This is a genomic window from Ramlibacter ginsenosidimutans (genome assembly GCF_016654015.1).
Classification (GTDB): domain Bacteria; phylum Pseudomonadota; class Gammaproteobacteria; order Burkholderiales; family Burkholderiaceae_C; genus Ramlibacter; species Ramlibacter ginsenosidimutans.
In genome coordinates, this window is sequence record NZ_JAEPWM010000002.1 from 168,597 (window position 1) to 224,103 (window position 55,507).

Genomic DNA, 55,507 nt, shown 5'->3' on the forward strand with positions numbered 1-55,507 from the left:
CTTGACCAGCCCAAGCAGGTAGGTGCGTGCGCCGGGCGAGAGCGGCTTGAACTCGGCGAAGCCGGCGTCGGACAGCGCGATGAACCAGCACACTTCCACCTGTACGCGGCGGTGCATGTACCCCTGCTCGCTCATCAGCGGCCGCAGTGCGGCCAGCCGCGTGGCGTAGCGGCCGTCCAGGGGCGACAGCGCGGAAATCGGGGTGAGGGGCATGCCCGAATTGTAGGCGGCGCGGTGCGGGGCCTTTTCCCCGGGGCCATGTCGCAGGTGCACGACAGCGGTGAAAATCTCTTCCCCTAGAATGATTCCGTCCCCCTCCCCCCGCAGAACTCGAACACGGCAACGAACATGAAGTTGATCGGATCCACCAGCAGCCCGTTCGTGCGCAAAGTGCGCGTCGTGATGGCCGAGAAGAAGCTGGATTACCAGTTCGTCGAGGAGGACGTCTGGTCGGCCGACACCACGATCGCGCAGTCCAACCCCCTCGGCAAGGTGCCCTGCCTGGTCATGGAAGGCGGCGAGGCCCTGTTCGACTCGCGCGTGATCGTCGAATACCTCGACACGCTCTCCCCGGTGGGCAAGCTGATTCCCGCCATGGGCCGCGAGCGCGCGGAGGTGAAGACCTGGGAGGCGCTCGCCGACGGTGTGCTGGAGGCGCTGGTGCTCGCGCGCCTGGAGTCGCACTGGGGCGGTCGCCCGAAGGAGCAACGCTCCCAGGCCTGGATCGACCGGCAGGTCGGCAAGGCGCAGGCGAGCCTCAAGGCGATGAGCCAGGGGCTGGGCGAGAAGCCCTTCTGCGCCGGCATCTACCTCAGCCTGGCGGACATCGCCGTCGGATGCGCGCTCGGCTACCTGGATTTCCGCTTCCCCGAGATCGACTGGCGCACGACCTACCCCAATCTCTCGAAGCTGCAGGACAAGCTGATGCAGCGCCCGAGCTTCGCCGATACCGTGCCGGGCTGAGCCGGCCCCTTCCTTCGCCAGCGGCGCGCAGAAAGCGCAACGGCGGCGGGCCTGGTCAGGCTCGCCGCCGTTTGGCGCGGGAGAAAAATGCTGCGAAGCGCCCCGAAACGAAGAGGGAGGGAGGGAGGAGGAGAAGAGTCGCCTCGGGATTGCATCCTGTACCCGTGGGCCGGACGGCTTCGCAGCAGCAAAAATCGGTGTTCCCTGCCTCTGTGCCGGGATGGACCCGGCTGTGGCGGCTCCGGTTCCCGAGCCAAGCCGATCCGGACGGTAAATTTTTGTGAATCGGCCGCCCGGGTGGCTCAGCGCCTGGCGAGCTGCTCCTCGATCGCGTGCACCAGCGCCGCGTCGTCCGGCGTGGTGAGGCTCGAGTACTGGGCGACCACCTTGCCATCCCGCCCGACCAGGTACTTGTAGAAATTCCACAGAGGCGCGCGGCCGGTCTGCTGCGCCAGCGTGCGGAACAGCGGGTTCGCATCGTGCCCCCGGACCGCGCTGATGCCGAACATGGGGAACTGCACGCCGAAGGTGTTCTCGCAGAAGTCGGCGACCTCCTTGTTGCTGCCCTTCTCCTGGTTGAAGTCGTTGGAGGGGAAGCCCAGGACCGCGAAGCCGCGGCCGCGGTACTTCGCATGGAGTGCTTCCAGGCCCTTGTACTGCGGCGTGAAGCCGCAGTAGCTGGCCGTGTTCACCACCAGCAGCACCTGGCCGCTGTACTGGCAAAGGGATTGCGGCTTCTCGTCCTGCAGGCGCGGGAAGGTGTGCTGCAGCAGGACGGGGCAGGCAGTGGGCGCCGCCGGCTGCGCGGGCTGCGCCGCTGCGGGAGTGGCCGCGCAGGCGCAGGCGACGGCGGCGGCAGCGATCCAGGGAGCGAGCAGGTTCTTCATGAAACGGGATGGTGGCCCTGCGGCAACGTCCTTGCCCGGGGCGCCCGGAAAGACCGCGCGGACGTGCAGGCCGTCACGGATCGCCCCACGCAGGCCCAGGCGGCGGCCCGCAGCCGAGCACGACCGGCCCCCGCCGCCTAGAATCCCGGTTGTACCAATGTCTGCCGCCATGCTCTATCCCGAACTGTTCAAGCAACTCGAGTCCGTCCGCTGGGACATGGACAAGGACATCCCGTGGGACCAGTTCGACGGCTCCCGGCTTTCCGAAGAGCAGGCGCAGACGATCAAGATGAATGCGATCACCGAGTGGGCCGCGCTGCCCGCGACGGAGATGTTCCTGCGCGACAACCGCAACGACAGCGACTTCTCCGCGTTCATGTCGATCTGGTTCTTCGAGGAGCAGAAGCACTCGCTGGTGCTGATGGAATACCTGCGCCGCTTCCGTCCCGACCTGGTGCCCTCCGAGCAGGAACTGCACGAGGTGCGCTTCGAATTCGAACCGGCTCCCGCGCTGGAAACGCTGATGCTGCACTTCTGCGGCGAGATTCGCCTGAACCACTGGTACCGGCGTGCCGCGGAATGGCACAGCGAGCCGGTGATCAAGCACATCTACCAGACGCTGAGCCAGGACGAGGCCCGCCACGGCGGCGCCTACCTGCGCTACATGAAGCGGGCGATCGGCAAGTTCGGCGTCGATGCCAAGGCCGCGTTCGCGAAGGTGGGCGTGCTCATGGCCAGCGCCCGCCGCACCGCGCAGGCTTTGCACCCGACCAACCTGCACGTCAACAAGTCCCTGTTCCCGCGCGACACCATCCAGTCGCGGCTGCCCAATCCCGAGTGGCTGGAGCACTGGCTGGACAAGCAGATCGACTTCGATGCGGTGTGGGAGAACAAGGTGGTCGAACGCATCCTGCACAACCTGAGTCTGCTGATGGACCGCAGCTTCAAGAGCGTGCAGGACCTCAATCGCTACCGCAAGGAACTGCAGGCCGGCCTCGCCGGCGGCGCGGTGCCGAACGCCGCGTGATCGCGGCGCGGTGCGCGCGGGTGGTCGCGTGAGCGAGCCGGCCTTTCTCGCCAAGATCGTCGGCCGGCGCGAGGCCGCCGAGCGCATGAAGCACCTGCCCGCACCGGTGGTGTTCACCAATGGCGTGTTCGACGTGCTGCACCGGGGACACGTCACCTACCTCGCGCAGGCGCGCGCGCAGGGCGGCAGCCTGGTCGTCGCGCTGAACACCGACGCGTCGGCTCGCCGGCTCGGCAAGGGCCCGGACCGGCCACTGAACACAGAAGCCGATCGCGCCGTCGTGATCGCGGCGCTCGAAGCCGTCGGCATGGTCACCTTCTTCGACGAGGACACGCCGGTGCAGTTGCTGGCCGAATTGAAGCCGCAGGTGTACGTCAAGGGCGGCGACTACGACATGCGCAAGCTGGCGGAGACGGCGCTGGTGGAGGGCTACGGCGGCCGCGCGCTCGCGATTCCCTTCGTCGACGGGTATTCGACGACGCGCCTGGTGGAGCGGATCCGCGGCGGATCCTGAGCGCCGCGCGGACGGCGCCGGCTGGGGCGTCCCGCCCCCTTCCCGCAAGAACCTGCAGCTTCGCCCGATCTTCCTACGCGGGCCGCGAGGGCGCACCGTGCGCATCGGTACTGGCCGGCTTGCGCTTGCGCTGTGCGTGCCGGCGGCGCAGGAAGTGCTCGGTGTCGTCCACGGACTCGAACACCACCGGCACCACCAGCAGGATCGAGTTCTTCGTCGCCATGCCCATGAGCATGATCAGCCCGATCAGCGAAGGCATCGAAAAGCTTTTCTGCGCGATCGGCAGTCCGACGAAGCGCCGCCCGGGCCCGGCGGCAGCGCGCTCAGGATGGTGAGCGGGTGCAGGAAGTCCTTGAACGGCAGCACCAGCACGATGTAGATGCAGAAGCACGCCGGTGAGCATCGCCAGCCCGAAGCTCGCGAACAGCTCGCCCATCATCTCGGCGTCCCCGCAGGTGCAACGAGCGTCAGCCGAACACGTGCCGCCAGAGCGCGAGGATGGCGTCCCGCTCGGTGATGAGCTGGTCGGCCGGCACCTGCGTGGCCTCTTCGTTCAGTCGGGCGTGGTGCTGGTGGCGGCGCAGCTCGCGATAGGCCGAAGCCGCCGCCTGCCCGACGCTGGCCGGCAGCAGTCCCGCCGCTTCGGCGCGCTGCAGCAGCGCGATGTTGCCCACGTTGGGGATCAGCTCCGGATGGCGGCGCGACTGCGACAGCACCAGGAACTGCACGGCGAACTCCGCATCCACCATGCCGCCCGGGCTGTGCTTCAGGTCGAAGCGGCCCGCCTTGACCGGCCGGGCGCTGCGCACCTTCTCGCGCATCGCGACGATCTCGCGCTTCAGCGCCGCCACGTCACGCTGTGCGGTGATCACGTTCTCGCGCACCGCGTCGAAGCGCGGTCGCAAGGACTCGAGCCCGGTGACGAAGCGCGCGCGCGTCATCGCCTGGTGCTCCCAGGTCCACGCGGTGTTGCTGCCGCGGCCTTCCTGGTAATTGGCGTAGGCGTGGAAGGTCGTCACCAGCAGGCCGGAGTTGCCATTCGGGCGCAAGGCGGTGTCGATCTCGAACAGGTCGCCCTCGGCCGTCTTGGTGGACAGCCAGTTGATGATCTTGCGCACGTAGGCCGCGTAGATCTCGGGCGCGCGCTCGTCCTCGTCCTCGTAGACGAACACGATGTCCAGGTCGCTGCCGTAGCCCAGCTCCTTGCCGCCGAGCTTGCCGTAACCCAGGATCGCGAAGCAGGGCTGCTCGCGGTGGCGCTGCTTCAGCCGGTCCCAGCACCAGCGGGCGGTGACCCGCAGGGTGCTGTCCGCCAGCGCGCTCAGTTCGTCCGCCACCTGCTCCACGCTGAGTGCGCCTTCGACGTCGCGCGCGAGCGTGCGGAACAGTTCGGCGTGGTGGGCGCGCCGCAGCAGGTTCAGCATCGTCTCGTCGTCGTCCTCGCCCGTGATGGTGACGGAACGCCGCCGGTGTTCCAGCTCGCGCTCGAAGTCGTCGGCACTGAAGCGTTCCTTCAACAGCCCGTCGCTCGCCAGTTCGTCGATCACGCCCGGATGCTGCAGCAGGTAGCGCGCCGGCCAGCGCGCGGCGCCCAGGACGCGCAGCAGCCGTTCGTGCACGCCGGGACGTTCCCACAGCAGCGCCAGGTAGCTTTCCCTACGCAGCAGCGGCTCGATCCAGTCGGCCATGCGCACCGCCGCTTCCTCGGTGACGCGGCCCTCGCGCAGCCACTGGGCCGTGCGGCCCAGCAGGCGCGCCAGCCGCTGGCGGGCGTCGTCACGCAAGGCCAGCACGCGCGGGTGCTGGCGCCAGCGCTCGATGCGCACCTGCAACTGCGCGGGCAGGGTTTCGATCAGCGCGTCGAGATCCGGAGGCGCCGCCTTGCCGTTCTTGCCGTTGCAGCCCTTGCACTCCACGTTGCCGCCCAGCAGCCGGTCGAACTCGTTCGCGACGAACTCGCGATGGCCGTCCAGTTCGTGCAGGAACGGACAACAGTCCGCGTAGCCCATGGTGTGGGCGATCCAGGACAGGTCGGAGCCGTCGTCGTCGTCGCGGCAGCCCATGGGCAGCACGTGCGTCTGCTGGTCGTCCAGGTACTGGATGCGGTGCTCGACCCGGCGCAGGAAGGTGTACGCATCGGCCAGGGCCTGCGCGGTCTGCTCGGACACGAGCCCGGCAACCGCGAGCCGTTCCAGCGCCTGCAACGTCGGCCGCGTGCGCAGTTCGGGGAACTGGCCGCCGCGCACGACCTGCAGCAACTGCACGATGAACTCGATCTCGCGGATCCCGCCGCGCGACAGCTTCACGTCGTTGGCGCGCTCGGGCCGGCCCGCCGCGCGCCGCGCCGCGTGTTCCCGAATCTGGCGGTGCAGCGTGCGCAGCGCCTCGAATACCGCGTAGTCCAGGTAGCGGCGGAACACGAAGGGCAGCACCACCGCGCGCAGGGCCTGGGCCGAACCGTCGTTCACGCAGCTGCGCGGGGCGACGACACGGCTCTTCATCCAGGCAAAGCGCTCCCATTCGCGGCCCTGCACCTGCAGGTAGTCCTCCAGCGCGCCCAGCGACACCGCCGACGGGCCGGAATTGCCGTTCGGGCGCAGGGCCAGGTCGACGCGGAACACGAAGCCGTGCTCGGTCACGTCGCCGATCAGCCCGAAGACGGTCTTCACCGCCTTCGCGAAATATTCATGGTTCGTGATGCGGCCGCGTCCCTGCGCGGTGCCGGCGGTCTCGCCGTCCTGGTCGTACACGTAGACCAGGTCGATGTCGCTGGACACATTGAGCTCGCGCGCGCCCAGCTTGCCCATGCCGATCACCCACAGCTGCGCACGCGCTCCCTCGGGGGTCAGCGGCGCACCGTGCAACTGGTCGAGGTCGGCAAAGGCCTGGCCGCATGCGATGTCCAGCGCGAGCTCCGCCAGGCAGGTCATGGCGGTCGTCACGGTGGCCAGCGGCGCCCGTTCGTCGCAATCGAGCACGACCAGTCGCTCCAGCACCAGCTGGCGCATGATGCGCAGCGCCGCCGATACGGCATGTCCACGCGCCCGCAGCGCTTCGTAGGCGGCCCGCATGGTGTCCGGGGTCGGAGCCCCGGGGGCGAGCAGCGTCAGTTCCTCGGCGTAGCGCCGGCGCAGCCGCTGCACGAAGCGCGATTGCCCGGACAGCGAAGTGGGTTCGCTGCCGGCGCTGCCTGCGGCGCCGGCCCCCCCATCGACGGGGGCTTCGCCCTGCATTGGCGGCGAACCCAGCGCGGCGCCGAGGGTCATAATTCCTGCCTGCTCGATGTATTCATGAATGCGACGCCGCCGAATCCCTCACGCACGCTGAGGTTGTTTGCCGCAGCGGTCAAGTGGTCCCTGTGGCTGCTGTTGGCCGCGGGACTGCTCATGGCTTTGGCCTGGGGTGCGCTCCATGAGTTCATTGTGCCGCGAATCGGCGAGCTTCGCCCCGCGCTGGAATTGCGCGCGAGCCAGGTGCTCGGCGTGCCGGTGCGCATCGGCCGCATCAGCGCTCGCAGCGAGGGCCTGATCCCGTCGTTCACCTTCCAGGACGTCGAGTTGCTGGACGCGCAAGGACGTGCCGCGCTCACCCTGCCCACGGTGGTCGCGGCGCTGTCGCCGCGGTCGCTCTGGAACCTCGGCTTCGAGCAGCTTTACATCGACCAGCCGCGCGTCGACATCCGGCGCGACCGCGGAGGCCGCATCTTCGTCGGCGGCCTGGATCTCTCGCGCAGCAGCGACAACGAGGGGCGGGCAGCGGACTGGTTTTTCAACCAGACCGAGGTCGTCCTGCAGGGCGGCTGGATCCAGTGGACGGACGAACAGCGGGGCGCCGCGCCACTGGTGCTCAGCCAGGTCGACTTCGTCGCCCGCAACGCGCGCAACCGCCACATGCTGCGCCTCGACGCGACGCCGCCGCGCGACTGGGGCAAGCGCTTCACGCTGGTGGGCCTGTTCCGCCAGCCGCTGCTGTCCTCGCACCCGGGGCGCTGGCAGCAGTGGAGCGGCCAGGTGCATGCCGACTTCGCCTGGGTCGACCTGTCCCAGCTGCGCCAGCAGGCCGACCTCGGCATCGACATCGCGCAAGGCCGGGGCCGCCTGCGCGCCTGGGCCGACGTGAGCCAGGGGCAGGTCGTGGGCGGGACGGCCGACGTGGCGCTCACGGACGTCAGTGCGACGCTGGGGCCGCAACTGCAGCCGCTGGAGCTGCAGTCGGTCTCCGGGCGGGTCGGCGGCAAGCGACTGGCCACCGGCTTCGAGCTGAAGACCGAGGACCTGCAATTCCTCACGCGCGACGGCCAGCGTTGGCCGGGCGGCAACGTCGCGCTGGCGTGGACGGAGGCCGAGGGCGATGCGCCCGCGCGGGGTGAGCTGCAGGCCGACCGGCTCGACCTGGGTGCGCTGAGCCAGGTCGCTGCACGCCTGCCGCTCGATGCGACCACGCATGCGGCGCTGCAGGCCTATGCGCCGCGCGGGCTGGTGGAGAGCGTGCAGGCGCGCTGGCAGGGGCCGCTGGAAGCGCCGCTGAAATACGAGGCGCACGGCCGCGCCGTTCGCCTGGAGCTGGCGTCCCGCCCGGGCGGCGACGGTCATGCGGCAAGTCCCGGCGTCCGCGGTGCCGCGCTGGACTTCGACCTGACCCAGACCGGCGGCAAGGCGCGCGTCGCCATCGCGCAGGGTGCGCTGGAATTCCCGGGCGTGTTCGAAGATCCGGTGTTGCCCCTGGACAAGCTGGATGCGGACGTGCAGTGGCAGCTCGAAGGCGACCAGATCGCCGTGCGCGTGGACAAGGCGCGCTTCAGCAACGCGGACGCCGAGGGCGACCTGCGGGCGAGCTGGCACACCGGCGATCCGCGCAAGCAGGCGGGTGCGCGGCGCCTGCCGGGCCGCCTGGACCTGCAAGGCTCGCTCAGACGCGCCGACGGCACCCGCGTGTGGCGCTATCTGCCGCTGGGCGTGCCCAAGGCGGCACGCGACTACGTGCATGCATCGGTGCAGGCCGGGCGCGCGAGCGGCGTGAAGTTCCGCGTGCGCGGCGACCTGCAGCGCTTCCCGTTTGCCGACAACAAGGGCGGCGAGTTCCTGGTTACCGCGCCGGTCACCGACGTGGATTTCGCCTACGTGCCGCGGACCGGGCAACGCGGCCCGCAGTCCTGGCCGCCGCTCGCGCAGCTCACCGGCGAGCTGGTCTTCCAGGGCAACGGGATGCAGGTGAAGGGCGTGCGCGGGCAGGTGAAGGGGCTGCCCCACCTGCAGGTGCAGGCCGATGCAACGATCCCCGACTTCCACAGCCCGCAGGTGCAGGTGCAGGGAAAGATCGCGGGCCCCGTGGCCGATGCACTTGCGGTGGTGAACACCTCTCCCGCGGGCGGCATGATCAATCACGCGCTGGCCCGCACCACGGCCAACGGCAGCGCGGAGGTCGGCCTGCGCCTGGCGCTCCCGCTGCACGACGTGAGCCGCTCGCAGGTGCAGGGCACGGTCACCCTCGCCGGCAACGACGTGCAGCTCTCGCCGGACACGCCCTGGCTCGCGCGCTCGCGCGGCGTCGTGCAGTTCTCGGACAAGGGCTTCCAGCTCGCCGGCGTGCAAGCGCGCGCGCTCGGCGGGGACGTTCGCCTGGAAGGCGGCACGCGCACCGTCAACGGCGAAAGCAGCGTGCAGTTGCGGGCCCAGGGCACGGTCACCGCGGAAGGCTTGCGGCAGGCGCGCGAACTCGGCCCCGTCGCGCGGCTCGCGCGCGACTTGAACGGCAGCGCCGGCTACAACCTGGCGATCGCCTTCCGCCGCGACACGCCGGAGGTGCAGCTCACCAGCAACCTGCAGGGCATGGCCATCCACTTGCCGGCGCCGCTCGCCAAGGCCGCCGACACCGCGTTGCCGCTGCGTTTCGAGACCGCATTGACCCGCGACTCGCTCGCGCCGGGTGCACGCCTGCAGGAGCTGCTTTCGGTCGACCTCGGCAAGCTCGTCTCCGTCGCCTTCGTGCGCGACCTCGGCACGCCGGAGCCGCAGCTCCTGCGCGGCACCATCGCCGTGGGCCTGTCGCCCGGCGAGAGCGTGACGATGCCCGCCGAGGGCGTCGCTGCCAACGTGCAACTCGGGCGCATCGACGTGGATGCCTGGCAGAATGCCCTGGCCCGCATCACCGGCGCCGAAGGCACGCCCGGCGCGAACGCCCCTGGCGCGGCGCGTGCGGACAGCGGCAGCGCGGGCATGGGCTACCTGCCGGCCACGCTCGCCTTGCGCGCGCGGGAGCTCAGCGTTTCAGGACACACGCTGCACAACGTCGTCATCGGCGGCTCGCTCGACGCGCGCACCTGGCGCGCCAATGTCGATGCGCAGGAAGCCAATGGCTACGTGGAATACCGGCAGCCGCAATCCGCCGGCTTCGGCCGCCTGTATGCGCGCCTGGCCCGGATGAACATGGCGGACTCCGCCGCGAGCGACGTCGAGAACCTGCTGGAACAGCAGCCCGCGAACATCCCGGCCCTCGACGTGATGGTGGAGGACTTCGAGCTGAAGGGCCGCAAGCTCGGTCGCCTGGAGATCGACGCCGTCAATCGCGGCGCCGGCCCGGCTGCGGCCGGCGCCGCGCGCGAATGGCGCCTGAACAAGCTGGCGCTGACCACGCCCGAGGCGAGCTTCACCGCATCGGGCAACTGGGCGGCGCTGGGAGCGCAGGCCGGTGGCGCGCGCTCCAGCGAGCAGCGGCGCACCTCGATGAAGTTCCGCCTGGACATCGCAGACGCCGGCCAGGCGCTCGCGCGCTTCGGGATGAAGGACGTGGTGCGGCGCGGCCGCGGCGCGATGGAGGGGACCGTGTCGTGGCTGGGGTCGCCCATGGCGCTCGACTATCCCAGCCTCACCGGCAACTTCCATCTCGACGTGGAGAACGGGCAGTTCCTGAAGGCGCAGCCCGGGCTCGGCAAGCTCCTGAGCGTGCTCAGCCTGCAGTCGCTGCCGCGCCGCCTCACGCTCGATTTCCGCGATGTCTTCAGCCAGGGCTTCGCCTTCGATTTCGTGCGCGGCGACGTCGCCATCGACCAGGGCATCGCCGCGACCAACAACCTGCAGATGAAGGGCGTGAACGCCGCGGTGCTGATGGAGGGCAAGGCGGACCTCGCGCACGAGACGCAGGACCTGAAGGTGGTCGTCGTGCCCGAGATCAACGCCGGAACGGCTTCGCTCGTGGCCACCGCGATCAACCCGGCCATCGGTCTCGGCACCTTCCTGGCGCAAATGTTCCTGCGCGAGCCGCTCATGAAGGCGGCGACGCAGGAGTTCCACGTGGACGGCACCTGGGCGGATCCGCGCGTGGTGCACGTCGACCGCAATGCCACTGCATCGGCGCGCGGCATTGCGCCTGCCGCCGAACCCCCTGCCCGCTGAAGGCCTGACATGAAGATCGCTGCGCTCCAGACCGTCTCCGGCACGACCGTCCCCGGCAACCTCGAAGCCGCGCGCGCGCTGCTGGGCGAGGCCGCGGCGCAAGGCGCCGAGCTCGCGGTGCTGCCGGAATACTTCTGCCTGATGGGACAGCGCGACCGCGACAAGCTGGCGGTGCGCGAGCGCTTCGGCAGCGGGCCGATCCAGGACTTCCTCGCCGATCGCGCCAGCCGGCTCGGGATCTGGATCGTGGGCGGCACGCTGCCGCTGGTGGCCGAGAGCGACCAGCACGTGCGCAACAGCAGCCTGGTGTTCTCCCCGCAAGGCGAATGCGTCGCGCGCTACGACAAGCTGCACCTCTTTCGCTACGACAACGGGCGCGAGCAGTACGACGAGACGCGGGTGATCGAGCGCGGCGCCACGCCGCACACGTTCACGCTGGCCTCGCGCGACGGGCATGCCTGGCGCGTGGGCCTGTCGGTCTGCTACGACCTGCGCTTCCCGGAGCTGTACCGGGCCCTGCGCGCGGACCTGCTGCTGGTGCCCAGCGCCTTCACCTACGGCACCGGCCAGGCGCACTGGGAAGTGCTGCTGCGCGCGCGGGCCATCGAGAACCTCGCCTATGTCTGCGCGCCCGCCCAGGGCGGTGTGCACGAGAACGGCCGCCGCACCTGGGGGCACTCGATGCTGGTCGATCCCTGGGGCACGGTGCTGGCCGAGCGCGTGCAGGACGGGCCCGGCCTGGTGCAGGCGGACCTCGATGCGCAGCGCCTCGCGCAGGTGCGCGCCGAACTGCCGGCGCTGGACAACCGGATCCTGTGAGCCGCCGGGCCGCCCCAAGGCGAACCCCCCAGCGCGTAGCGCGGAGGGTATTCCTCTGAGCAGCCAGGTCCTGCCGCTGTCCGGCCTGCGCTACTTCTCCCACTGGCGGCGCGCCGGCTTGTGGGGGCTGCTGGCCGTGCTCGTGGTGGGCCTGCTGGCGGCGCTGGTGTACCTGGCCGCACGCTACGAGGCCAGCGTGGCGCAGGCCGCCGTCGAGCGGGACGTGGCCGATGCGCTCAGCGACATGCGCTCGGCGCTCACGCGCAACGTGCAGGAGCTGCAGGCGCTGGAGACCGGCCAGATGGACGCGGACGCGTGGCGCACGGCGGCCGAGGGGCTGCTGCGCCGGCATCGCGAATGGGTGCGCATCGAGTGGCGTGCGCCCAACCTCGAGGTGCTCTCCGCGGTCGACACGCCCTACCGCAAGCCCGTGTTCGAACGCCTGGGCCGCGGCAATTCGTTCCCCGAGGTGCAGCAGGCCTGTGCCACGGCCAGGCGCCTGAGCAGCCATGCGTACTCGGCCAGCCACTTCGAGCCCCAGCCCGATGGCCTGGGGCTGGAGTTGATGGAGTTGTGCCTGCCGGACACGGAGGCCGGCAAGCTCGAGGGCTATGTCGTCGCGACCTATTCGCTGACGGACCTGCTGGCCACGCAGATCGGCCCGCAGATGGGACGCAGCCAGGAGATCTCGTTCACCGAGGCCGACGGCACGCGGCTGGCGATGCACGGACTCGCCCACCGCGGCACGCGCGTGTACACGGCGCAGCAGCTGCTGGACCTGACCGGCAACACGATGGTGCTGCGCATGGACAGCTGGCGCCGCTCGGAGCCGGAGCTGTTTCCCAACGTGCTCACGGCGCTGGTCACGGTCATGTCGGTGGCGCTGGTCACGGTGCTCGTCATGCTGGCCAACGACACGCGCCGGCGGCTGCGGGTGGAACAGGACCTGGCGGACGCGCTCGCCTTCCGCAAGGCGATGGAGGACTCGCTGGTCACCGGCCTGCGCGCGCGCGACCTGCAGGGCCGCACCACGTACGTGAACCCCGCCTTCTGCCAGATGGTGGGCTTCCGCCCCGAGGAGCTGCTGGGCCAGGGCGCGCCGCCGCCGTACTGGCCGCCCGAGCGCGCGGAGGAATACGGCAAGCGCCAGCAGGTGCGCCTCACCGGCGGCAACCGGCCGCCGCGCGAAGGTTTCGAGTCGGTGTTCATGCGCAAGGACGGCACGCGGCTGCCGGTGCTGATCATCGAGGCGCCCCTGATCAACGCCCAAGGCTTGCAGACGGGATGGATGAGCGCGGTGCTGGACATCAGCGAGCAACGCCGCGTCGAGGAGCTGTCGCGCGCGAGCCAGGAGCGCTTGCAGGCGACCGCGCGGCTCGCCACGGTGGGCGAAATGGCGTCGCTGCTGAGCCATGAGCTGAACCAGCCGCTGGCCGCCATCGCGAGCTACGCCACCGGCTCCATGAACCTGCTGCAGCATGCGCCGCCTCCGGCCGCGGACCTGCAGCTTGCGATGCGCCGCATCGCGGAGCAGGCGGACCGCGCCGGTCGCGTCATCAGGAGCGTGCATGACTTCGTGCGGCGGCGCGACCAGGCGCGCGAGGTGGTCGCGGCCGATGCGCTGATCGAGGCCGTGCTGCCGCTGGTCAACCTGCAGGCGCGCAAGCTGGGCGTGCATGTCGAGGTCCGGGTGGACGCCGGCCTGTCGCCCGTGGTGTGCGACCGGACCATGGTGGAGCAGGTGGTGCTGAACCTCGCGCGCAATGCGATGCAGGCCATGGACGAAGCGCGCGTGGCGCGGCCGGAGCTGGTGGTGCGGGTGCGCGCGGCGCCCGCCGCGGAGGGCGGCAAGCGCTGGCTGGAATTCTCGGTGGCCGACTGCGGCCCGGGCATTCCCGAGGAGATCCAGCAGCAGCTGTTCACGCCCTTCTTCACCACCAAGGCCGAAGGCATGGGCCTGGGCCTGAGCCTGTGCCGCACGGTGGTCGAGCAGCATGGCAGCCAGCTGCTGTTCGAGCCGAACCAGCCGCAAGGTACGATCTTCCGTTTCACCCTTCCGGCCAAGGAAGCCTGAACATGCAGCCGCCCTTCTCCGACGCCACCGTCTTCATCGTCGACGACGATGCCGGCGTGCGCGAAGCGCTGGCCTGGCTGCTGCGCTCGCGCCGGCTGCTGTCTTCCACTTTCGCCAGCGCCGAGGAATTCGACGCCGTGCTGCAGGGCGGCTGGCAGCCCACGCATCCGTGCTGCCTGTTGCTGGACGTGCGCATGCCGGGCATGAGCGGCCTCGCGTTGTTCGAGAAGATCGTCGAGCGCGAACTGGTCGCGCTGATGCCGGTCATCTTCCTGACCGGCCATGCCGACGTTCCGACGGCGGTCGACATGGTCAAGCGCGGCGCCTTCGATTTCTGCGAGAAGCCGTTCTCCGACAACGCGCTGGTCGACCGCGTGGAAGAGGCGCTGCGCCGCTCCGCCGACGTGATGGCGGCCGAGCGAGCCCGCGGCGTGCTGCAGGGACGGCTGGCCGAGCTGACGGAACGCGAGCGCGACGTGATGCGCCTGGTGGCGAAGGGCCTGCCCAACAAGCTGATCGCCGACCAGCTCTCGATCAGCGTGCGCACGGTGGAAGTGCACCGGGCCCGCGTGTTCGACAAGATGGAGGTGAAGTCCGCCGTCGAACTCGCGAACCTGCTGCGCGATGCACAGGACTAGCCCGCCTCGTGGGTTGCTAGCGCGGCGGCTGGTCGTCGGACGGCGGCTCGCCGCCTTCGCGCCCGGAAAACATCGTCCACCACACGATGAGTAGCAGCAGCACGAGCGCAACGAGCGCCTCCAGCACAATGAGCAGCATGTTCCCGGTCCTGGTCTTCGCCGTGATTGTAGGGATGCTCGCCAGTTGCGCCGCGCCGCCGCTCGCGCCCGGACCTCGCCCGGAACCCGGCCAGCCTGCGGGTGTCGCTGCGGCCCCGTCCCTGGCCGACGACAACGCGCCCCTGCCGCCCGCGCGCGTCACGGGCAAGAGTCGCTGGCAGCCGGTGCGCTGGTCCGAGCTGCCCGGGCTGGCGGACGACGCCATGGACCAGGCGTGGAACGCCTGGGTGCGCGACTGCGAGCGGCCGGCCGCGCCCTTCGCGGCCTTGTGCCGCGACGTGCGGCAACTCTCCATCGCCGCGCCGCAGGAGCAGCGTGCCTGGATGATGCAGCGGCTGCAGCCGTATCGCATCGAACCGCTGCAGCCGTCCGGCGACCCGCTGCTCACGGGCTACTACGAGCCCGCCATGGACGCCTCGCGCGTGCCGACTGCGGCGGAGTCCGTGCCCTTGTACCGGCCGCCTGCCTTGCTCGCCATGCGCCGTCCCTGGTACACGCGCCAGGAGATCGAGACGGATCCCAAGGCGCGCGCGGCCCTGCGCGGACACGAGATCGCCTATGTCGCCGACCCGCTGGACGCGCTCTCGCTGCAGATCCAGGGTTCGGGGCGCCTGCGTATCCGCGAGCCGGACGGCCGCGTCACGCTGGCGCGCCTGTCCTTCGCCGGCAGCAACGACCAGCCTTACCGCAGCGTGGGCGGCTGGCTGCTGCAGCAGCGCGCGATCACCGATGCATCGTGGCCCGGCATCAAGGCCTGGGCGCGCGCGAATCCGCAGCGCGTGCAGGAGATGCTGTGGGCCAATCCGCGCTACGTCTTCTTCCGGGAGGCGCCCCTGTCGGCGCTGGAGGCCGACTTCGGGCCGCGCGGGGCGCAAGGGGTCGGACTGACGCCAGGCCGCTCGATCGCCGTGGACAAGGACAGCATTCCCTTCGGCACGCCGGTGTGGCTGTCGTCCCCCGGGCCGCTGCTGAACCTGAACCGGCTGGTGTTCGCCCAGGACACGGGGGGCGCCATCGTCGGAGCGGTGCGCGCGGATTTCTTCGTCGGTTCCGGCCCGGAGGCAGGCGACATCGCCGGGCGCCTGAAGCAGCCGCTTGCGCTGTGGGCGCTGTGGCCGCGCTGAACGCGCCGGCGACGGGTCAGGCCTTCAGGTGGGCGAGCGGCCAGCTCGCGCTCGCCTTCACCTCGCCCAGCGAGAAGCTGGTGTGGATGTCCTTCACGTTCGGCAGGTTGATGAGCACCTGGCGCGCGAACTGCGAGAAGGTGTCGAGGTCGCGCGAAACCACCTGCAGCTCGAAGGTGCCCGCGCCGCTGATGTAATGGCAGGACACGATCTCCGGGATCCTGCGGATCGCGTCCTCCATGGCCCGCGTGCTCTCGCCGGTGTTGCGATCCGCGTCCAGGCGCACGAAGGCGAGCACGCCCAGGCCGATCTTGTGGCGGTCGATCTCGGCGTGGTAGCCCTTGATGAAACCCGCTTCTTCGAGCGCCCGCACGCGCCGCCAGCAGGGCGCGGCCGACAGGCCCACGCGCTGGGCGAGCTCGGCGTTCGTCAGGCGCGCGTCGGCCTGCAGCTCGGCCAGGATCTGGAGGTCATATCTATCAAGCGTTTCCATGAAGCGGGTTTTTGCGAAAGGATCTTTCTCATCCTAGCGGTTCTGCGGCAAAGAACGCAAAATCCTATCCGGCTGGGCGGCCTACACTGTCCCCTGCCCAAGAGGCACGCACAGGAGACGAACGCAAGATGAACGCACCCCTGCCCGAACACATCCGCAAGGCGCTGGAAACCGTCACGCTGGATGACAAGTATTCGCTCGACGTGGGACGCGCCTTCATGAGCGGCGTGCAGGCGCTGGTGAAGCTGCCCATGGTGCAGCGGCAGCGCGACGCCTTGCAGGGCAAGAACACCGCCGGCTTCATCAGCGGCTACCGCGGCTCACCGCTGGGCGGCTACGACCAGGCCCTCTGGAAGGCCAGGAAGTACCTGCAGGCCCAGAACATCGTGTTCCAGCCCGGCGTGAACGAGGAGCTCGCAGCCACCGCCTTGTGGGGCACGCAGCAACTCGGCTTCGCGCCACCGGGCAGCAACAAGTTCGACGGCGTGTTCGGCATCTGGTACGGCAAGGGCCCGGGCGTGGACCGTTGCTCGGACGTGTTCAAGCACGCGAACATGGCGGGCACCACGCCCTGGGGCGGCGTGATCGCGGTCGCCGGCGACGACCACGTCGCCAAGAGCTCCACCGCGGCGCACCAGAGCGACCACATCTTCAAGGCCTGCGGATTGCCGGTGTTCTTCCCTGCGAACGTGCAGGAGATCCTCGACATGGGCTTGCATGCGATCGCGATGAGCCGCTACTCGGGCGTGTGGGCCGGCATGAAGACGATCCAGGAGATCGTCGAATCCAGTTCCACGGCGGTGATCGATCCCGAGCGCGTGCAGATCCGCTTGCCCGCCGACTTCCAGATGCCCCCGGGCGGCCTGCACATCCGCTGGCCCGACGCGGCGCTGGACCAGGAAGCGCGCCTGTTCGACTACAAGTGGTACGCAGCGCTCGCGTACATCCGCGCCAACCGCCTCAACTACAACGCCGTTGCCACGCCGCACGACCGCTTCGGCATCATCGCCAGCGGCAAGGCCTGGAACGACACGCGCCAGGCTTTGCTGGACCTGGGGCTCGACGACGACACCTGCCGGCGCCTGGGCATCCGGCTGCACAAGGTCGGCGTGGTGTGGCCGCTGGAAGCGCAGGGCACGCGCGAGTTCGCCGAAGGCCTGCGCGAGATCCTCGTGGTCGAGGAGAAGCGCCAGGTCATCGAGTACCAGCTGAAAGAGGAGCTGTACAACTGGCGTGCCGACGTCCGTCCCAACGTGGTGGGCAAGTTCGACGAGGGCGAGGGTGAGGGCGAGTATTCCGGCGGCGAGTGGTCCATGCCGAACCCGACGGCCCATACGCTGCTGCGCGCCAACGCGGACCTCTCGCCGGCGCTGATTGCCCGCGCGATCGCCCGGCGCCTGCGCAAGCTGGGGCTAGACGGCGACGTCCAGGCGCGGATCGACGCGCAGCTCGCCATCCTCGAGGCCAAGGAGAGCGCGATGCAGGTGGTGGAGGTCAAGGGCGACCGCATGCCGTGGTTCTGCTCGGGCTGCCCGCACAACACCTCCACGGTCGTGCCCGAAGGCTCGCGCGCCATGGCCGGCATCGGCTGCCACTTCATGGCGACCTGGATGGACCGCTCCACGATCGGCTTCACGCAGATGGGCGGCGAGGGCGTGCCCTGGGTCGGCCAGCAGCCCTTCTCCAACGAGAAGCACGTGTTCGCCAACCTCGGCGACGGCACCTACTTCCACAGCGGCCTGCTGGCCATCCGGCAAGCCATCGCGGCCGGCGTCAACATCACCTACAAGGTCCTCTACAACGACGCGGTCGCCATGACCGGCGGCCAGCCCGTGGGCGAGCGCCCCGAAGGGCACACGCCGCTGCAGATCGCGCAGAGCCTGGACGCCGAGGGCGTGGTGCGCATCGTTGTCGTCACCGACCAGCCGGAGAAATACCAGGGCGCGAAGCTGCCCGCGGGCGCCACCGTGCATCACCGCGACGAGCTCGATCGCGTTCAGCGCGAGCTGCGCGAAATCCCGGGCGTCACGGCGCTGATCTACGACCAGACCTGCGCCACCGAGAAGCGCCGCCGCCGCAAGCGCGGCACCATGGTCGATCCGGCCGTGCGGGTCATGATCAACGACCTCGTGTGCGAGGGTTGCGGCGACTGCAGCGTCAAGTCGAACTGCCTGTCCGTGGAGCCGCTGGAAACGGAGTTCGGCCGCAAGCGCACCATCAACCAGAGCACCTGCAACAAGGACACGAGCTGCCTGAAGGGCTTCTGCCCGAGCTTCGTGACGGTCGAGGGCGGCCAGCTGAAGAAGAAGGCGAAGCCCGCCGAGAAGGCGCCTTCGCCGTATGACGGCCCCGCGCTGCCGGACCCGGTGCTGCCGGCGACGGCCGACGCGTACGGCATCGTGGTGGCGGGCGTCGGCGGCACCGGCGTCATCACCATCGGCCAGTTGCTCGGCATGGCCGCGCACATCGAAGGCAAGGGCATCGTCACACAGGACGCGGCCGGCCTCGCCCAGAAGGGCGGCGCCACCTGGAGCCACGTGCTGATCGCCGACGACCAGGACGCGATCCGCACGACCCGCGTGGGCATGGCGGCGGCCGACCTGATCATCGGCTGCGACCCCATCGTCACGGGCGGCAAGGAGACGGTGGTGCGCATGCGCGCGGGCCGCACCCGCGTGGCCTTGAACGGCCATAGCGCGCCGACCGCGGCGTTCGTGAAGAACCCGGGCTGGGAGAATCCTTCCGATGCCTGCGCCGATGAAATCGGCAAGGTGGTCGGACCGGGACACCTCGCGGCCTTCAATGCCGACGGCGTGGCCTCCAAGGTGATGGGCGACAGCATCTACACCAACCCGATGATGCTCGGCTTCGCCTGGCAGAAGGGCTGGGTGCCGCTCGGGCGCGAGGCTATCCTGCGGGCCATCGAGCTCAATGGCGTGGCGGTGGACAACAACAAGGCCGCATTCGAGTGGGGCCGCCGCGCAGCCCACGACCCCGCGCAGGTCGCCGGCCTCGTCGCGCCGGGGGCGCAGGTGATCGAGTTCAAGAAGCGCGAGACGCTCGACAGCCTGGTGGCGCGCCGGGTCGAGTTCCTCACCGCCTACCAGAACGCCGCCTATGCGCAGCGGTATCGCGATTTCGTGGAAAAGGTGCGGGCGGCCGAATCGGCCCTCGGCAAGACGACGCTCACGGAGACCGTGGCCAAGGGGCTGTTCCGGCTGATGTCGTACAAGGACGAATACGAGGTGGCGCGCCTGCACGCCGAGACCGGCTTCCGCGAGCAGGTGCAGGCGCAGTTCGAGGGCGACTTCCGCATCCACTACCACCTGGCGCCGCCCCTGATCGCCAGGCACAACGACAAGGGCGAGCTGGTGAAGAGCAAGTTCGGCCCCTGGACGTATTCGCTGTTTCGCGTGCTGGCGAAATTCAAGGGCTTGCGCGGCACGGCGCTGGACCTGTTCGGCCACACGGAGGAACGCCGCACCGAACGCGCGCTCGTCGGCGAGTACCGGGCCACGGTCGAGGAGCTCGTGGCGGGACTGAAGCCGGGCAACCATGCGCTGGCCGTGCAGATTGCGGCGCTGCCGGAGAAGATCCGCGGCTACGGCCACGTGAAGGCCCGCAATCTCGCGGCCGTGCGCCCCGAGTGGCAGCGGCTGCTGGAGCAGTGGCGCGGGCAGGACGCGCAGCGCCAGGCTGCCTGAGCCTGCGGGGGCCTGCGGAGGGGCCGCATACAATCCCGTCTTCTTCCCGCGGCGGGCCTTCGCAGGCCGCGCTGCGGGCGCCTTCACCGGTCCTAGCCCTGGAGCCACCGTGTTCATTTCTTCCGCCTACGCCCAAACGGCGCCGGCCGCCGCAGGCGGCGAGGGGGGCATGCAGTCCTCCCTCATGAGCCTGCTGCCGCTGGTCCTCATGTTCGTCGTGCTTTATTTCGTGATGATCCGGCCGCAGATGAAGCGGCAGAAGGAACATCGCACGATGGTGGAGGCGCTGGCCAAGGGCGACGAGGTCGCCACCTCCGGCGGCCTGCTGGGCCGCGTGACCAAGCTGGGCGACACCTACCTTGGCGTGGAAGTGGCGCCGGGCGTGGAAGTCACGGTACAGCGCACGGCGGTCGTGCAGGTCCTGCCCAAGGGCTCCATCAAGTAAGTCGGCGTTCCGTGTCGGGCGTCCAGCAAGCCTGGACGCGCTCGACGCCGGTCGCGCAACGCTCAATCCATGAACCGATACCCTCTCTGGAAGTACGCGATCATCCTGGTCGCGCTGCTGATCGGGGTGCTCTACACCCTGCCCAACTTCTTCGGCGAAGACCCGGCCGTGCAGGTGTCCTCGGCGCGCGGCACGGTCAAGGTGGACGCCTCGACGCAGGCGCGCATCCAGCAGGCGCTGGCGCAGGCCGGCATCAAGCCGCTGGACATCGAGCGCGACCCGAACTCGATCAAGGTGCGGCTGGAGAACACCGACCAGCAGCTGAAGGCGAAGGACGCGATCCAGAAGGCGCTGACGCCCGATCCCAACGACGCGGCCTATTCGGTGGCGTTGAACCTGCTGTCCAAGACGCCCTCGTGGATGACCGCCATCAATGCGCGCCCCATGTACCTGGGCCTGGACCTGCGCGGTGGCGTCCACTTCATGCTGCAGGTGGACATGCAGGCGGCGCTGACCAAGAAGGCGGAGTCGTACGCGGGCGACCTGCGCACGGTGCTGCGTGACAAGAACATCCGCCATGCCGGCATCAGCCGCGACGGCCAGGCGGTGGAGATCGCCTTCCGGGATCCGGCGGCCTTGCAGGCCGCCCGTGCCGTGCTGGCCGACCAGTTCCCCGACCTGCAGGTCGCCGAGCGCGTCCAGGGTGACACCACCACGCTCGTGGCGACGCTCAAGCCGGAGGCCGCGCGCAAGGTGCAGGAGCAGGCGCTCAAGCAGAACATGGTGACGCTGCACAACCGGATCAACGAGCTGGGCGTGGCCGAGCCGGTGATCCAGCAGCAGGGGCTGGACCGCATCGTCGTGCAGCTCCCTGGCGTGCAGGACACCGCGCGGGCCAAGGAGATCCTGGGCCGCACCGCGACGCTCGAAGTGCGCATGGTGGACGAGAGCGCCGAAGGGCGCGCGGCCGAGGTCGGCGCGGGCCCGGTGCCCTTCGGCGACGAGCGCTACCTCGATCGCGAGGGCCACACGGTGATCGTGAAGAAGCAGGTGGTGCTCACCGGCGAGAATCTCACGGACGCGCAGGCCGGCTTCGACAACCAGACGCAGGAGCCGGCGGTGCACCTGACGCTCGACGCCAAGGGCGCGCGCATCTTCCGCGACGTCACCCGCGAGAACGTGGGCAAGCGCATGGCCATCCTGCTGTTCGAGAAGGGCAAGGGCGAGGTGGTCACTGCGCCCGTGATCCGCAGCGAGATCGGCGGTGGCCGGGTGCAGATCAGCGGTCGCATGAGCACCGTCGAAGCGAACGACACGGCGCTGCTGCTGCGCGCCGGCTCCCTCGCGGCGCCCATGGAGATCGTCGAGGAGATGACCATCGGCCCCAGCCTGGGCGCCGAGAACATCGCCAAGGGCTTCCACAGCGTGGCGTGGGGCTTCGCCGCGATCGTCGCCTTCATGGGCATCTACTACATGCTGTTCGGGTTGTTCTCCGGATTGGCGCTGGCTGTCAACCTGTTGTTGCTGGTGGCCATCCTGTCCATGCTGCAAGCCACGCTGACGTTGCCCGGCATGGCCGCCATGGCGCTGGCGCTGGGCATGGCCATCGACTCGAACGTCCTGATCAACGAGCGGGTGCGGGAAGAGCTGCGCGGGGGCGCCTCGCCGCAGGCGGCCATCCATGCCGGCTACGACCGCGCCTGGGCGACGATCCTGGACTCCAACGTCACCACCCTGATCGCCGGCGTGGCCCTGCTCGCCTTCGGTTCCGGGCCGGTGCGCGGTTTCGCCGTGGTGCACGTGATCGGCATTCTGACGTCCATGTTCTCCGCGGTGTTCTTCTCGCGCGGGCTCGTGAACTTCTGGTATGGCCGCAAGAAGAAGCTCAGGACGGTATCCATCGGAACGGTCTGGCGGCCGGGCGCCGATGGCGCTATAACCAAGGCCGAGTAGAAGATCGTGCTCGGGCGCCGCAGCGACGAAGCAAAGGACAAGTAGTGGAGTTTTTCAAGATCCGCCGGGACATCCCGTTCATGAAGAACGCGCTGGTGTTCAACGTGATTTCGCTGGTCACGTTCCTGGCCGCCGTGTTCTTCCTGACGACCAAGGGCCTGCACCTGTCGGTGGAGTTCACCGGCGGCACGGTCATGGAAGTGAACTACGCGCAGCCGGTCGACGTGGAAACGGTGCGCCGCGAGGTCGCGCAGTTGGGGTACAGCGACGTGCAGGTGCAGAACTTCGGGACGGCCCGTGACGTCCTGATCCGGCTGCCGGCGCAGAAGGGCGTCAGTTCGGCACAACAGAGCGACCGCACTTTGTCGGCCCTGAAAGCCGTTGATCCGAGCGTTTCGCTGCGCCGGGTCGAGTTCGTCGGTCCCCAGGTCGGCGAGGAGCTCGTCTCCAACGGCCTGAAGGCGCTGGCGATGGTGGTCGCCGGCATCATGATCTACTTGGCCATCCGCTTCGAATGGAAGTTCGCGGTGGCGGCGATCATCGCCAACCTGCACGACGTCGTCATCATCCTGGGCTTCTTCGCCTTCTTCCAGTGGGAGTTCTCGCTGGCGGTGCTGGCGGCGGTGCTCGCGGTGCTGGGCTACTCGGTCAACGAGTCGGTCGTGATCTTCGACCGGATCCGCGAGAACTTCCGCCGCTACCGAAAGATGAGCACGGTGGAGACGATCGACAATGCGATCACTTCCACCATCAGCCGCACGATCATCACCCACGGCTGCACGCAGATGATGGTGCTGTCCATGCTGCTGTTCGGCGGGGCCACCCTGCACTATTTCGCGCTGGCGCTGACCATCGGCATCCTGTTCGGCATCTATTCGTCGGTGTTCGTCGCCGCGGCCATCGCCATGTGGCTGGGCATCAAGCGCGAAGACCTGGTGAAGACGCAGTCCCGTCGCGAAGGCGACCCCAACGACCCCAACGCCGGGGCGACGGTCTAAGGGCACGATGGCGTCCCCGGTTCCTTCCGCCGCGACGCCCCTGGCACGCCAGGCGCGCGAGCTTTTCGTGGTGCACATGCAGGGTGTGCTGCCCGAGCTGTCGGATTCCATCCGTACGGTCCTCGCCGAGCAGATGAACACGGCGCAAAGCAGCCGTGACATGCAGCAGCGCCGGGACGAACTGGTGGAGTTCGAGCAGTGCTCGGGCAAGTGGGTGGACGCGGTCGCGCGTGCCTGGCGCCGCGCCGTGGTGCCGCCGGCGGCCACCGCGCGCGTGCGCGTCGAGCTTGCCAGCCTGGAGCTGATCGGCGACGACGTGGTGGAGAACAAGATTCTCTCCAGCCGCCTGGCGATGGCGATCCAGGAAAAGGCCGTCTGGGAGCTCAACGACCTCAAGTTGCGCATCGTGCACCTCGAAGGCGGCGAGGAGCTGGGGCCCGACGACGTGCTGCGGCCCGAGGCGCTCGCGCAGCTGATGCTGGACGAATGGGCGGTGGCGAAGCTGTCGCGCGAGACCTGGGCGAGCGTCAAGGACGTGGTCCAGGCCATGGTCGTGCCGCGAGCGCTCGAGGGCTACCAGCGGGCGAATGAGTTCCTGGTGGAAAACGGGGTGCTGCAGAACATCGACTTGCGTTCCCGCGTGAGGCGGCCCGCAGCGGGCCCGACCTCGGCGCCGCGTGCGCCGGAAGCAGGCGGCCGCGGCGGTCCGGGCAGCGGCGGTTCGGGCAGCGGCGGTTCCGAGGCGGGTGGTTCGGGCGGCGGTGGCGGCGGCTCGGGCGGCGGGTCCGGCGGTAGTGGTTCGGGCGGCACTGGTTCCGGCAACGGCGGTTCCGGCGGCGGTGGTGACGGCGGTGGCGGTGGTGCCGGCGGCGGCGGCGGCGGCGGAAGCGGCAGCAGGTCTGCAGGGACCGCGACGCAGTCCGGCGGCGGCGCTGGCGGAGGTTTCGCGGGCAGCGGCTTTGCCGGCAGCGGTTTCGCCGGCAGCGCATTCGCCGGGCCAGGCGGCACCGGATCCAGGAGCGGGAATGCCTCGGGCAACCCGGAGTCCTTCTTCTCGCCCGCGCAGGCTATGGCCGGGCCGGCCGGCGCGGAGGCCGGGACGCCGCTGGGGCGCGCGCGCGCGCGGGCCACGGGCGTGCTGGGCCAGCTCAAGAAACTCCTGCGCGACAAGGTCGGCATGCAGGACGGCCAGGACGGCTCCCCCGGCGTGCCGCCTTCGGCGTCCCTGGTCGCTGCGGTGACGCACCACGCCACCCAGGTGCAGACGCAGGTGCAGACCCGCGTCAACGAGGCCATGACGGTGGGCGACATCGTCGTCTTCGACGACGACGCCGTCGAACAGGTCGCACTGGACCTGCGCAAGCGCTCGCTGGACCTCAAGCAGAGGGCGTCGAGCACGAACGAGAAGGCCACGATCGAGATCGTGGCGCTGATGTTCCAGAGCATCCTGGCCGAAGAGCGCATCCCGCCCTCCGTGCGCGTGTGGTTCGCGCGCCTGCAGATGCCGGTGCTGCGGGTCGCGCTCGCCGAGCCCGAATTCTTCGGCTCGCTGGAGCATCCCGCGCGCCAGCTGATCGACCGCATGGGCTCGTGCGTCCTTGGTTTCGATTCGTCGGCGATCTCCGGCAGCGCGCTCGAGACCGAGATCCGCCGGGTCGTGCAGGTGATCGAGCAGTATCCGGAGACCGGTCGGCGCGTGTTCCAGCTGGTGTACGACGAGTTCCACCGCTTCCTGTCCCGGTTCCTGACCGAGAAGGGCCCGACGCAGAAGCTGGTCAGCGTCGCCCAGCAGGTGGAGCAGAAGGAGACGATGGCGATCCAGTACACCATCGAGCTGCGCAAGATGCTCAGCGACGTGCCGGTGCGCGACGAGATCCGCGAGTTCCTGTTCAAGGTGTGGGCGGAGGTGCTGGCCGTCGCGGGTGTGAAGAACGGTCCGCAGCACGAAGAGACGCTCGCGCTCAAGAAGTCCGCCAGCGACCTCGTCTGGGCCGCCAGTGCGAAGCCGAACCGCCATGACCGGGCGAAGGTGATCCAGGACCTGCCTGACCTGCTGGCGCGCCTGCGCCGCGGCATGAGCCTCCTGGGGCTCGACCCCACCGAGCAGGAGAACCACATCAAGGTGATCGGCGACACGCTGGCCGACGCCTTCCTGTCCAAGACCGAGGCCATTCCGCACGCGCGCATCGAGGAGATGACGAAGCGGCTCGCCAACCTGGAAGACTTCGTTTCGGAGGACGACGCGGGCGAACTGCCGCTGGACCAGGAAAGCATCGAGATGATGCTGGGCATCGATGCCTCGATGATCGAGGTGATCGGCTCGGGCGGCTCGCAGCCGAATGCGGCGAACATGGCCTGGGCCAACGAGATCCAGATCGGGACTTGGTTCACCCTGGACCACAACGGCCGCATGAACCAGGTGCAGTACGTGTGGTGCAGCGACCGGCGCCAGCTGCACCTGTTCGCTTCGGGCGAAGGCTACTGCTTCCTGCTGCCCATCCGCCGCCTGGCCGCCTACCTGCAGGCGAACCTGCTGGTGCCCACCGAAGAGGAAGCGCTCACCGTGCGCGCCACGCGCGATGCACTGGCCAAGCTGGACGCCAACCCCGAACGCCTGCTGTCCTGACGCGCGCTGCGCGCGCACGGGAAGATGAAAGCAGAAAGGGGCCGCGGCCCCCTTCCTCTTGCTTCAGTGCGCCACCCGGTCCTCGGTGTCGTCGCACAGCTCGTCGAGGATCAGCGCATCGGGCTCGATGCTGAAGTGCCAGTAGACCATCAGCACGATGATCTTCAGCGCGTCCAGCGGAACCGGGTCGCCGGGCGCCGCCATCGCGCGGTCCACGACGATCTCGCGCAAGGCCGCCGGCAGCACGCCCGCGCTGGCGAGGAAGGCGAGGAAGCCGAGCCCGTGGGCGCCCAGGTGGTCCTGCTCCGCGACGGAGAACACGCGCATGCTCGTGTCGCTCGGTTCGGGCGACCATTCGAGCTGGGATTCTTCGGGAACGGTGATGTTCTGGGCGGCGACGTTGAGTCCGTCGAGCCACACCAAGGCCTCGTGGATCTCGTCGGGTTCGAAGCCATGGGCGCTGAGCTTGCGTTCGAGCTGGTGGAGCTCGGGGCAGGCATCGCCGCGCCAGTAGTTTTCGTAAACGAACACCAGCACTTCAAACATGAAGAACGATGGTGCACGCGTTGCGCCAAGGCGCAAAGTCTTTTTTCGGCGTTGTTGCACGCGCGCGTCGGTGCGCGCGGCACTCACGCGGTGCCGAGCCGCTGGAACAGGCCACCTGGCAGGCGCGCGACCTGCCCCGCCAGTTCGAGCTCCAGCAGTTGCGCTTGCAGCAGCGGCGCGGGGATGCCGGTCCGCGCGATCAGCGCATCGAGCGTGACGGGGTCATAACCCAGCGCATCGAGCAACGGGTTCTCGCCCTCGGGTTCCTCGCCGGCGGCCGCCGCGGGCTGCGCCGGCAGCACGTAGCGCAAGTCCTCCAGCACGTCCTGCGCGCTTTCCACCAGCTTGGCGCCCTGGCGCAGCAGCGCGTGGCATCCGCGGGACTGTGGCGAATGGATGGAGCCCGGGATGGCGAACACTTCCTTGCCTTGTTCGGCGGCGAAGCGCGCCGTGATCAGCGACCCGGATTGCACCGCGGCCTCGACGACGAGCGTGCCCTGGCTCAACGCGGCGATCACGCGGTTGCGCCGGGGGAAGTTCTGTTGCAGGGGCGGCGTGCCGAGCGGGTACTCGCTGACGATCAGGCCGCGCTCCGCAATGCGGTGGGCGAGCTCCAGGTGCCGCTTGGGATACACGCGGTCCAGGCCGGTGCCGACGACGGCGATGGTCGCAAGCAGGCCGGGCGGCGCGCCCTCGAGCGCGCCTTCATGGGCCGCGCCGTCGATGCCCAGGGCCAGGCCGGAGACCACCGTGACGCCGCTCTCGGCGAAGGCACGGCCGAAGCGCCGGGCGTTCTGCAGGCCTTGCGCGGTGGGGTTGCGGCTGCCCACGATCGCGAGCGCCCGCTGCGGCGCCGGCCCGAGCCGCCCCTGCGCATAAAGCATCAGGGGAGGATCTTCGATCGCCAGCAGGGAGGCGGGATAGTCGGGATCCCCGAGCGTGAGGATGGCGCGCTGCCCTGGGTCTCGCTGCAGCCAGGCCCAGGTCTCTTCCAGCTTTTCGGGGAATCCCTCAGGCTCGCGGCGCAGGCTGTCCGCGGCCGCGAGGCCGATCACCTGCGCAAGCACGGAGGCTTCCTGCTGCAGGATCGCCGCGGGCAGGCCGAAGCTGGCGAGCAGCCGGCGTGCCGCGGCACCGTCGACCGCGTACGTGAGCGCGAGGCGCAGCCAGCCGGCCAGCTCGTCGCGCTCCATGGCGCCAGTCTCAGCGCGGGTTGGTCACGTGGTCGCCGATCCGCACGGCGTCGGTGACTTCCAGCACCAGCGCGTAGGCCAGGTGATCGAACGTCCGGAACACCATCAGCAGGCCGGCGCGTTCGTCCGGCAGCTTGAGCGTGGCGATCTCGCCGCCCTTGGAGCGGTCGGTGATGGTCGCGCCGTTCTTCAGGATGGCCAGCACGGTGCCGTTCTCGACGCCTTCGGCCGCACCCGCGCTCAGCGCGACGACGGAGCTCTGGCCCACCAGGGCGACGGCGTCGCCGTAGACGGAGATGATCGACGCGTTCACCGGGCCGGCCGGGGCATGCGGCACATAGGTTTCGAGCGTGCGCGGCGGCTCGGGCAGGAGCCGGTCGGCCACGGCGATCTCCTCCTTGGCGCGCACGATGTCGATCGTGGCGGGCACGATGGTCGGAACGATGCGGCCGCCATCGCGCGGCACGTCCTGCACGGTCTCGTTGCGCACCAGTTCCGCCGTGCCGAGGTACTTGCCCTCGTAGCCGAGGACGTGCCCGGTGACCGGATCCTTCAGCGGCACGGCGTTGCGGTACACGCGGAAGTATTCGGTGACGCGCGGGTCGCGCTCGACCAGCGGGCCGCCCTGGCCGCGCACATACGCGCGGTCGCCCCGGGTGACCATGGAGCGGTTCTCCGGCAGCGCCACGATGCGCGGCGCGTTCTCCAGGTCTTCGGCGTGCTGGACCAGGATCGCCTCGTTCAGGAACGGTTCGATGATGTGCGGCGGCAGCGCGGGGATGGAGGTGTCCTGCACCTGCGAGATGCGGGTGCGCGGCGACACGCGCACCGTCCCGATCGGCTCGGCGCCCTCGGGCGGTCGGCCCATGCGCAGGCGCGCGACGCCGTCCACCTTTTCCAGGTAAAGCATCTGGCCCGGGTAGATGCGGTGCGGGTTACGCACCTCGTCCATGTTCATGCCCCACAGCTCGGGCCAGCGCCACGGGGTCCTGAGGAACTTGCCGGAGATGGCCCACAACGTGTCGCCGGACTTGACGGTGTAGGTGTCCGGCGCATCGGGCGCCAGTTCGGACAGCGGCACCCCGGCCTTCGCAACCTGCTCCGCCGTGGAGCGCTGTTGCGGCGTGATCGGGTAGTTCTGTGCCACCGTCGTGAGGGCCCACCCGCCTCCCACGACCAGCGCGGCACAGGCTGCGATCGTGCGGGTTCTCATCAGGCCAAAAGCTGCCTTGGTTGGAGCCATCTCGTTTTCGTCCGCTCTTGACAAGTTGCTGGCGATTCTGGCCTCAAGTCCTTGATCGGGCAATGTTTATTGGCTTTGTGGGCGACCTGCAACGGCAAAAGTGGCGAAAATAGCGACAACGCCCGATCCGCCTTGCCATGGCACTTCTTCCCATCCTCACCTACCCCGATCCGCGGCTGCACACGGTGGCCAAACCCGTGCAGGCGGTGGACGCACGCATCCGCGCACTCATCGCCGACATGCTGGAAACGATGTACGACGCCAACGGGATCGGCCTGGCCGCGACGCAGGTCGACGTGCACGAGCGGCTGATCGTCATCGACGTGTCCGAAGAGCGCAACCAGCCGCTCGTGCTGGTGAACCCCGAGATCACCTGGGCCAGCGCGGAGAAGCAGGTCGGCGACGAAGGCTGCCTGTCGGTGCCCGGTATCTATGACGGCGTCGAGCGTTCACGCGCGGTGCGGGTGCGGGCGATCGATGGCGAAGGCCAGTCGCGCGAAGTCGAGGCCGAGGGCCTGCTGGCCGTGTGCATCCAGCACGAGATGGACCACCTGCTCGGTAAAGTCTTCGTGGAATACCTCTCGCCCTTGAAGCGCAACCGCATCAAGACCAAGATGCTGAAGGCCCGCCGCGACACCGAGCGGGTCTGAGGAGGCCCCATGCGAGTCGCTGCCGCACTGGTTTTCTGCATGGCGTCGCTGGTGGGCTGCGCCAATCCCTGGAACACGATGAACATCCCGGCCGGCACCTCGCGCCAGGATGTGATCGCGCATGCGGGGCAGCCCATTCGCGTCCTGCCGCTGGCCAACGGCGGCGAGCGGATGCAGTACACGCTGCAGCCGACCGGGCGCTACGCGTTCATGGTGGACCTCGACGCGACCGGCCACGTCATGCAGGTGCGGCAGGTCATGACGCCGGCCGAATTCAACCGGATCGTTCCCGACCAATGGACGCGCGTCGACGTCGAGGCGGAGTTCGGCCCGCCTGCGCTGGTCGATCATGTGGCGAGCTTCCAGGGCGACATCTACACCTACCGCTGGTACGAACCGGGCCAGGGCCCGATGTTCTGGTACGTCTACTTCGACCCGCAGGGCATCGTGCGCCGCGCCCATCCCGGCATCGAGCACTTCAACGGCCCCGCCGACCGGCGCTGATGCAAGTCGCCTTCGCCGGCACGCCCGAATTCGCCCGGGCCGCGCTCGAACGCCTGCACGCGGCGGGCTTCGCCATTCCGCTCGTGCTGACCCAGCCGGACCGCCCTGCCGGACGCGGCATGAAACTGCAGCCTTCGCCGGTCAAGCAGTTCGCCGAAGCCCACCACATCCCGGTCGCGCAGCCGCGCAGCCTGCGCCTGGACGGAAAGTTTCCGGAAGCCGCCGCCGCCGCGCGCGAGGCCCTCGCGTCGGCACGGCCCGACGTCCTCGTCGTCGCGGCCTACGGGCTGATCCTGCCGCAGTGGACACTGGACCTGCCGCGCCTGGGCTGCCTGAACATCCATGCCTCGCTGCTGCCCCGCTGGCGCGGCGCCGCGCCCATCCACCGCGCGATCGAGGCGGGCGACGCGGAGACCGGCGTGACCATCATGCAGATGGACGCGGGGCTGGACACGGGCGACATGCTGCTCGCCGAACGCATGCCGATCGCCGCGGACGACACCACGGCGACGCTGCACGACAAGCTGGCCGCGCTCGGCGCGCGCTTGATCGTCGAGGCACTGGAACTCGCGGCCTGCGGTGGCTTGCGTCCCGTGCCGCAGCCCGCCGAGGGCGTGACCTACGCGCACAAGATCGAGAAGTCCGAGGCGGCGATCGCCTGGACGAACGCCGCCGACGCGATCGAGCGCCGCATCCGCGCGTTCGATCCCTTTCCCGGCGCCAGCGCACAAGTGCGCGGCGAGACGGTGAAGGTCTGGCGTGCCCGGGCGCTGATGCAGGGGCGCGGCAGCGTCGCGCCGGGCACCATCGTCGCGGTCGATGCCGACGGCATCGGTGTCGCGTGCGGGCAGGGGCGGCTGGAGATCACCGAGCTGCAACGCCCCGGCGGCAAGCGGCTCGCCGCGGCGGAATTCCTGCGCGGCTTCCCGCTGGAGCCGGGCATGCGCTTCGAGGCCTGATGTTCTTCCTGCGCAGCGTCCACCGCCATCCCGAATTCCGCCTAGGCATGCGCGCCACGGCTGCGGTCGCGCCGGGCCTCGCCGCGTGGGGACTCATGACGGGCGTGGCGATGGTGAACTCCGGCATGAGCGTGGTGGAAGCCGTCGCCATGACCGTGCTGGTCTACGCCGGCAGCTCGCAGCTCGCCGCCATTCCCCTGATCGTGGCCGGTGCACCCGCATGGGTGATCTGGGCGACCGGCTTCTGCGTGAACCTGCGCTTCGTGGTCTTCAGCCTGCACCTGCGCGACTACCTCATGTACATGCCGCGCTGGCGGCGGCTGGTGAACGGTTTCCTCACGGCGGACCTGAGCTATGCCGTGTTCACCGCGCGCTTCCCGCAGCCTGCGGCCGACGATGCCGGCCGGCACGCGCAGGAATCGTTCCTGGCTGGAAACTATTTCGTGACCTGGTGCGCCTGGACGGGCGCCAGCCTGGCGGGCGTGGCGCTCGGCCACGCGATCCCGAGCGCCTGGGGACTCGGCTTCGCCGGCGTGCTTTGCCTGGTGGGCATCCTCTGCTCGCTGGCGAACACGCCCTTGCGCGTGGTGGCCGGTGGGATTGCCGGCGTGGCGGCCGTGGCCGCGTACGCGCTGCCCCTGAAGCTCAACATCGTCGCCGCGATCGCCGTGGCGGTGCTGGCGTGCATTTGGCTGGAGAACCGCCGCCTGCTGCCGACGCGCGAGAAGGCGGCATGAGAGGGGAAACCCACGCTTGGACGCTGTTCGTGATCGCCGGTCTCGCCGGCGTCACGGTGCTCACGCGGTGCTTCTTCTTCATCCTGGATCGGCCCTGGTCGCTGCCGGCCTGGGCGCACCGGGCGCTGAAGTACGCGCCGGTCGCCGCGCTCGCCGGAGTCGTGGCTCCCGAGGTGGTGATGAGCAACGGCCACCTCGCCGGCACCTGGCAGGACGCGCGCCTGTTCGCGGCGGCCGCCGGCGCGCTGGTGTTCTTCTGGCGGCGCAGCGTGCTGCTCACGCTGGTGCTGGGCATGGCGGTCTACCTGCCCCTGCACCTCGCGCTCCACTGGTAAGTTCGCGCGGTTTGCGCCGCCGCCCACCAGCGCGGGCGCCAGGCTTCCTAGAATGGCGGATCCCCTTCTTCGAGCCAGCACCATGAAAGTCCTGCGTTTTTCCGACCTGTGCGACGAGGGCCGCGCCCGCGGCCGTCGTGTCTTCATCCGCGCCGACCTCAACGTGCCGCAGGACGATGCCGGCCACATCACAGAGGACACGCGGATTCGTGCCTCGGTGCCCTGCATCCAGATGGCGCTCGCCGGTGGCGCCGCCGTGATGGTGACCTCGCACCTGGGCCGCCCCACCGAGGGTGAGCTCAAGCCCGAGGACTCGCTCGCTCCCGTGGCCAAGCGCCTCTCGGAGCTGCTCGGACGCCCCGTGCCGCTCAAGCAGGACTGGGTGGACGGCGTCGACGTACAGCCCGGCGAAGTGGTGCTGCTGGAGAACTGCCGCGTGAACAAGGGCGAGAAGAAGAACGACCCCGCGCTCGCGAAGAAGATGGCGGCGCTGTGCGACATCTACGTGAACGACGCTTTCGGCACGGCCCATCGCGCCGAGGCCACGACCTACGGCCTGGCGCAGTACGCGCCCATCGCTTGCGCCGGCCCGCTGCTCGCCGCGGAAATCGATGCCATCACCAAGGCGCTGGCGCAGCCGAGGCGCCCGCTGGTGGCGATCGTCGCCGGCTCCAAGGTCTCGACCAAGCTGACCATCCTGCAGTCGCTCGCGAAGAAGGTCGACCAGCTGATCGTCGGTGGCGGCATTGCCAACACCTTCATGCTCGCCGCGGGCCTGCCGATCGGCAAGTCGCTCGCCGAAGCCGACCTCGTCGGCGAGGCGCGCAGCGTCATGCTGGCCATGAAGGCGCGCAACGCCGAGGTGCCCATCCCCACCGACGTGGTGGTGGCGAAGACGTTCGCGGCCGACGCGCCGGCCACCGTCAAGGCGGCATCCGACGTCCAGCCCGACGAGATGATCCTGGACATCGGTCCGCAGACCGCGCAGAAGCTCGCGCAGCAGCTGAAGTCGGCGGGCACGATCGTGTGGAACGGACCCGTGGGCGTGTTCGAGTTCGATGCCTTCGCGCACGGCACGGAGACGATCGCGCGTGCCATCGCGGCGTCCGACGCGTTCAGCATCGCCGGCGGCGGCGACACGCTGGCCGCCATCGCCAAGTACGGGATCGAGAAGGACGTGGGGTACATCTCCACCGGCGGCGGCGCCTTCCTGGAGGTGCTCGAAGGCAAGACGCTGCCGGCCTTGGAGATCCTGGAGAAGCGCGCGGCCGGCTGACGGCGCTGCCCTCGCGCAGGGCAGGCGGCGAGCCGCAGCGCCGAGGCGCGAGTCTTCAGGCCGGCTGCGTCACGCGCGTGGGCCGACCGGCATAGTCGGTCCACGTGTCGCGTTCGAGGTCGTACAGCTTGCAGCGGCGCGCCGTGTCGACGTACCAGCGCCAGGAGAAGGGCTGCACGATGATGCGCCCGGGCATCATCTCCTCGAGCTTGTGCTGCGCGGTCGCCAGCCGGTACAGCGGGATCGTCATGTCCACGTGATGCGCCGTGTGCTCCATGATGTGGTGCAGCGCCGCACCGATGCCCGCCGGGAAGGTGAGGTGCACGGTCGTGGACACGAAGGGTTGCGAGCGCGCCCATGCCACCCGGTCCGCGTGCCAGTGCACCTCGGGATGCGTGTGGTGCACGTACACGACGAAGCCGATCATGGCCGTCCAGAACAGGAAGGGCAGCACGAAGCCGGTGAGCAGCACCGGCAACAGGCTGCGGCCGGTGGCTTGCGCGAATCCCGCCAGTGCCGCAATCCACACCAGTGCGAAGCCGGAGACCAGCAGGTTGTCCAGCAGGAACACGCGGCGCCGCGTGGGCATCTGCTTGCGGCCGGGAAAGAACATGCGCTTCCACCAGATCTCCACGAGGTAGTACAGGCCCGGCGCCCAGCCGCTGCGGTACAGGCGATCCAAGCGCTGCTGCAGCGGTGTGAGCTGCGCGAACTCCTGCGCGGTGTGCGGGGCCCAGACGAAATCGAAACCCTTCAGGTTCGTGTAGCCGTGGTGCACGACGTTGTGCCCCACTTCCCAGAGGCTGTAGGGCGTGAGCGAGGGCAGGAAGGCGATGCGTGCCAGCCAGAGGTTCAGGCGGCGATGCGGCGTGAGGCTCTGGTGGCAGGCGTCGTGGCCGATGATGAACAGCCGCCCGATCACGAAGCCCGCGGTGAGGCCGCAGGCGACGCGCATCCAGACGCTATCGGGCAGCACCGCGCCGGCCAGGAAGGCCAGCAGCAGGCTGTAGTCGAATGCGAGCAGCAGCACGGGATACCAGGTCGTGCGCGCCGACAGAGGCAGCAACCATTGGCGGATTTCCTTGCGGTGCGGAATGGGCGCGGCGGCGCCGGCCGAAGTGACGGTCATGGACATGGACCGTCATGCTAGAGCTGGCTCTTCCGCGCAACGCTGACCTGCATCAAGGAAGCTCCTGCGCGCACGCGGGCGCTGGCTCGGCCCCGCCGGGCGGTGGCCGCGGCTGCGCGGGAAGGGCATTCCGTCCTGAAACCGGCTTGTAACTGCTTCGTGTGAGAATGCCCGGCAAACAACCGGAGAACCTCGCACATGGTCCGTCGCGCCACCAAGATCGTCGTCACCCTCGGCCCGGCGTCCAGCGAACCGGTCGTCCTCGAGCGGATGATCCGCGCCGGTGTGAACGTCGTGCGCCTGAATTTCAGCCACGGCACGGCGCAGGATCACATCGCGCGCGCCAAGCTCGTGCGCGAAGTGGCGCACGCCGCGGGGCGCGAGGTCGCGATCATGGCCGACCTGCAAGGTCCCAAGATCCGCGTGGGCAAGTTCACGGACGGCAAGGCGCAGCTCGAACCCGGGGCCAAGTTCGTGCTCGATGCGAGCCGCACCGAGCCGGGCGACGCCAACGCGGTGGGACTCGACTACAAGGAGCTGCCGCGGGACGTGAAGCCCGGGGACACGCTGCTGCTGAACGACGGTCTCATCGTGCTGACGGTCGACAGCGTGAAGGGCGAACAGATCCGCACGACGGTGAAGCTGGGCGGCGTGCTGTCCAACAACAAGGGCATCAACAAGCAGGGCGGCGGCCTCACGGCGCCGGCGCTCACGGCCAAGGACATGGAGGACATCCGCACGGCGATGGCCTTCCAGGCCGACTATGTCGCGGTGAGCTTCCCCAAGAACGCCACCGACATGGAGATGGCGCGCCAGCTGTGCAACGTGGCGGCCGCGGAGTTCCGCCACAAGCCGGCGCTGATCGCGAAGATCGAGCGCGCCGAGGCGATCCCGAACCTGGTGGAGATCCTGAAGGCGAGCGACGCCATCATGGTGGCCCGCGGCGACCTGGCGGTGGAAGTCGGGAACGCCGCGGTGCCCGCGCTGCAGAAGCGCATGATCCGGCTCGCGCGCGAGCACGACAAGGTCGTGATCACCGCCACGCAGATGATGGAGTCGATGATCTCCAACCCGGTGCCCACGCGCGCCGAAGTGAGCGACGTCGCGAACGCCGTGCTGGATGGCACGGACGCCGTGATGACGAGCGCGGAGACCGCGACCGGCAAGTACCCGGTCGAAGTGGTGCAGCAGATGGCCGCCATCTGCGCGGAAGCGGAGATGGCCGAGGACGTGCGCCTCGATGCGGACTTCACCGGCATGTCCTTCTCGCGCATCGACCAGTCGATCGCCATGGGCGCGCTGTTCACGGCCTACCACCTGGGCTGCAAGGCCATTGTCGCGCTGACGGACTCCGGCTCGACGCCGTTGTGGATGAGCCGGCATCGCATCCACATCCCGATCTACGCGCTCACGCCCAAGCTGGTGACGCAGCGCCGCATGGCGCTGTACCGCAACGTGCGGCCGCTGCTGATGGACCAGAGCGCCGACCGCGACACCGCGCTGGCCGAGGCCGAAGCGCACCTGAAGAAGCGCGGCATCATGGTGTCGGGCGATATCTACGCGATCACCTGCGGCGAGCCGATGGGCGCCCCCGGCGGCACCAACATGCTGAAGATCGTGCGGGCGAGCTGAGCTGCAAAGGCGGACAGCCGAACGCAAAGGTCGCAAAAGAAGAACAGCCAAAGCTCGCAAAAGCAGACTTTCCAGGAGGAAGTCCTTTTGCGATCTTTGCGAAACCTTTGCGACCCTTGCGTGCGGATGTCCGCCTTTCAGCGGGGCCCGAACGCCCCCCAAGATCCAGCCTCAACCGCTAGAATTCAGCGAGAGTTACGGAGCGGTTACGCCGGCCGTAGCACCCATCCGTCGTACCTCCCAGGAACTGCCATGCCTCTCGTTTCCATGCGCGAACTGCTGGACCATGCTGCCGCCAACGGCTACGGCATCCCGGCCTTCAACGTCAACAACCTCGAACAGGTCCAGGCGGTGATGGAAGCCGCGAAGGAAGTGAATGCGCCGGTGATCCTGCAGGCCAGCGCCGGCGCCCGCAAGTACGCAGGCGAGTCCTTCATCAAGCACCTGATCTCGGCGGCCATCGAGGCGTACCCGAAGATCCCGCTGGTCATGCACCAGGACCATGGGCAGAGCCCCGACGTCTGCAAGGGCGCCATCGACCTGGGCTTCTCCTCGGTGATGATGGACGGCTCACTGGAGGCGGACGGCAAGACCATCGCCAGCTACGAGTACAACGTGGACGTCACGCGCAAGGTGGTCGACATGGCGCACAAGACCGGCGTCACCGTCGAAGGCGAACTGGGCTGCCTGGGCTCGCTGGAGACCATGCGCGGCGACAAGGAGGACGGCCACGGCACCGACTCCACGATGACGCGCGAGCAGCTGCTGACCGACCCCGAGCAGGCCGCCGATTTCGTGAAGAAGACCCAGCTCGACGCACTGGCCATCGCCATCGGCACCAGCCACGGCGCCTACAAGTTCACCCGCAAGCCCACCGGCGACATCCTGGCGATCGACCGCATCAAGGAAATCCACCGCCGCATCCCCACCACGCACCTGGTGATGCACGGGTCCTCCTCGGTGCCGCAGGAGCTGCTGGCCGTGATCCGCCAGTACGGCGGCAACATGAAGGAAACGTATGGCGTGCCGGTGGAGGAGATCCAGGAAGCCATCAAGCACGGGGTGCGCAAGATCAACATCGACACCGACATCCGCCTGGCGATGACCGGCGCCGTGCGCAAGTTCCTCGCCGAGAATCCCGAGAAGTTCGACATGCGCGAGTGGATGAAGCCCGCGCGCGAAGCGGCGAAGCAGGTGTGCAAGCAGCGCTATCTCGAGTTCGGCTGCGAAGGCCAGGCCGGCAAGATCAAGGGCGAGAGCCTGCAGGTCGTTGCGGCCAAGTACGCGAAGGGCGAGCTGGCCCAGGTGGTCCACTGAATTGCAGCTTCCGCAGGGGGGGCTTGCGCACCTGGACGCGACGCACTCCGTGCGTGACGCGGCGCCAGCGGCCATCCCTGCGGTGAGCATCTCGGCGCGCGTGCGCTCGGGCTTGTCGGCGGTCACGCCGGTCGCCGCCTGCCTGGCGTTCGCGTTCTGGATCTACTACGCGATCCAGCGGCAGGTCGCCGGGCCGTTGAACTCCGACGAGATCTACTTCGCCCACATCCTCTGGCTGATCCATGCCGGCAAGCGGCAGTACGTGGACTTTTTCAGCCAGCACCTTCCCACTTACTTCCAACTTCTGCAGCCGCTGGTGGCGGCGCTGTCGAAAAGCCCGACCGACCTGAACTACGTGTGGGGTGCACGTGCGATCTCAGCGCTGGTCATCGTGTCCTACCTGGCCTTGGCAGCATGGGTGCATCGGCGCGCGGCCCCGGAAGCCGGCCGCGCAGGACTGCTGGCCACTGCCGCATCGATGCTCGTTTTCGTGGTGCTTGCCCGCATGGTCGAGGTCCGGTCCGATACGTTGGGCCTGCTGCTGATGAACGCCGCCTGGGCCATCGTCCTCGGCGGACGGACCGCGGTGCGAGCGGCTTCGGGGGCAACCCTCGCCGGCTTGGCGATCCTGTTCGCGCCGCGCGCGGCAGGCATGGCTGGGATTCTGGGACTGACCCTGCTGGTGCTTGCCCTGCGTGCCCGTGATGGCGCAAGCGTGCGGGGACTGCTATACGTCGCCGGCGGCTTTGCAGCGGCGGCGGTCGGCCTGTATCTCGCGGCGCCCGACTGGGTGGCCCTGGTAGTGCGGTCCTGCTTCGTCGAGCCCGTGAAGTTCGCGACCGCCTTTCCCTATTTCCGCAGATTCCTGGCTGGGGATCGCATTCCTCTCGTGCTGCTGCTCGCGCTCGGCGCGGTCGGGGGGCTGCGCCTCGCGCATGGATCGCGCAGGGAGCAGGGCATCCTGGTATCGGCCGCGTGCATCGGGCAACTGCTGATCCTCTGCGCCGATCCCGCGCCATTTGAATATGTCTATGGTTGGGCGGCTTTGCCCGCGGTCTTTGGCATCGTGTCGATGAGCCGCCTCGTCGCTGTCTCTGTCCCGTTCCTTTTTGCAATGGCGCTGGTGGGGCTCTCCGCGTCGTTCATCCTCCTCAACGGGCACCAGCCGCCGACTTTGTCGCCCCTTCGCCTTAGCTTCGACGCGACCATCAGCCGCGAGGACGTCGCCCGATTGCCCACTCCCGCATTGATCGCCCTCGTGGTCGGCGACCAAGGGCAACAGAACCTCGAGAACCAGCTGCGGATCCGCTCGGAACTATGCCGCCGCGTGCGCGGCACCGTGATGGCATCCTTCGGCACCAACCCCCTGTGCCTGCCGGACACCCTGTACGTGTGGTCAGGTGGAGTGCGCCTTCCCGCGATCGCGGTGGGCGACCCGCAAGCTCCCGGCAGCATGACCTGGCCGAAGTTCGAGGCAGCCTTCCTTCGCGCCAGTCCTGAAGTATTCATCTGGGCCGACCGCTGGGAACCTCCACACGCGTTGCTGCACAGGACGAGGCAGATGCTCGCCTGCTGTTACGACGTCCACGACGGCTTTGCGATCCGCCGCGACGAAGGGCGCGGCAGTCAGGCCGTCCCGTGAACGCCGCCTTATCCACGTTCCTTTTCACCTCGCCGCCGTCGCTCGTGCGCGGTAAGCTGACTCTCCGTTCGACAAGCCAGGAGAAGTTCGTGCCGATGCACCGCTTCCAGCCCGCGCGCCCGGGAGGCGCGCGCTCGCCCACCGTCCCGACCGTCCACCTGCAATGACCGCCCTCCACACCTCCAACATCACCTCGCTGCCGCTGCTCGCGCGCGGCAAGGTGCGCGACAACTATGCCGTCGGCAACGACCGCATCCTCATGGTGGCGAGCGACCGGCTTTCCGCGTTCGACGTGATCATGGGCGAGCCCATCCCGGGCAAGGGCGAGATCCTCACGCGCATGGCGCTGTTCTGGTTCGCGCGCCTGGGCCACATCTGTCCCAACCACCTCACGGGCGAAGCACCGGAGAGCGTGGTCACGCCGGCGGAGGTGCCGCAGGTGCAGGGGCGCTCCATGCTGGTGAAGCGGCTCAAGCCGATCATGGTGGAGGCCGTCGTGCGCGGCTACCTCGCGGGCAGCGGCTGGAAGGAATACCAGGAGTCGCAGTCCGTGTGCGGGGTGAAGCTGCCCGCCGGGCTGAAGAACGCGAGCAAGCTGCCGCAGCCGATCTTCACGCCGGCCGCGAAGGCCACCTCCGGCCATGACGAGAACGTGTCCTTCGAGCACGTGGAGGGCATGATCGGCCCGCAGCTCGCGGCGAAGATCCGCGACCTGAGCATCCGCATCTACCAGGAGGCGGCGGACTTCGCGCTCACCAAGGGACTGATCATCGCGGACACCAAGTTCGAGTTCGGCCTCGACGCGCAAGGCCAGGTGGTGCTGATGGACGAAGTCCTGACCCCGGACTCCTCGCGCTACTGGCCGGTGGAGGGCTACCAGGCCGCGTTCGCCCGCGGCGAGAACCCGCCCAGCTACGACAAGCAGTTCGTGCGCGACTGGCTGGAGAGCGTGCGCATCGACGGCCACCCCTGGGACAAGACGCCGCCGGCGCCGCGCCTCCCGAAGGACGTGATCGAAAAGACGGCCGCCAAATACCGCGAAGCGCTGCAGCGCCTGACCGCCGCCTGAGGCCGCTCGCGGGCACTTGCGGCGCCGCTCACGCCTTCAGCTGCTTCAGGCGTGCCTGGTACTCCGCCTCGTCGATCTCGCCGCGCGCATAGCGCTCGCGCAGGATGTCCAGCGCGGTGTCCGTGCGCTTCGAGCCGCCCGCGGCGACGCTGCGCGCGAGCAGCAGGAGGCCGCCGAACAGCAGCACCCACCACAGCACGTGACCCAGGCCGAACCAGCCCCAGCCCCCGCCATTCCAGCCCCACATCTGGTGCCACATCGCGAGCCTCCTAACGGGTGCCCCACGCCTGGCGCATCTGCTCGCGCTGCTCGGGCGTGAGCACCGCCTCCATGCGCTTGCGCGAGGCCAGCATGTTCTCGAACATCTGCTTGTGCAGGGCCGCGACGCGGTCGTAGTCACGACGCTCGGCCTGCTCGTCCTGCGGGCCGGAGCCGCTGTCCCACATCGCTTCCTGCATCTGCTGCATCAGCGGCCATTGCTGCTTGCGGAACTCGCGCTGGATCTCCGCGATCCTGGCGCGCTGCTCGGCGCTCAGGTCCGAGGGCAGCGCGCCCCAGCCACCGCCCATCATGCCGGGGCCACCGCCATAGCCGCCCGGGCCCATCATCCCGTAGCCGCCGCCCATCATGCCGGGGCCCGGGCCGTAGCCATAGCCCGGGCCCATCATCCCGTAGCCTCCGCCGCCCCCCATCATTCCGGGGCCGGGTCCATAACCGTAGCCGCGCGCCGGCTCGGCGGCGGTTGCGCAAGTGGATGCCGCCAGGCCCAGCAAGGCGGCGGCGGTGAAGGCGACAGCACGGTGTTTCATGAAACTCTCCTGTGCCGCCAAGATAGGCGCGTGCGAGCGCCCGGGTCTTGATGCGGGTCAAGCGCGCTCGCGCGCGAGGCCGGCGCCCGCCGGAGAGGTCCGGACCGCTAGCTCAGCACCACCGACGACAACCTGCGCCGGTAGGCGGCCACGGTCGGATCGTCCGGCGGGATCTGCCCTTCGGCGACCTTGGGCTTCGGCGGCTCGATGATCTCCAGGATCGCGATGTAGGTCTTGCGCGCGAGATCCTCGTTCCACGCCTTGTCGCGCATGAGGATCTCCAGCAGTTCATCCATCGCTGCGGTCCACCGTCCCTCGGCCATCAGCAGCCGCGAGCGGTCGTACCGCGCCTGGAAATCGCGCCGGTTCGCCGCGATCTTCGCGTCCTCGTCGGCAGGATTGGGGTGCGACCTGGCGAAGGAGACCGCGTCCAGCCAGCGCGCCAGCGCGTCGATCCTGCGGGACACCGAGGCTTTGTTCGCCACCGGTTCGAAAGCGCGGCGTGCATCTGCTTCCCGGCCGGCGGCGAGCAGCGCCTTCACGTAGTCGAAGCGCGCGTCGTCGTTGCCCGGGTCGGTGGCCACTGCGTGCTGCAGGCGCTCCAGCTGCGCCTGCGGATCGGCGGCGGCGGGGTCTTCCTCCAGGAGCGGCTCCTCGTCCGCCTCCTCCTCCGCGAGCGCCTGCACGTGCTTGTCGAGGAACTCGCGCACCTGGCCTTCCGGCAGCGCGCCCATGAAGCCGTCCACCGGCTGCCCGTTCTTCAGCAGGATCACCGTGGGAATGCTGCGGATGCCGAAGGCGCCCGCGAGCTGCTGCTCCTCGTCGGAGTTGATCTTCACCAGCTTGAAGCCGCCGCCATACGCGGTTTCGAGCTTCTCCAGGATGGGGCCGAGCGCCTTGCAAGGGCCGCACCAGGGGGCCCAGAAATCCACCAGCACGGGCTGGCTCATCGAGGCGGCGATCACCTCTTGTTCGAAGTTCGCGATGGTGACGTCGATCATTCCGGCTCCCTCTGCTCGTCAAAGTAAAATTTCAGGCTTCTCTTCGGGAATTCTATGAACAAGAGCGCCGTGTCCGTCGGGGTGGTGATGGGGTCCAGCAGTGACTGGGACACCCTGCAGCACGCGGTGCAGATTCTCCAGGAATTCGGGATCGCCCACGAGGCGAAGGTGGTCTCGGCCCACCGCATGCCGGACGACATGTTCGCCTATGCGGAAGCCGCCGCCGGCCGCGGGCTCAAGGCGATCATCGCAGGCGCGGGCGGCGCGGCCCACCTGCCGGGCATGCTGGCGGCCAAGACGGTGGTGCCGGTGCTGGGCGTCCCGGTCGCCAGCCGGTACCTGCAAGGCGTCGATTCCCTGCACAGCATCGTGCAGATGCCCAAGGGCATTCCAGTGGCGACGTTTGCGATCGGTGCCGCCGGTGCCGCGAATGCAGCGCTGTTTGCAGTGGGCATGCTGGCCGTGGAAGACAGCGGCCTGCGCGCGAAGCTCGAGGCCTACCGCGCACGCCAGACGGAGGCCGCACGCGCGATGACGCTGCCGCCGCGGGATCCCGCATGAGCGCCGCTGCAACGCCTGGGCGCGTGCTGCTGCCCGGCGCCACGTTGGGCGTGCTGGGCGGCGGCCAGCTCGGCCGCATGTTCGTCCATGCCGCGCAGCGCATGGGCTACTTCACCGCGGTGCTCGACCCCGACGAGCACAGCCCCGCCGGGCGCGTGAGCCATCACCACCTGCGAGCGGATTACCTGGACGACGTCGCGCTGGCGCGCCTGGGCGACCTGGCCGAAGCGATCACCACGGAGTTCGAGAACGTGCCGGCGGACGCGCTCGCGCGACTGGGCGAACGCCACCCGGTCGCGCCCGGCGCGGCCGCGGTCGCCATCGCCCAGGACCGGGCCGAGGAGAAGGCGCACTTCACGCGCTGCGGCGTCCCGTGCGCACCCAATGCCGTGATCGACAACGAGGAAGACCTCGCGGGCGTGGACGATGCGCTGCTGCCCGGCATCCTGAAGACGGCGCGCCTGGGCTACGACGGCAAGGGCCAGGTGCGCGTCGCCACGCGTGACGAGTTGCGCGCCGCCTGGGAGGCGTTGAAGCGCGCGCCCTGCGTGCTGGAGAAACTGCTGCCACTGGCGTTCGAATGTTCGGTGGTCGTCGCGCGCGGTCGCGACGGCGCCATGGTGCACCTGCCGGTGCAGCGCAACCTGCATCGCGCCGGCATCCTCGCCGTGACCGAGGTGCACGAGGGCTGCGTCGCTCCCGCGCAGGCGAAGCGCGTCATCGACGCGACGCGCGCCATCGCGAAAGGCCTGGACTACGTCGGCGTGCTGTGCGTGGAATTCTTCGGGCTCGAAGATGGCTCGCTGGTGGTCAACGAGATGGCGCCGCGGCCGCACAACAGCGGCCACTGGAGCATCGAAGGGGCCGACGTGTCGCAGTTCGAACTGCAGGTGCGCACCCTGGCGGGCCTGCCGCTCACGCCGCCGCGCCAGCACAGTCCCGCGATCATGCTGAACCTGCTGGGCGACCTGTGGTGGCGCGACGGCCAGGAGCGCACGCCGGACTGGGCCGGCGTGCTGGCGTTGCCCGGGGCGCATCTGCATCTCTATGGCAAGGCCGACGCCCGCCCGGGCCGCAAGATGGGCCACCTCACGCTCACCGGGCCGGACGTCGCTGCCGTGCGCACCACGGCACTCGAAGCCGCGCGTCGCCTCGGCATCGGCGCCTTCTGAACATGATCCTGGACGGCCGCCAGCCCGGCGCGATCACCCAGGCCGCGCAGGTGCTCGCTGCGGGCGGGCTCGTCGCCTTCCCGACGGAAACGGTCTACGGCCTGGGCGCAGACGCGGCCAACGACAGCGCCGTCGCGGGCATCTTCGCGGCCAAGGGCCGGCCCAGCGACCACCCCCTCATCGTGCACGTGCCCGACGTCGCCGCGGTCACGCACTTCGCGGCCGCCGTACCGCCGGTGGCGCAGCGGCTGATGCAGGCCTTCTGGCCCGGGCCGCTCACGCTGATCCTGCCCCGGCGGCCGGAGGCCGGGGGCGCCGCCGCCGGCGGGCAGGACTCCATCGGGCTGCGCTGTCCCGCGCATCCCGTGGCGCATGCCCTGCTGCTCGCGTGCGCCGCGACCGAGCCGCCGGTGTTCGGGGTCGCCGGGCCCAGTGCGAACCGCTTCGGGCGCGTGAGTCCGACCGCCGCGGCGCACGTCGCCTCCGAGTTCGGCCCTGACCTGGTGGTGCTCGATGGCGGCGCCACGACGGTGGGCATCGAGTCGGCCATCGTGGACTGCACGCGCGGCGTGCCCGTGCTGCTGCGCCCGGGCACCCTCACGCGCGCGCAGATCGAGTCGGCGTGCGGCGAGCGGCTGTGGCTGCCCGACGAAATGCCTGGGGCTGCCCCGCGCGCCTCCGGCACGCTGGAGTCGCATTACGCGCCGCAGGCCAAGGTGCGCCTGATGGACGCGAAGAACCTGCAGGTGGCGCTGGACGTGCTGGGGCCGGACGCAGGGGCGATCGCGGTCTATGCCCGCAGCCCGCTGCGCACGCGCAGCCCGCACTACCGCCGCATGCCCGACGACGCGATCGAGACCGCGCGCCAGCTGTTCGCGGTGCTGCGCGACTTCGATGCGGCTGGCGTGAAGCTGATCTGGATCGAGACGCCGCCCGACGCGCCGGAGTGGGAGGGCGTGCGCGACCGCCTGCGCCGGGCCTCCGCGGCCTGAGAAACCGGGGCTTTACCGGCGCTCGGTAAACTCGGCGCTTTGATCGGAGCGAATTTCATGGCAATGCAATGGATGCGGCGCGCCTGGTTGCTGGCGGCCGCCTCGGCGGTGCTGCTGTCCGCGTGCGGCGGCGGCAACACCGTCACCTCGCGACTGTCCCCCAATCGCGTGATCGCGTTCGGCGATGCCATGGCCGACGTCGGCCAGGACGGCGCGCGCTACACGGTCAACGACGGCTCGGTGAACAACTGGGTGCAGTACGTGGCCGGCGAATACAGCCAGGCGATCGCGCCCAGCTCGCAAGGCGGCCTCGACTATGCGTGGGGCAATGCACGCGTCGCCGCCACGCCGGATGCGGGCGGTGTCGACAGCACGCCCACGGTGAAGCAGCAGATCGACCAGTTCCTCGCCACCCACACCATCGGCAGCAACGACCTGGTGATCGTCAGCGCCGGAACGGCCGACGTCATCAAGCAAGTGCGGGACAGCCTCGACGGCAAGCAGACCTCCGACCAGGCCATCGCCAACCTGGACCAGGCGGGCAGCGACCTGGCCGATCAGGTGAAGCGCCTGGTCTCGGCCGGCGCGCAGCACGTGGTGGTCTCGGGTCCCTACGACCTGGGCCGCTCCCCCTGGGCGATCCAGCTCGGAAGCGACGCCCTGCTGCACTCCGCCAGCAGCCAGTTCAACAACCGCCTGCTGGTCTCGCTGGTGAACTACGGCACCACGGTGCTGTATGTGGATGCTGCCCTGTACTTCAACCAGCAAACGTCATCGAGCAGCAAGGTGAGCAACTACACGGCCCCGGTCTGCACCAGGACCGATCCTGGCCTCGGCATCGGCACCGGTCCGGGGCAGCTGAATTCGCACCTGTGTTCCACCGGCACGCTCGTCCCCGGCGCGGACTACAACAACTTCCTGTTCGCCGATCTCGTCTACCCGACGCCCCGCGGACATACGTTGTTCGGCGATTACGCCTTCGGCCGCATCCGCGACCGCTGGTAAGCGTCCCAGCGCACGCCGCCTGCGATGGGCGGCGCTTCAGCCGTAGCGCAGCTTCATCCCGAGGATCACGCAGGCGAGCGCCAGCGTGATCGCGTTGGCCGCGACGATGGGCCAGGCGCCCATCAGCAGGCCGTACAGCAGCCACAGCGCCACGCCCACCGTGAACACGCTGTACATCCCCAGCGAGATGCCGCTCACGTCGCGCGTCCGGAAGGTGAGCCACGCCTGCGGCATGAAGCTCAGAGTGGTGAGCGAGGCGGCGCAGTAGCCGATCAGCTCGGGCGAGAGGACGGGCATGGAGAGGCGTTCAGGGTTGGCGGGCGGTCCAGTCGACCAGCGCCTGGATGGCGGGGCGCAGCGCCGCGGCCTTGGGGTGGTTGGCGATCGCGACCAGGATGTAGCGGTGGCCTTGCGCGCCGTGCACGAAGCCGGCCACGCCCACGACCTGGTCGAGGCTGCCGGTCTTCAGGTGCGCGATTCCGACGTTCTGCTTCTGGCGGCGCAGCGTGCCGTCCACCCCGAGCAGCGGCAAGGACGACGCCAGTTCGGGCATCAGGGGCGAGAGCCAGGCGGTCTGCAGCAACTGCCCGAGCTGGCGCGCCGTGATGCTTTCGTCGCGCGACAGCCCCGAGCCGTTCTGCGTCACGGGAGCCTCCCCGCCGATGCGGTCGCGCCACCATGCGCGCAGAATCTCGCGCGAAGCTTCGAAGCTGCCGGTGCCGCGCTGCTGCAGGCTCAGCGTGAGGAACACCTGCTGGGCCATCACGTTGTTGCTGTACTTGTTGATGTCCCGGATCACTTCGGCAAGCGGCGGCGACTCGAACACGAACGCCGGCTTGCGTTCCGCGGCCACCGTGCCGTCGCGCACCGTGCCGCTCAGCTGGCCTCCCATGCCGCGCCACAGCGCGGCGACCGCACGCGCCGCATAGCCGGCGGCGTCCGGGAAGGCGAGTTGCCACGTCTGCTCGCCGCAGGCCCGCGGATAGCTGCCCGTGAAGCGCGGCTGGTTGGGATCCGTGAAATCGGCGCCGAGCGCGCCTATCCAGTCGTTGCAGGGCCCGTTCGACAAGGGCACGATGGCGGGCCAACGCACGCCGGCGAGCGCCGGCTGCGCCATCAGCTGCGCGCGCTGGCCGTCCGGCTGCAGCGTCAGGGCCACCGCCTTGTAGTTCACCAGCAGCGCGTCGGGCCCGGCGTTGTACGGCCGCAGGGGCTGGCCGTCGAAGGCCGCCGGATCGTGCGGCGGCAACTGGAAGGCGCGGCGATCGAGCAGGATGTCGCCGTCGATGCGGCGCACGCCCAGCGCGCGCACGCGCTGCAGCAGCAGCCACAGCCGTTCGATCACCAGTGCGGGATCGCCGCCCCCCTGGATCACCAGGTTGCCCTGCAAGCTGCCGCCGCGCACGGCGCCGTCGAAATAGACGGGCGTCTTCCAGGTGAAGTTGGGGCCCAGCAGCTCGAGCGCCGCGTAAGTGGTCGCCAGCTTGGCGATCGATGCAGGGTTCACGGGCGCATCGATGCGGTGAGCGACCCGGGGCGCCCCGCCTTCGGCGGGCATGACCAGCGCTGCGACGGCGTCGGCCGGCAGCCCCTGGCTCGCGAGCGCGCTCTCCACCTCGGGCGGCAAGGCCTGGGCCAGCGCGGTGCTCGCGAACCAGGCCAGCAGGAGGAGGGCAAGGCGGAGGCAGCGCGGCATGCGCGCCATTATCGGAGCGCCGGACCTTCGATAATGGCGGTCCGGCATGAAACTCCTCGCCTTCGACACCAGCACCGAGACCCTGTCCATTGCGGTCACCGCCGGTGCCGGTGCGCCCGTGCTCGAACACGCCGCACCGGGCGGCGCACGGGCTTCGGCGGAGCTGATCCCGGCTCTCCAGGGCATGCTGGCGCGCGCGGGGCTGGCGCTGCAGGACCTGGACGCCATCGCGTTCGGCCGCGGCCCGGGCTCCTTCACCGGCTTGCGCACGGCGGCTGCCGTGGCGCAGGGACTCGGCTTCGGCGCGGGCGTGCCGGTGCTCCCGATCGACACCCTGCTGGCGGTGGCCGAAGAAGCCCGCGGCCTCGCGGGGACTACGCGCGTCGTCGCAGTGCTCGATGCACGCATGGGCGAGGTCTACTTCGGCGCCTACGAACATGCGGAGGGCCGCTGGCACACGCGCCAGGCGCCCGCCCTGGGCCAGCCGGCACAGGTGGCGTGCCCGCCGGGCTGGGTGCTCGCCGGCAATGCGATCGACCTGCATCGCGCTGCGCTGCCTGCGGCCGCCGAGCGCATCGTGGCCCTGCCGACGGCGCGCGCGTTGCTGCGGCTGGCTCCGCAGGAGCTCGCCTCCGGTGCTTCGCATGGAGCCGCCCAGGCGCTGCCGCTCTACATCCGCGACAAAGTGGCGCAAACTACCGAGGAGCGTGCGGCCGAACGCGCGCGCAAGGAGTTGCTTCGCGGCGCGGTGGTGCCGAGGCCCATGACATGAGCGCAGTCTTCAGGAGCATGGAAGCGGCTTTCGAGCCGATGACCGATCCCCGCCTCGACGAGGTGGTGGCGATCGAGCGGCGTGCCTACGACCATCCGTGGACGCGCGGGAATTTTGCCGACTCGCTGCGCTCGGGCTACCACGCACAGCTGCTGTGCGCGGGCAACGCGGTCCTGGGCTACTTCGTCGCCATGCAGGGCGTGGACGAGGTGCACCTCCTGAACATCACGGTGGACCCGGCCTACCAGGGCCAGGGCTGGGGGCGCATCATGCTCGACGCGCTGGCGCTCTGGGCGCGCGCGCAGAAGGCGCAGTGGCTCTGGCTGGAAGTCCGCATCAGCAACAAGCGCGCGCAGGAGGTGTACCTGCGCCACGGCTACCGCCGCGTCGGCGAGCGCCGCAACTACTATCCGGCCGCGCACGGGCGCGAGGACGCCATCGTGATGAGCTACCGACTGTGAGCCTGGACCTCGACGACCGCCAGCGCGCGATGCTCAAGGAGATCGGCATCGAAATCTTCTGGCCGCAGGGCGCGCGCGAGCTGCCGGCTGAAGAAGCGCCGGTGCTGCTGAACGCGTTGGACGAGCCGCCGCCGCCCGTACGTGCGCGCGCGCCGGCTCCCGTGCCGCGGGAGAGCGCACCCGTCCGGCCGCAGCCGCTGGTGGCGCGCGAGCGCACCGGCGGCGTCGGCGACATGGGCTGGGACGCCCTGCAGGCCGCAGTGGCCGCATGCCAGGCATGCAAGCTGTGCGAAGGCCGGCACAACACGGTGTTCGGCGTCGGCCCGCAGCAGGCCGACTGGCTCGTCATCGGCGAGGCGCCCGGCGAGAACGAAGACCTGCAGGGCGAGCCCTTCGTGGGCCAGGCCGGCAAGCTCCTGGACAACATGCTGCGCGCGCTGGGCCTGGACCGGCGCGAGAACGTCTACATCGCCAACGTGCTGAAGTGCCGGCCGCCGGGCAACCGCAATCCCGAGCCGGAGGAGATCGCGCAATGCGAGCCCTTCCTGCGCCGGCAGGTGGAACTCGTGCAGCCGAAGATCATCCTGGCCATGGGCCGCTTCGCCGTGCAGTCGCTGCTGCAGACGACCGAGCCCATCGGCCGCCTGCGCGGACGCGTGCACCGCTACAACGACGTGCCCCTGGTGGTCACGTACCACCCGGCCTACCTGCTGCGCAACCTGCCGGACAAGGCCAAGGCCTGGTCGGACCTGGTGCTCGCGCGATCGGTGCTGCAAGGCCGCGGCTAGCGGCCCGGTGCGAACGCGCGGGGCGCGAGCCGGCGGTTCGCGTAGTCGATGCCGCTGAACGCGGCGAAGTCGGCGAGGCTGCGTTCGCGCCCCAGTCCGTAGACGCCGAGATCCGCGCCGTCCACGAGGGCTGACAGGCGTGCGCGCGCTCGCTGCTCCAGCTCCCACCACCCGTGGCTGCGCCCCGCGTCCTGCGTCTCGTCCCAGTGCAGCGGGCGGGCGGGCGCGCTGCCGCCCGGTTCGTTGTAGAGGTGATAGACGGGCAGCGCCGGCATGTGGAACAGGTCCCAGCCGCGCGTGTACAGGCGCAAGGCGAGCGCCTGCTCCTCCCCATGGAAATAGAGCCACGGGTCGTACGGCACGTCCTGCGTGATGCGGCCGGGCGCAAACAGGCAACCGGCGCCGACGTGGATGGCCGGCAGCGCCTGCGTGCTCTCGACCGGCACGGCGTGGAACGGGAGCACGGGATGATCGGGCGCAAACGCCGCCTCGGGCTTGAGCACCTGGACCAGCACACCGGTCGTGGTCGCCCGCCGCACGGCGCGGCCCTGCTCGAGCGCGAACGCGCCGGGATAGGACGAGATCACCAGCGGCCGCGCCGGCGCCCCGAGCGCCAGCGCCTGCTCCATCAGGCGCCGATCCCAGTCCGCATCGAAGTCCATGTGCGAGTCCAGCTGCAGGAACCAGTCCTCGCCGTCGTGCAGCGACATGGCCAGCGCGCGCGCCCAGCACGGCCCGCGCGCATCCTGCTGCGGCACCTGCACGTGGCTCGTGCGCGCCGGCGCCGGCGCGACGCTGCGCGCACTCCCCGGTGGCGATTGGTCGACGATCCCGAAGTGCAGCCGCTGCGGCTGCGCGGCAGTCTCGACCGCGCGCTGGAGCGTGAAAGGCAGGACGGCGTCGCAGTAGGACGCGATGCTCACGAAGATGCGCTGGCTCATGCTGCGCTCCATCATGGCGGATTGCGGCCGGCCGCCGTGGGCCTCGCCCTGCTGCGTCGTGCGCTCAGAAGCGCAGCAGGTCCGGATGCGCGATGCGGCCGCCTCGCACCAGCATCTTTCCGTACTCGGCGCAGCGGTTGAGCGTCGGGATCACCTTGCCGGGATTCAGCAGCTCCTTCGGATCGAAGGCGCGCTTGACCGCGCGCATCTGCTCCATCTCCTCGGCGCTGAACTGCACGCACATCGAGTTGAGCTTCTCGATGCCGACGCCGTGCTCGCCGGTCACGGTGCCGCCCATCGCGACGCTGGTCTCCAGGATGTCGGCGCCGAACAGCTCGCAGCGATGCAGCTGGTCCGCGTCGTTGGCATCGAACAGGATCAGCGGGTGCAGGTTGCCATCACCGGCGTGGAACACGTTGGCGCAGCGCAGGCCGTACTTCTTCTCCATCTCCTGGATCGCCAGCAGGATGTCGGCGAGCCGCTTGCGCGGGATGGTTGAGTCCATGCACATGTAGTCGGGGCTGATGCGCCCCGACGCGGGGAACGCGTTCTTGCGGCCGCTCCAGAAGCGCAGGCGCTCGGCCTCGTCGCGGCTCACCGCGATGGCGGTGGCGCCGGCGCTGCGCAGCACCTCGCTCATGCGGCCGATTTCTTCTTCCACTTCTTCCGGCGTGCCGTCGCTCTCGCACAGCAGGATGGCCTCGGCGCTCAGGTCGTAGCCGGCGTGCACGAAGTCTTCGACCGCCGCCGTCATCGGTTTGTCCATCATCTCCAGGCCGGCTGGAATGATGCCGGCCCCGATCACCGCGGCAACCGCGTCGCCGGCCTTGCGCACGTCGTCGAAGCTCGCCATGATGCAGCGCGCGAGCTGCGGCTTCGGGATCAGTTTCACCGTGACTTCGACGGCCACCGCGAGCATGCCCTCGCTGCCGATCACCACCGACAGCAGGTCGTAGCCGGGGACGTCGAGCGCCTCGCTGCCGAACTCCACCGGCTCGCCGTCGGCAGTGAAGCCGCGCACCTCCAGCACGTTGTGCAGCGTGAGCCCGTACTTCAGGCAGTGCACGCCGCCCGAGTTCTCGGCGATGTTGCCCCCGATGGTGCAGGCGATCTGGCTGGACGGGTCCGGCGCGTAATAGAGGCCGTAGCTCGCGGCCGCCTCGCTGATCGCGAGGTTGCGCACGCCGCACTGCACGACGGCCGTGCGCGACCGCGGATCGATGCGGCGGATGGCATTGAACTTCGCCAGCGACAGCGTCACGCCCAGGTTGTGCGGCAGCGCGCCGCCGGACAGGCCGGTGCCCGCACCGCGTGCGACCACGGGCACTCGCAGCGCGTGGCAGGCCTTCAGCACCGCCTGGACCTGTTCCTCCGACTCCGGCAGCGCGACCACCAGCGGCCGCTGCCGGTAGGCCGTGAGGCCGTCGCATTCATACGGCGTCGTTTCCTCTGCATGCCAAAGCAGGCAGCTTGGCGGCAGCACCTTCTGCAGCGCGGCGACCACCTGCGACTGGCGCTCGGCGCGATGCAGCACTTCGGGGTCGGTCGGGGCGTTCATGCGCTGGTCCTTTCCATGCGGTGGCTAGCTGCTTGCGAGGACGGCGCCGCGCATCACTTGAAGATCACGGTCTTGTGCCCGTTCAGCAGCACGCGATGTTCGCCGTGCCACTTTACCGCGCGTGCGAGCACCATGCTCTCGGTGTCGCGGCCGGTGGCCGTGAGCGTCTCCACCGTGTAGCTGTGGTCCACGCGGGCGACGTCCTGTTCGATGATCGGGCCCTCGTCCAGGTCCGCCGTCACGTAGTGCGCGGTCGCGCCGATCAGCTTCACGCCGCGGTCGTGTGCCTGGTAGTACGGCTTGGCGCCCTTGAAGCTGGGAAGGAAGCTGTGGTGGATGTTGATCGCGCGGCCCGCGAGCTTGCGGCACAGGTCGTCCGACAGCACTTGCATGTAGCGCGCCAGCACCACCAGCTCCGCGCCCTCGGCCTCGATCACCTCGTACTGGCGCGCCTCGGCCTGCGCCTTGGTCGCGGCCGTCACCGGGATGTGGTGGAAGGGCACGTTGTAGCTGGCGGCCAGCTGGTAGAACTCGCGGTGGTTGGACACGATCGCGCGGATGTCCAGCGGCAGCAGGCCGCTCTTCCAGCGGAACAGCAGGTCGTTGAGGCAATGGCCTTCCTTGCTCACGAAGATCACCGTCTTCATCGGCTGGGCGCTCGCGTGCAGCTGCCAGCGCATCTGGAAGCCTTCGGCGAACATCTTCAGCTGGGTGCGCAGGTCCTCCTGCGTGAGCTGGCCGCAGGCGAAGCGCACGCGCATGAAGAACAGGCCGGTGTCGTGGTCGTTGTACTGGGCGGCTTCCTCGATGTTGCCGCCGCGCTCCAGCAGGAAGCCGGAGACGGCGTGGACGATCCCGGGCCGGTCCGGGCACGAAAGGGTGAGGATGTAGGCTTCGGACATAGATGTGACATTGTCGCAGGCGCGCAATTGACGGCTGCGCGCAGGCCTTGGCATGATGGCTCGACCATAAGAACATTGGGAGCCGCATGCGCAGACGCCACTTCTCCGCCGCCCTGCCTGTCTTCGCCTTTCCGCTGCTGGCCCGCGCCGGCGGCGGGCTGAGCGAGTTCGATGCGAGCCAGGGGCTGCGCGCCGCGCTGGAAAAAGGAGCGGTGTCCGCGGTGCAGGTGCTCGGGCGGCCCGACGGCTTCCTGGCGAACGCGCAGGTGCACATCCCGCTGCCCAAGGCGCTGCACGACGCGGCCAGCCTGCTGAATGCGCTGGGCATGCGCAGGCAGCTGGAGGATCTCGAACTCGCGATGAACCGCGCCGCCGAAGCGGCGGTGCCGCAGGCCAGGGCCTTGCTGGTCGACGCGGTGAAGAAGATCAGCATCGCCGATGCCAGGCAGATCCTCGCGGGCGGCGAGACCTCGGTGACGGAGTTCTTCGCCGGCAAGACCCGCGAGCCGCTGACGGTGACCTTCATGCCGGCGGTGCACCAGGCGACCTCGAAGGTGGGCGTCGTCGAACAGTACGACCGGCTCACGCACAAGGCGCAGTCCATGGGCCTGTACCGACCCGAGGATCCCAGCGTGGACCACTACGTCACGCGCAAGGCGCTCGACGGCCTCTATTTCATGATCGGCGAGGAAGAGAAGCAGATCCGGCGCGACCCCGTCGGGACCGGCAGCGCCCTGCTGACCAGGGTGTTCGGCGGCCTGCGCTGAGGGGCAGCCCCGCCCGGCAAGGCGCGCTGCACGCCGGCGCCGCAAGTCGGCGCAAAATGGCGGTTCGAGCAGGAGCACCCGATGGCCTTCAACGACTTCAACATGGACAGCCAGTGGCTGCCCTTCACCCCGAACCGCAGCTTCCGCAAGGACCCGCGCATCTTCGTCGCGGCGGACGGCATGCACTTCACCACGCACGATGGCCGCCAGGTCATCGACGGCATCTCCAGCCTGTGGTGCGTGGGCGCGGGCCACAACCGCAAGCCCATCAACGAGGCCATCAAGAAGCAGCTGGACACCCTGGACTACGCGACGGCCTTCAACGCCTCCAACGACCAGGCCTTCGTCGCCGCCGAGAAGATCGCGGCGATGGCGCCCGGCGACCTGAACAAGGTCCTGTTCTGCAACTCGGGTTCGGAAGCGGCGGACACCTCCCTGAAGGTGGCGCTCGCCTACCACCGCGCCCGCGGCGAAGGGCACCGCAACGTGTTCATCGGCCGCGAGCGCGGCTACCACGGCGTGGGCTTCGGCGGCATGAGCGTGGGCGGCATCCCGTCCAACCGCAAGGTGTACGGCGCCGCCCTGCTGCCGCGCGTGGACCACATGCGCTTCATCCACGATCCGGCCAACGCGTTCATCCACAACAAGGAGCCGGAGTCGCAGGAGGACTTCCTGCTGGAGCTGGAGCAGCGCATCCTGCCGCTGCACGACCCGAGCAACGTGGCGGCGATCATCGTCGAGCCCATCGCTGGGTCCGCCGGCTGGTACGTGCCGCCCAAGGGATACCTGAAGCGGCTGCGCGAGATCTGCGACAAGCACGGCATCCTGCTGATCTTCGACGAGGTGATCACCGGCTTCGGCCGCATGGGCACGAACTTCGGCGCCGATTTCTACGGGGTGGTGCCGGACCTGCTGAACTTCGCCAAGTGCGTCACCAACGGCGTGATCCCGCTGGGCGGCGTCATCTGCCGCGACAAGATCTACGACGCGATGATGAAGACCGACGCGCCGGAGCACGTCATCGAGTTCTTCCACGGCTACACCTACTCGGGCCACCCGGTGGCCTGCGCCGCGGCCATCGCCACGCTCGACCTGTACCAGAAGGAAGGCCTGTTCCCGCGGGCCGGCGAGATGGGCAAGGTGCTGGGTGACGCGTTCCACTCCGCGATCAAGGGCTTGCCGAACGTGGTCGGCATCCGCAGCCTGGGTCTGGCCGCTGCGGTGGAACTCGCCTCGATCCCGGGCTCGCCGGGCAAGCGCGCCTACGACATCTTCATCGACTGCTTCAAGAAGGGCGCGCTCGTGCGGCCCGCCGGCGACGTGGTCGTGCTCGCGCCGCCCTACATCGTGGAGAAGTCCCACATCGACCAGCTGGTGAACACGCTGGCCGATTCGATCCGCAAGCACGCCTGAGCCGCGAGCACGTCGGGTTGGTGCGGGTCAGCCCGAACGCGCCAGCGCTGCTGATCGCAGAAGAGAACGCAGAGGACGCAAAGGTTACGCAGAGAGCGCAGAGAAGACTCTCAAAGATTTTCTTTGCGTCCTCTGCGTAACCTCTGCGCACTCTGCGTTCTCCCGGCCTGATCACCAACCAGGCTTGATCGCGGGCCTCAGGACCGGGACCGCCCTTGCAGGTCCTGGCGCAATTGCGCGCAGTAGTCCTTGCCGGTCTCTTCGTGGGGCAGCGCCACGGAGCGCACCACCAGGTTCGCCGGCACGTGGCGCGGCACGCCGATGTCGGCCTCCACGTGGCCCGCGCCTGCGACCAGCACGACGGTCTTGCCCGGCACCGCGGCCGCGGCGATCGTCTCGGCCATCGCGCGATCGCGCGCGATCTGCACGCGCGTCATCGGCGTGATCTGCGTCTCCGGCAGCAAGTCGCAGTGGCCGCGGCGCACCGCTTGCTGCTGCGCCTTCAACGCCGGCCCGGGCAGCAGCCGGTCGAGCGCGCTGTCCTGCATGGCCTGCTGCTGCGCCTCGCGGGGCAGGTTGGCGCCGAACACCGGCGCGCCTGCGCGCACGGCCGCCATGATCG

At 69.4% G+C, this 55,507-nt stretch carries 49 protein-coding genes and 2 pseudogenes (2 of these 51 only partly in view); 32 read left to right on the forward strand and 19 right to left on the reverse strand.

All coding sequences use genetic code 11. From position 1 onward, the window contains the following. Positions 1–213: the start of an adenylosuccinate lyase gene (gene purB / locus JJB11_RS06700; protein WP_201167512.1), read on the reverse strand. 1,167 nt of this gene lie to the left of the window's left edge; only the first 213 of its 1,380 coding nucleotides appear in the window; the start codon lies at positions 211–213; the stop codon falls past the left edge of the window. 135 nt (positions 214–348) lie between these two features. On the opposite strand from purB, the gene JJB11_RS06705 reads away from it, so the two are divergent. Further along, on the forward strand, positions 349–963 hold the full coding sequence (locus tag JJB11_RS06705) for a glutathione S-transferase N-terminal domain-containing protein (protein WP_201167515.1): 615 nt from the start codon (positions 349–351) through the stop codon (positions 961–963). A 302-nt stretch (positions 964–1,265) separates the two neighbouring features. On the opposite strand, the gene JJB11_RS06710 is transcribed toward JJB11_RS06705, so the two are convergent. Continuing rightward, positions 1,266–1,850, reverse strand: coding sequence for a glutathione peroxidase (locus JJB11_RS06710; protein ID WP_201167518.1), 585 nt, complete (start codon positions 1,848–1,850; stop codon positions 1,266–1,268). 169 nt (positions 1,851–2,019) lie between these two features. Between JJB11_RS06710 and JJB11_RS06715 the strand changes: the two genes are divergently transcribed. Continuing rightward, entirely contained in the window at positions 2,020–2,877 is an 858-nt protein-coding gene (locus JJB11_RS06715) for a ferritin family protein (RefSeq protein ID WP_201169032.1), read from the forward strand. 85 nt (positions 2,878–2,962) lie between these two features. After that, positions 2,963–3,391, forward strand: a complete 429-nt coding sequence (gene rfaE2, locus JJB11_RS06720) for a D-glycero-beta-D-manno-heptose 1-phosphate adenylyltransferase (RefSeq protein ID WP_201169035.1) — start codon at positions 2,963–2,965, stop codon at positions 3,389–3,391. A gap of 193 nt (positions 3,392–3,584) precedes the next feature. Here the strand turns inward: rfaE2 and JJB11_RS06725 are convergent. Both JJB11_RS06725 and glnE read right to left on the reverse strand, forming a co-directional pair. Further along, positions 3,585–3,842: pseudogene (locus JJB11_RS06725) on the reverse strand (efflux RND transporter permease subunit); the annotation flags it as partial. Positions 3,843–3,858: 16 nt separating this feature from the next. Then, a complete protein-coding gene (gene glnE / locus JJB11_RS06730) occupies positions 3,859–6,657 on the reverse strand; it encodes a bifunctional [glutamate--ammonia ligase]-adenylyl-L-tyrosine phosphorylase/[glutamate--ammonia-ligase] adenylyltransferase (RefSeq protein WP_242528868.1) in 2,799 nt (932 codons plus the stop codon). A gap of 24 nt (positions 6,658–6,681) precedes the next feature. Between glnE and JJB11_RS06735 the strand changes: the two genes are divergently transcribed. The 4 genes from JJB11_RS06735 to JJB11_RS06750 are packed head-to-tail and all read left to right on the forward strand — an operon-like array spanning position 6,682 to position 14,313. Further along, complete coding sequence (locus JJB11_RS06735; RefSeq protein WP_201167521.1) at positions 6,682–10,782, forward strand: YhdP family protein; 4,101 nt, start codon at positions 6,682–6,684, stop codon at positions 10,780–10,782. 9 nt (positions 10,783–10,791) lie between these two features. Next, positions 10,792–11,601 (forward strand): carbon-nitrogen hydrolase family protein, encoded by an 810-nt coding sequence (locus tag JJB11_RS06740; protein WP_201167524.1) that lies wholly within the window; start codon positions 10,792–10,794, stop codon positions 11,599–11,601. Beyond that, positions 11,540–13,675 (forward strand): ATP-binding protein, encoded by a 2,136-nt coding sequence (locus JJB11_RS06745; RefSeq protein ID WP_201167525.1) that lies wholly within the window; start codon positions 11,540–11,542, stop codon positions 13,673–13,675. The genes JJB11_RS06740 and JJB11_RS06745 overlap by 62 nt, the downstream gene beginning before the upstream one ends. 2 nt (positions 13,676–13,677) lie before the next feature. Continuing rightward, positions 13,678–14,313, forward strand: coding sequence for a response regulator transcription factor (locus JJB11_RS06750; protein WP_201167526.1), 636 nt, complete (start codon positions 13,678–13,680; stop codon positions 14,311–14,313). A 16-nt stretch (positions 14,314–14,329) separates the two neighbouring features. Here the strand turns inward: JJB11_RS06750 and JJB11_RS26330 are convergent, their stop codons facing one another. After that, positions 14,330–14,452, reverse strand: coding sequence for a hypothetical protein (locus JJB11_RS26330; protein WP_277988779.1), 123 nt, complete (start codon positions 14,450–14,452; stop codon positions 14,330–14,332). Here JJB11_RS26330 and mltA point away from each other — a divergent pair. Next, positions 14,442–15,596, forward strand: coding sequence for a murein transglycosylase A (gene mltA / locus JJB11_RS06755; RefSeq protein ID WP_242528869.1), 1,155 nt, complete (start codon positions 14,442–14,444; stop codon positions 15,594–15,596). The two genes, JJB11_RS26330 and mltA, sit on opposite strands and share 11 nt — an antisense overlap. A gap of 16 nt (positions 15,597–15,612) precedes the next feature. Here mltA and JJB11_RS06760 read toward each other — a convergent pair whose 3' ends face one another. After that, a complete protein-coding gene (locus JJB11_RS06760) occupies positions 15,613–16,089 on the reverse strand; it encodes an Lrp/AsnC family transcriptional regulator (protein WP_201167528.1) in 477 nt (158 codons plus the stop codon). Between the two features lie 128 nt (positions 16,090–16,217). Between JJB11_RS06760 and JJB11_RS06765 the strand changes: the two genes are divergently transcribed. From JJB11_RS06765 to JJB11_RS06785, 5 genes are all read left to right on the forward strand, one after another. Further along, on the forward strand, positions 16,218–19,793 hold the full coding sequence (locus JJB11_RS06765) for an indolepyruvate ferredoxin oxidoreductase family protein (protein WP_201167529.1): 3,576 nt from the start codon (positions 16,218–16,220) through the stop codon (positions 19,791–19,793). Between the two features lie 109 nt (positions 19,794–19,902). Further along, positions 19,903–20,238 (forward strand): preprotein translocase subunit YajC, encoded by a 336-nt coding sequence (gene yajC, locus JJB11_RS25935; protein WP_201167530.1) that lies wholly within the window; start codon positions 19,903–19,905, stop codon positions 20,236–20,238. A 69-nt stretch (positions 20,239–20,307) separates the two neighbouring features. After that, positions 20,308–22,191 carry a protein translocase subunit SecD gene (gene secD / locus JJB11_RS06775; protein WP_201167532.1) on the forward strand — a complete coding sequence of 628 codons (1,884 nt, stop codon included), beginning with the start codon at positions 20,308–20,310 and terminating at the stop codon, positions 22,189–22,191. Between the two features lie 44 nt (positions 22,192–22,235). Then, positions 22,236–23,189 carry a protein translocase subunit SecF gene (secF, locus tag JJB11_RS06780; protein WP_201167535.1) on the forward strand — a complete coding sequence of 318 codons (954 nt, stop codon included), beginning with the start codon at positions 22,236–22,238 and terminating at the stop codon, positions 23,187–23,189. A 7-nt stretch (positions 23,190–23,196) separates the two neighbouring features. Continuing rightward, complete coding sequence (locus JJB11_RS06785; protein WP_201167538.1) at positions 23,197–25,815, forward strand: DUF1631 family protein; 2,619 nt, start codon at positions 23,197–23,199, stop codon at positions 25,813–25,815. Between the two features lie 63 nt (positions 25,816–25,878). On the opposite strand, the gene JJB11_RS06790 is transcribed toward JJB11_RS06785, so the two are convergent. The 3 genes from JJB11_RS06790 to JJB11_RS06800 all read right to left on the reverse strand — a co-directional run bounded on the left by JJB11_RS06790 (position 25,879) and on the right by JJB11_RS06800 (position 28,767). Continuing rightward, positions 25,879–26,361: a Smg family protein gene (locus JJB11_RS06790; RefSeq protein WP_201167540.1), complete on the reverse strand. Its 483-nt coding sequence runs from the start codon at positions 26,359–26,361 to the stop codon at positions 25,879–25,881. 83 nt (positions 26,362–26,444) lie between these two features. After that, on the reverse strand, positions 26,445–27,554 hold the full coding sequence (gene dprA, locus JJB11_RS06795; protein ID WP_201167547.1) for a DNA-processing protein DprA: 1,110 nt from the start codon (positions 27,552–27,554) through the stop codon (positions 26,445–26,447). A gap of 10 nt (positions 27,555–27,564) precedes the next feature. Beyond that, positions 27,565–28,767 carry a LysM peptidoglycan-binding domain-containing protein gene (locus JJB11_RS06800; protein ID WP_201167549.1) on the reverse strand — a complete coding sequence of 401 codons (1,203 nt, stop codon included), beginning with the start codon at positions 28,765–28,767 and terminating at the stop codon, positions 27,565–27,567. Between the two features lie 167 nt (positions 28,768–28,934). On the opposite strand from JJB11_RS06800, the gene def reads away from it, so the two are divergent. From def to JJB11_RS06830, 6 genes are all read left to right on the forward strand, one after another. Further along, positions 28,935–29,447: a peptide deformylase gene (gene def / locus JJB11_RS06805; RefSeq protein ID WP_201167551.1), complete on the forward strand. Its 513-nt coding sequence runs from the start codon at positions 28,935–28,937 to the stop codon at positions 29,445–29,447. A 9-nt stretch (positions 29,448–29,456) separates the two neighbouring features. After that, a complete protein-coding gene (locus tag JJB11_RS06810) occupies positions 29,457–29,951 on the forward strand; it encodes a hypothetical protein (RefSeq protein ID WP_201167553.1) in 495 nt (164 codons plus the stop codon). Beyond that, positions 29,951–30,910 (forward strand): methionyl-tRNA formyltransferase, encoded by a 960-nt coding sequence (fmt, locus tag JJB11_RS06815; protein ID WP_201167556.1) that lies wholly within the window; start codon positions 29,951–29,953, stop codon positions 30,908–30,910. The genes JJB11_RS06810 and fmt overlap by 1 nt, the downstream gene beginning before the upstream one ends. Then, positions 30,910–31,647 carry an AzlC family ABC transporter permease gene (locus JJB11_RS06820; protein WP_201167558.1) on the forward strand — a complete coding sequence of 246 codons (738 nt, stop codon included), beginning with the start codon at positions 30,910–30,912 and terminating at the stop codon, positions 31,645–31,647. The genes fmt and JJB11_RS06820 overlap by 1 nt, the downstream gene beginning before the upstream one ends. Then, positions 31,644–31,982 (forward strand): AzlD domain-containing protein, encoded by a 339-nt coding sequence (locus JJB11_RS06825; protein WP_201167560.1) that lies wholly within the window; start codon positions 31,644–31,646, stop codon positions 31,980–31,982. Before JJB11_RS06820 ends, JJB11_RS06825 begins: the two co-directional genes overlap by 4 nt. An 82-nt stretch (positions 31,983–32,064) precedes the next feature. Continuing rightward, entirely contained in the window at positions 32,065–33,258 is a 1,194-nt protein-coding gene (locus JJB11_RS06830; protein WP_201167563.1) for a phosphoglycerate kinase, read from the forward strand. A gap of 55 nt (positions 33,259–33,313) precedes the next feature. Here JJB11_RS06830 and JJB11_RS06835 read toward each other — a convergent pair whose 3' ends face one another. Beyond that, positions 33,314–34,393 (reverse strand): fatty acid desaturase, encoded by a 1,080-nt coding sequence (locus JJB11_RS06835; RefSeq protein WP_201167565.1) that lies wholly within the window; start codon positions 34,391–34,393, stop codon positions 33,314–33,316. 192 nt (positions 34,394–34,585) lie between these two features. On the opposite strand from JJB11_RS06835, the gene pyk reads away from it, so the two are divergent. The 4 genes from pyk to JJB11_RS06855 all read left to right on the forward strand — a co-directional run bounded on the left by pyk (position 34,586) and on the right by JJB11_RS06855 (position 40,047). Further along, entirely contained in the window at positions 34,586–36,019 is a 1,434-nt protein-coding gene (gene pyk, locus JJB11_RS06840) for a pyruvate kinase (RefSeq protein ID WP_201167568.1), read from the forward strand. Positions 36,020–36,271: 252 nt separating this feature from the next. Then, the gene (fba, locus tag JJB11_RS06845; RefSeq protein ID WP_201167572.1) at positions 36,272–37,336 is read left to right on the forward strand and encodes a class II fructose-bisphosphate aldolase; all 1,065 of its coding nucleotides are present in this window, start codon (positions 36,272–36,274) and stop codon (positions 37,334–37,336) included. Between the two features lie 82 nt (positions 37,337–37,418). Beyond that, positions 37,419–38,978 (forward strand): hypothetical protein, encoded by a 1,560-nt coding sequence (locus JJB11_RS06850; RefSeq protein ID WP_201167575.1) that lies wholly within the window; start codon positions 37,419–37,421, stop codon positions 38,976–38,978. Between the two features lie 163 nt (positions 38,979–39,141). Next, on the forward strand, positions 39,142–40,047 hold the full coding sequence (locus tag JJB11_RS06855) for a phosphoribosylaminoimidazolesuccinocarboxamide synthase (protein ID WP_201167577.1): 906 nt from the start codon (positions 39,142–39,144) through the stop codon (positions 40,045–40,047). Positions 40,048–40,075: 28 nt separating this feature from the next. Here JJB11_RS06855 and JJB11_RS26335 read toward each other — a convergent pair whose 3' ends face one another. The 3 genes from JJB11_RS26335 to trxA form a co-directional block, all read right to left on the reverse strand. Then, on the reverse strand, positions 40,076–40,306 hold the full coding sequence (locus JJB11_RS26335; RefSeq protein WP_201964673.1) for an SHOCT domain-containing protein: 231 nt from the start codon (positions 40,304–40,306) through the stop codon (positions 40,076–40,078). A gap of 10 nt (positions 40,307–40,316) precedes the next feature. Then, complete coding sequence (locus JJB11_RS06865) at positions 40,317–40,856, reverse strand: Spy/CpxP family protein refolding chaperone (RefSeq protein WP_201167580.1); 540 nt, start codon at positions 40,854–40,856, stop codon at positions 40,317–40,319. A gap of 107 nt (positions 40,857–40,963) precedes the next feature. Continuing rightward, on the reverse strand, positions 40,964–41,857 hold the full coding sequence (gene trxA / locus JJB11_RS06870) for a thioredoxin (protein ID WP_201167583.1): 894 nt from the start codon (positions 41,855–41,857) through the stop codon (positions 40,964–40,966). A 54-nt stretch (positions 41,858–41,911) separates the two neighbouring features. Here trxA and purE point away from each other — a divergent pair, with 54 nt between their 5' ends. From purE to JJB11_RS06890, 4 genes are read left to right on the forward strand one after another with little or no spacing between them, the layout of a single operon-like run. Further along, positions 41,912–42,418, forward strand: a complete 507-nt coding sequence (gene purE, locus JJB11_RS06875) for a 5-(carboxyamino)imidazole ribonucleotide mutase (RefSeq protein WP_201964674.1) — start codon at positions 41,912–41,914, stop codon at positions 42,416–42,418. Then, a complete protein-coding gene (locus JJB11_RS06880; RefSeq protein WP_201167586.1) occupies positions 42,415–43,590 on the forward strand; it encodes a 5-(carboxyamino)imidazole ribonucleotide synthase in 1,176 nt (391 codons plus the stop codon). The genes purE and JJB11_RS06880 overlap by 4 nt, the downstream gene beginning before the upstream one ends. Positions 43,591–43,592: 2 nt before the next feature. After that, a complete protein-coding gene (locus JJB11_RS06885) occupies positions 43,593–44,582 on the forward strand; it encodes an L-threonylcarbamoyladenylate synthase (RefSeq protein ID WP_201167588.1) in 990 nt (329 codons plus the stop codon). Between the two features lie 57 nt (positions 44,583–44,639). Then, complete coding sequence (locus JJB11_RS06890; RefSeq protein WP_201167590.1) at positions 44,640–45,587, forward strand: SGNH/GDSL hydrolase family protein; 948 nt, start codon at positions 44,640–44,642, stop codon at positions 45,585–45,587. A gap of 36 nt (positions 45,588–45,623) precedes the next feature. On the opposite strand, the gene JJB11_RS06895 is transcribed toward JJB11_RS06890, so the two are convergent. Continuing rightward, on the reverse strand, positions 45,624–45,884 hold the full coding sequence (locus JJB11_RS06895; RefSeq protein WP_201167592.1) for a SemiSWEET transporter: 261 nt from the start codon (positions 45,882–45,884) through the stop codon (positions 45,624–45,626). A gap of 10 nt (positions 45,885–45,894) precedes the next feature. Continuing rightward, positions 45,895–47,283 (reverse strand): D-alanyl-D-alanine carboxypeptidase/D-alanyl-D-alanine endopeptidase, encoded by a 1,389-nt coding sequence (gene dacB, locus JJB11_RS06900; protein WP_201167594.1) that lies wholly within the window; start codon positions 47,281–47,283, stop codon positions 45,895–45,897. Between the two features lie 46 nt (positions 47,284–47,329). On the opposite strand from dacB, the gene tsaB reads away from it, so the two are divergent. From tsaB to JJB11_RS06915, 3 genes and pseudogenes are all read left to right on the forward strand, one after another. Further along, positions 47,330–48,055, forward strand: a complete 726-nt coding sequence (gene tsaB / locus JJB11_RS06905; protein ID WP_201167599.1) for a tRNA (adenosine(37)-N6)-threonylcarbamoyltransferase complex dimerization subunit type 1 TsaB — start codon at positions 47,330–47,332, stop codon at positions 48,053–48,055. Between the two features lie 38 nt (positions 48,056–48,093). Beyond that, a pseudogene (rimI, locus tag JJB11_RS06910) lies at positions 48,094–48,441 on the forward strand (ribosomal protein S18-alanine N-acetyltransferase); the annotation flags it as partial. Continuing rightward, positions 48,369–49,304 carry a uracil-DNA glycosylase gene (locus tag JJB11_RS06915; protein ID WP_417715599.1) on the forward strand — a complete coding sequence of 312 codons (936 nt, stop codon included), beginning with the start codon at positions 48,369–48,371 and terminating at the stop codon, positions 49,302–49,304. The pseudogene rimI and the gene JJB11_RS06915, both read left to right, overlap by 73 nt. Here JJB11_RS06915 and JJB11_RS06920 read toward each other — a convergent pair. The 3 genes from JJB11_RS06920 to purU form a co-directional block, all read right to left on the reverse strand. Beyond that, the gene (locus JJB11_RS06920; protein ID WP_201167604.1) at positions 49,301–50,245 is read right to left on the reverse strand and encodes a GlcNAc-transferase family protein; all 945 of its coding nucleotides are present in this window, start codon (positions 50,243–50,245) and stop codon (positions 49,301–49,303) included. The two genes, JJB11_RS06915 and JJB11_RS06920, sit on opposite strands and share 4 nt — an antisense overlap. Positions 50,246–50,309: 64 nt before the next feature. Then, complete coding sequence (locus JJB11_RS06925) at positions 50,310–51,803, reverse strand: FAD-linked oxidase C-terminal domain-containing protein (RefSeq protein WP_201167606.1); 1,494 nt, start codon at positions 51,801–51,803, stop codon at positions 50,310–50,312. 53 nt (positions 51,804–51,856) lie between these two features. Further along, positions 51,857–52,705: a formyltetrahydrofolate deformylase gene (gene purU, locus JJB11_RS06930; RefSeq protein ID WP_201167608.1), complete on the reverse strand. Its 849-nt coding sequence runs from the start codon at positions 52,703–52,705 to the stop codon at positions 51,857–51,859. Between the two features lie 86 nt (positions 52,706–52,791). On the opposite strand from purU, the gene JJB11_RS06935 reads away from it, so the two are divergent. Further along, complete coding sequence (locus JJB11_RS06935) at positions 52,792–53,472, forward strand: DUF4197 domain-containing protein (RefSeq protein WP_201167610.1); 681 nt, start codon at positions 52,792–52,794, stop codon at positions 53,470–53,472. 81 nt (positions 53,473–53,553) lie between these two features. Next, positions 53,554–54,885: an omega-aminotransferase AptA gene (gene aptA, locus JJB11_RS06940; protein WP_201167611.1), complete on the forward strand. Its 1,332-nt coding sequence runs from the start codon at positions 53,554–53,556 to the stop codon at positions 54,883–54,885. A 197-nt stretch (positions 54,886–55,082) separates the two neighbouring features. Here aptA and JJB11_RS06945 read toward each other — a convergent pair whose 3' ends face one another. Beyond that, positions 55,083–55,507, reverse strand: the 3' portion of a protein-coding gene (locus tag JJB11_RS06945; RefSeq protein WP_201167613.1) for a ChaN family lipoprotein. The gene runs 307 nt beyond the window's last position; only the last 425 of its 732 coding nucleotides appear in the window; its start codon lies off the right edge, out of view; the stop codon is at positions 55,083–55,085.

What these genes read in the sequence shown, in the direction of transcription:
- JJB11_RS06790 (WP_201167540.1), bottom strand. Translation starts at nt 26,361, where the DNA reads ATGTTTGAAGTGCTGGTGTTCGTTTACGAAAACTACTGGCGCGGCGAT.
- JJB11_RS06745 (WP_201167525.1), top strand. Translation starts at nt 11,540, where the DNA reads ATGCGCAGCGCCTCGCGCAGGTGCGCGCCGAACTGCCGGCGCTGGACA.
- purE (WP_201964674.1), top strand. Translation starts at nt 41,912, where the DNA reads ATGAACAAGAGCGCCGTGTCCGTCGGGGTGGTGATGGGGTCCAGCAGT.
- trxA (WP_201167583.1), bottom strand. Translation starts at nt 41,857, where the DNA reads ATGATCGACGTCACCATCGCGAACTTCGAACAAGAGGTGATCGCCGCC.
- dprA (WP_201167547.1), bottom strand. Translation starts at nt 27,554, where the DNA reads ATGGAGCGCGACGAGCTGGCCGGCTGGCTGCGCCTCGCGCTCACGTAC.
- JJB11_RS26330 (WP_277988779.1), bottom strand. Translation starts at nt 14,452, where the DNA reads ATGCTGCTCATTGTGCTGGAGGCGCTCGTTGCGCTCGTGCTGCTGCTA.
- fmt (WP_201167556.1), top strand. Translation starts at nt 29,951, where the DNA reads ATGCAAGTCGCCTTCGCCGGCACGCCCGAATTCGCCCGGGCCGCGCTC.
- JJB11_RS06880 (WP_201167586.1), top strand. Translation starts at nt 42,415, where the DNA reads ATGAGCGCCGCTGCAACGCCTGGGCGCGTGCTGCTGCCCGGCGCCACG.
- JJB11_RS06765 (WP_201167529.1), top strand. Translation starts at nt 16,218, where the DNA reads ATGAACGCACCCCTGCCCGAACACATCCGCAAGGCGCTGGAAACCGTC.
- JJB11_RS06825 (WP_201167560.1), top strand. Translation starts at nt 31,644, where the DNA reads ATGAGAGGGGAAACCCACGCTTGGACGCTGTTCGTGATCGCCGGTCTC.
- JJB11_RS06810 (WP_201167553.1), top strand. Translation starts at nt 29,457, where the DNA reads ATGCGAGTCGCTGCCGCACTGGTTTTCTGCATGGCGTCGCTGGTGGGC.
- mltA (WP_242528869.1), top strand. Translation starts at nt 14,442, where the DNA reads ATGAGCAGCATGTTCCCGGTCCTGGTCTTCGCCGTGATTGTAGGGATG.
- dacB (WP_201167594.1), bottom strand. Translation starts at nt 47,283, where the DNA reads ATGCCGCGCTGCCTCCGCCTTGCCCTCCTCCTGCTGGCCTGGTTCGCG.
- fba (WP_201167572.1), top strand. Translation starts at nt 36,272, where the DNA reads ATGCCTCTCGTTTCCATGCGCGAACTGCTGGACCATGCTGCCGCCAAC.
- JJB11_RS06715 (WP_201169032.1), top strand. Translation starts at nt 2,020, where the DNA reads ATGCTCTATCCCGAACTGTTCAAGCAACTCGAGTCCGTCCGCTGGGAC.
- JJB11_RS06705 (WP_201167515.1), top strand. Translation starts at nt 349, where the DNA reads ATGAAGTTGATCGGATCCACCAGCAGCCCGTTCGTGCGCAAAGTGCGC.
- JJB11_RS06735 (WP_201167521.1), top strand. Translation starts at nt 6,682, where the DNA reads ATGAATGCGACGCCGCCGAATCCCTCACGCACGCTGAGGTTGTTTGCC.
- JJB11_RS06740 (WP_201167524.1), top strand. Translation starts at nt 10,792, where the DNA reads ATGAAGATCGCTGCGCTCCAGACCGTCTCCGGCACGACCGTCCCCGGC.
- JJB11_RS06785 (WP_201167538.1), top strand. Translation starts at nt 23,197, where the DNA reads ATGGCGTCCCCGGTTCCTTCCGCCGCGACGCCCCTGGCACGCCAGGCG.
- purU (WP_201167608.1), bottom strand. Translation starts at nt 52,705, where the DNA reads ATGTCCGAAGCCTACATCCTCACCCTTTCGTGCCCGGACCGGCCCGGG.
- glnE (WP_242528868.1), bottom strand. Translation starts at nt 6,657, where the DNA reads ATGACCCTCGGCGCCGCGCTGGGTTCGCCGCCAATGCAGGGCGAAGCC.
- JJB11_RS06760 (WP_201167528.1), bottom strand. Translation starts at nt 16,089, where the DNA reads ATGGAAACGCTTGATAGATATGACCTCCAGATCCTGGCCGAGCTGCAG.
- JJB11_RS06830 (WP_201167563.1), top strand. Translation starts at nt 32,065, where the DNA reads ATGAAAGTCCTGCGTTTTTCCGACCTGTGCGACGAGGGCCGCGCCCGC.
- JJB11_RS06935 (WP_201167610.1), top strand. Translation starts at nt 52,792, where the DNA reads ATGCGCAGACGCCACTTCTCCGCCGCCCTGCCTGTCTTCGCCTTTCCG.
- JJB11_RS06890 (WP_201167590.1), top strand. Translation starts at nt 44,640, where the DNA reads ATGGCAATGCAATGGATGCGGCGCGCCTGGTTGCTGGCGGCCGCCTCG.
- JJB11_RS06895 (WP_201167592.1), bottom strand. Translation starts at nt 45,884, where the DNA reads ATGCCCGTCCTCTCGCCCGAGCTGATCGGCTACTGCGCCGCCTCGCTC.
- aptA (WP_201167611.1), top strand. Translation starts at nt 53,554, where the DNA reads ATGGCCTTCAACGACTTCAACATGGACAGCCAGTGGCTGCCCTTCACC.
- JJB11_RS06925 (WP_201167606.1), bottom strand. Translation starts at nt 51,803, where the DNA reads ATGAACGCCCCGACCGACCCCGAAGTGCTGCATCGCGCCGAGCGCCAG.
- JJB11_RS06710 (WP_201167518.1), bottom strand. Translation starts at nt 1,850, where the DNA reads ATGAAGAACCTGCTCGCTCCCTGGATCGCTGCCGCCGCCGTCGCCTGC.
- JJB11_RS06800 (WP_201167549.1), bottom strand. Translation starts at nt 28,767, where the DNA reads ATGAGAACCCGCACGATCGCAGCCTGTGCCGCGCTGGTCGTGGGAGGC.
- JJB11_RS06855 (WP_201167577.1), top strand. Translation starts at nt 39,142, where the DNA reads ATGACCGCCCTCCACACCTCCAACATCACCTCGCTGCCGCTGCTCGCG.
- JJB11_RS06835 (WP_201167565.1), bottom strand. Translation starts at nt 34,393, where the DNA reads ATGTCCATGACCGTCACTTCGGCCGGCGCCGCCGCGCCCATTCCGCAC.
- JJB11_RS26335 (WP_201964673.1), bottom strand. Translation starts at nt 40,306, where the DNA reads ATGTGGCACCAGATGTGGGGCTGGAATGGCGGGGGCTGGGGCTGGTTC.
- secD (WP_201167532.1), top strand. Translation starts at nt 20,308, where the DNA reads ATGAACCGATACCCTCTCTGGAAGTACGCGATCATCCTGGTCGCGCTG.
- def (WP_201167551.1), top strand. Translation starts at nt 28,935, where the DNA reads ATGGCACTTCTTCCCATCCTCACCTACCCCGATCCGCGGCTGCACACG.
- pyk (WP_201167568.1), top strand. Translation starts at nt 34,586, where the DNA reads ATGGTCCGTCGCGCCACCAAGATCGTCGTCACCCTCGGCCCGGCGTCC.
- JJB11_RS06820 (WP_201167558.1), top strand. Translation starts at nt 30,910, where the DNA reads ATGTTCTTCCTGCGCAGCGTCCACCGCCATCCCGAATTCCGCCTAGGC.
- JJB11_RS06920 (WP_201167604.1), bottom strand. Translation starts at nt 50,245, where the DNA reads ATGAGCCAGCGCATCTTCGTGAGCATCGCGTCCTACTGCGACGCCGTC.
- JJB11_RS06750 (WP_201167526.1), top strand. Translation starts at nt 13,678, where the DNA reads ATGCAGCCGCCCTTCTCCGACGCCACCGTCTTCATCGTCGACGACGAT.
- JJB11_RS06885 (WP_201167588.1), top strand. Translation starts at nt 43,593, where the DNA reads ATGATCCTGGACGGCCGCCAGCCCGGCGCGATCACCCAGGCCGCGCAG.
- tsaB (WP_201167599.1), top strand. Translation starts at nt 47,330, where the DNA reads ATGAAACTCCTCGCCTTCGACACCAGCACCGAGACCCTGTCCATTGCG.
- JJB11_RS06865 (WP_201167580.1), bottom strand. Translation starts at nt 40,856, where the DNA reads ATGAAACACCGTGCTGTCGCCTTCACCGCCGCCGCCTTGCTGGGCCTG.
- rfaE2 (WP_201169035.1), top strand. Translation starts at nt 2,963, where the DNA reads ATGAAGCACCTGCCCGCACCGGTGGTGTTCACCAATGGCGTGTTCGAC.